This is a genomic window from Nafulsella turpanensis ZLM-10 (assembly GCF_000346615.1).
Taxonomy (GTDB): Bacteria; Bacteroidota; Bacteroidia; order Cytophagales; family Cyclobacteriaceae; genus Nafulsella; species Nafulsella turpanensis.
In genome coordinates this window covers 1-57,671 of the sequence record NZ_ANNU01000032.1, presented here as the reverse complement: position 1 = coordinate 57,671, position 57,671 = coordinate 1, and the positions used below count along the sequence as shown (strand labels likewise).

Here is a 57,671-nt window from a genome sequence, read left to right as displayed (position 1 = left end):
AAGTAGCTTCGTGGTACAGGAGGTCTACATTTTTAATGTAAGGGATAAGGGCCGGCTCGTATTTGGTGTCGGAGCAATAGGCAAAAGAGCGGGAGCGCCTGGGAGGAAGGGTATAATCCAGGCAGCGGTACCGGAGCTGGCCTTCGGTACTGTAAATATCTTCCCCTTTCTTAAGGCGGGTAATTTCTTCGCCGGTCATTTCCGGTAGCAGCTTGGCTTTGTTCATTCTCCTGTCCTTCGGTTTTTCTTTAAAGAGAAAGCCCGTACAGGGAATGCGGTGGACCAGCGGCAGGGTATATACACTCAGCTGATTGCTTTCGTAAATCAGTGTATGGCTATCGGCTTGCAGGGCGGTAAAGTGTAGTTTATAGCTTAATACAGTACGGGAGTGTTTTAGCTGAACCGTAATAATTTCATCCAGCCCCTGCGGACCAAAAATATAGAGGTCGTGCGAACGTTTTTGCAGGTGCATGGTGAGCAAGAGGCCCATGAGGCCCAGGTAATGGTCGCCATGCAGGTGGCTGATGAATATATGAGAAATTTTATGAAAGCGGGTGCGGTAGCGGATGAGTTGCATCTGGGTTCCTTCTCCACAGTCGATCAGGAAATACTCACTGCCTATGTTGAGCAGTTGAGAAGATTGATTTCTGTTATGAGCAGGTGTTGCGGAGTTGGAACCCAGTATTTTTATCTGAAAACTCAAGGAGTACTTTAGTTAAGATTTTCTCCGCTGTTTAAATCATTTTCAATTTCATTCATAAACACATAGTCGACAGCCTCTTCTTTGGTAGGAAGAATGGTTAACACATTGTCGAGCTGAGATATTTTTATCAGCTTGTTAACATGGTCGGTAAGGCTGGCCAGGATAAAAGAACCACCTTCTTCCTGCATAATACGATTTCCTACTAATAGAGAGCTCAGCCCCGAGGAGTCGGTGTATTTAACTTCCGACATGTCTAAAATAATATTTTTCACTCCTTTGGCGTGCAGGGTAATCAGCTCAGACTTTAATTTTGGAGCCAGTGTTGTATCGAGCTTCTCTTCATGAAGCACCACTATACAGTATTTTTCCTGCTTGTCAACCGAATATTTCATAAGATTTGTGTTAAAAAATGTAAGTGTGTCGAAGTGTAAATTAACTAATTCAACTAAATGTTTTCAATTATGTTTGCCTTTATCTCTTCGGTAAGGCTTCCGCTGGTGTTGATTTTGTTAAAGGGTAAACCCGTTACTTTCTCGTATAGTTCGATGTATCTATCAGAAATCATCGTAACAATTTCGTCGGTCATTTCCGGTATCTGCTGGCCCTCCTGGCCCTGGAAACCTTTGGCTATAAGCCACTGGCGCACAAACTCCTTGCTCAGCTGCTTTTGTGGCTCGCCGGACTGCTGCCTTTCTTCATAGCCATTGAGGTAAAAATAGCGGCTGGAGTCGGGGGTATGAACCTCATCAATCAGGTAAATTTTTTCATCATCGCCTTTACCAAATTCATATTTAGTGTCTACCAGGATGAGTCCTTTTTCAAAGGCCATTTCAGTTCCGCGGGCAAAAAGAGCCCGGGTATACTTTTCCAGCACAAGATAGTCGATTTCGCTTACCCGGCCGCTTTTAATGATTTCTTCGCGGCTAATGTCCATATCGTGACCTTCGTGCGCTTTGGTGGTAGGCGTTATAATAGGCTCCGGCAGCGGGTCATTTTCTTTTAGTCCTTCCGGAAGGGAAACCCCGCAAATGCTGCGTTTACCCGCCTTATACTCCCGCCAGGCATGGCCGGCCAGATACCCCCTGATGACCATTTCGACAGGGTAGGGCTCGCAGAGCCTGCCTATACTTACATTTGGGTGGGGCACCTGGGTAAGCCAGTTAGGTACTAGCTCGGCGGTGGCCTGCAAGAAGTAGGCTGCTATCTGGTTCAGAACCTGTCCTTTATATGGAATGGCTTTTGGAAGGACTACATCGAAGGCAGAAATGCGATCGGTAGCGACTACCACCAGCTTGTCCGGAAAGTAATAAATATCGCGGACCTTTCCCCTATAAGACCGGGTTTGTCCGGCAAAAGTAAAGTTAGTTTCTTTTATTGCCTGTGCCATACAGCCTTAAAATTAGAGAAGTTCAGCTAATATAAAAATAGTTCGGTTGAACTTATTCCCCTGCAGGCTGCTCTTTAATGACTTCCCCATTCCGGTAGGTAGTGGTTTTGAGGAGCTTTCCTTCTTCGGAATAGAACTTCCACTCACCTATGCGGGTGGTGCCTTTCCATTCTCCACTTTCCTTTAGTTGCCCGTTAGGGTGCCAGGCTTTATAGGGGCCAAAACGCTTACCGCTCTGGTAAGTGGCTACGGATTGAGGAGTGCCGTCTTCATAAAAAGCTTTTTCTTCTCCCAGAGGTGTACCGTTCTGGTAATTGAGCTCCCACTTTAGCTGCCCGTTGGTATGATATTCCCTGAAAAGGCCATGTTCTTTGCCGTTTAGCCAGTCTTCTTCTCTTATTAGTTTTTCTTCCTCATTATAAAATTTCCAGGAGCCATGCGCGAGCTCGGTAACGAACGCTTTCTCTGCTTTAAGTTTTCCATTGGGCCAGAACTCCTTCAGGCGGTAATCTTTGCCGCTATTACTGTAGTTGGCTTCTGTTTCCAGTCCGCCCTCGAGGTAAAAAGTTTGGTTAAGGCCGGACTTAGCGCCTTTAGTGTATTGGAATATATGTTGAGGATTTCCATTCTCATACCATGCTTTATTTGGGCCATGCAAGGCACCTCCTTTGTAAGCACCTTCGGTTAGGAGCGTACCGTTTTCTGCATAATGTTTAAAGGTGCCGCTTTTTCGGCCCTCTTCATTATAGCTTTCGGTATTGATTTGTCCATTCGGGTAATAGGTGCGGAAATAGCCGTGGAGAATGCCATTCTGGTAGTTCGCTTCCGACTGTAGCCCTCCTTCAGGGTAATAGATTTTAGTAGGACCATTGGGTTTTCCGTTGGCGTAGCTTATTTCCTGCCGCAGTTTGCCGCTTTCAAAATAGTCTTTTACCAGTCCGTCGGGCTGCCCGTTCTTGAATTGGGCACTGCTTTTTACTTTGTCTTTGGAAAAATAGATGAGCATTTCCCCGTGCAGTTCGTCCTGTTCAAAATTAGCCAGCTGCAGGAGAGAACCATCAGGGTTATATACTTTCATGCTTCCCTGGCGGAGGCCATCTACAAAAGGAATTTCGCGCTGCAGGCTTCCATCAGAATAGTACTGCTTAAAGACGCCTACTTTCTGTCCCTCCTCGAAAACTCCTTCGGTAAGGACGCTGCCATTGGGGTGAAACTGCTTGAATGGGCCATCTATTTTGCTGCTGTCGCCATCGAGTATGGTATAGACTGATTTAACCTGGGTGGAGGCGGAATCGTGATAGGTGACGATTTTTGTCTGGCCCAAGGCGAGGGTTAGCGGGGAGGTGGCCAGGAGCAGGAAAGTGAAAAGCCGGGTAATTAAGTTCATAAATGGTGCTTATTTTCATTTGCAGGTTTATAACGCAATCACGACAAAATTCGTGCGGTAATTGATTTGAAGGCTCCCCTGCGGTAAAATAAAAGGCCCGATGGATAACCATCAGGCCTTTAAAAATGAGTGGGTGTATCTTACATTTTTTCCAGTACGATGGCAGAAGCACCGCCGCCGCCATTACAGATGCCTGCAACGCCTATGCTGCCGCTCTTCTGGTGCAGTACACTATTAAGCGTAGTCATAATACGGGCACCGGAAGCTCCCAGCGGGTGGCCAAGGGCTACCGCACCGCCAAATACGTTTACTTTTTCAGGATCCAGCTCCAGCTTTTGAATGTTGGCCAGTGCTACCACAGAAAAAGCTTCGTTGATTTCAAAGAAATCGACTTCTGATTTGCTGATGCCAGCCATTTTAAGGGCATTCGGAATGGCAAGGGCAGGAGAGGTGGTAAACCAGATAGGTTCCTGGGCAGCATCGCCGAAGCCACGGATTTTAGCCAATGGCTTAATACCAAGCGCATCGGCCTTTTCCTTGCTCATTAGCACCATGGCGGCAGCACCATCGTTAATGGTAGAGGCATTGGCTGCCGTTACCGTTCCTTCTTTGCTGAAAACCGGGCGAAGGCCAGGGATTTTATCGAATTTTACGTTCTTATATTCCTCGTCGGTATCCATTACAATAGGATCGCCTTTGCGCTGAGGGATTTCCACAGGAACGATTTCATCTTTAAAGTAACCACTTTCCACCGCATTGGCCACACGCTTGTAGGAGTTGATGGCATACTCATCCTGCTGCTCGCGGGTAATACCGCATTCTCTGGCTGTATTATCGGCACAGTTGCCCATCGGGAACTTGTGGTATACCTCGAACAGACCGTCCTTCAGCAGACCATCCACCAACTCTCCGTTGCCATACTTATAGCCATAGCGGGCTTTAGGAATGTAGAAAGGAATATTGCTCATACTTTCCATACCGCCTACGACTACCACATCGTTTTGGCCAAGCATAATAGACTGTGCACCAAACATGGCGGCCTTCATGCCCGACGAACAAACTTTGTTAATAGTGGTACAGGGAACATTGTAGCCAAGACCGGCACCAACGGCAGCCTGGCGGGCTGGAGCCTGGCCTAGATTAGCCGAAACCACATTGCCCATAAACACTTCATTTACTTCTTTGCCGTCGACGCCGGCTTTCTGCAAGGCTCCTTTGATAGCAATGGAACCTAATTCTGTGGCAGATAAAGCGGAAAGGCTGCCGCCAAAGCTCCCGATAGGAGTGCGGACTGCTGACACAATATAAACTTCTTTCATTAGTATAATTTTTAAAAAGGTGAAAAGATGCCCTGACCGTTAGAGTACTAAAACTCCCTGCAGGAGTTCATCTGTTAAAAAATCAGGAGTACGATACTCAGGGGTAAAATTATTTAATTTTTGCAGGAGATAAAAAGTTTCGGGCTTAAATTAAATGCCTCAACGCTCCGTTCAATCGTTTGCAAGCAGCGGGGCTGTTACCAGTCCGGCTTGCCGTCGTCGGTTCTTTGGGGAGCCCTCCTCTTTTTCTGCTGCAGGTACTGGACTTCCTTGCTCTTCATGGCTTCGAGAATCATGCGGGCTTTTTCGGGGCTAATATCCATTTGTTCCAGCCGCTTTTCGGTTTCGGAAGGAGTAGGGGCTTGCTGCTCCTGCTTTTCCTTTCCTTCTTTTTCTTCTTCTTCGGAAGGTTTCTCTCCCTCTTTTTCCTGCTGCTCTTTTTCTTCTTTACTCTTTTCTTCGCCTTCCTGTGGCTTCTTCTCCTCCTGGCCTTCTTCTTTTTTCTCTTCCTCAGAAGACTGGCCGTCCTGTTGTTGTTCCTTTTTGTCCTGCTGGTCTTTTTTCTGCTGTTCCTGTTGTTGCTGTTTTTTCTTTTCCTCTTCCTGTTTCTTTTCGAGTTTTTCTTTCAGCGCTTTTAACTGCGGGTCGTTGGGGTAGCGACGAAGAGCTGCATTTACATTCCGAAGCGCCTGTTGGTTATCGCCTTCAATAAAAAGGTTCGCAGCCCTGTTAAAGGCAAGTGCAGGCGATTGTGCCTCGCTTTCCAGCTGGAGCCCAAGGGTAAGGGCTGTACTCATGAAGAGGATAAGCAGGTATTTCATTTTATAATTGTTCAATTTCGTGAATAATCCGGATACGCTCTGTAAAGTCATTAAAGGCGGCTACCGTAGGGTCTTGCTGCAGTCCCTCCTGCATCAGCTGATAAGCTTCTCCAAAGCGGTAGCGGGCAACAAGTTCCTCTGCCTTCTTTTTTAACTCTTTTGCCCACTCAGATGGTTCAATCTGCTCTTCTTTGTTCTCTTGCTGCTGTTTTTCCTGTTGCTCAAGCTTTTTGCGGGCAAGCTCATAATTATAGCGGGCTGCATCGTTGGTCGGGTCGCTTTTAAGCGATTGTTTAAAATAGCTTACCGCATCCTTTAAATTCTGGTCTTTGGTGGCCAGTATACCCAACTGCTGAAAGGCGGCCGACTGCAGGGTTTCATTTTCTGCATTAGCTGCTAAATTGCGGTAAACCAGGTCTGCTACCTTCGGCTTGCCGCCCATATACAGGCTGTTTGCATAATTGAGCCGCAGGGCTTCCCCTTCTACCTGAAAGGAATCGACCAGCACTGCGTAGAGCTGGCTGGCTTTTTCAAACTCGCCGTTTTTATAGGCTTCCGCAGCCTCTTCTTTAAGTTCATTAGTTTTGGCTATACCATTAAAGCCGCCCGGCCGGGATAGGCCAGGATTCCCCTGCAGGAACAATAAGAGGCTTATCATCAGGTACCACTTCATAATTTAATCACTTTTAAGCTTAGCAAAAGGTCGAGAGCCAGTAGGGCAAGCGCTGCTGCCACAAAATAATAATACTTATTGGCCGAGGCCTGTACGGTTCTTGCATCCCGAACTTCTCCTTCAATACTCTGAAGAACGTTAATTAAACGGTCAACTTCGTTTTCCTGTTTGTTTATTTCGAAATACTGTCCGTTTGTAAGGTTCGCCAGCTCCTTAAGAGCCGAGGGGTCGAGGCGGGTAATAACTTCATTGCCCTGTTCGTCGCGCAGGTAACGTCGCCTTTCCATTATTCGGCTGCCCTCTTCGGTCCCCACCCCAAGCGTAAAGAGGCGGATACCTGCTTCATTTATTTTTTCGGCTACAATTTCTGTTTCGTCCCCAAAATCTTCCCCATCACTGATAAGGATAATAATTTCAGCGGCCTCCTGTCCTGCCATGTCCGGCTCATTCTGGAGCTTTTCCATCGCCAGCCTCAGGGGAGGGGCAAAATCTGTGCCGCTATTCGGGACCAGTTCCGTGCTGAGGGTTTCAATAAAGAGGTTGAGGGCACTTTGGTCGTAAGTGAGGGGAGATTGTATAAAAGCATCGCCCGAAAAGATGATAAGGCCAATGCGGTCAGAGGAGAGGGCCCGGACAATATTCTTCAGCTCAAACTTTACTTTTTCGAGCCGGGTGGGCTGAACGTCAAAGGCATCCATGGATTTAGAAAGGTCGACGGCAATAAAAATATCCTTTCCGACCGTTTTTACCTCCCGTCCGGTAGTGCCGAAGGAGGGCCCCATAAGGGCAATTAACAGGAGGGCGAGGGCGGCTGAGCGAAGCAGGAATTTAAATAGTACGGTGCCAAATCGTGCGCCTGCCAGGCGGGCAGCTCGTACAACCCTGAAAAAGTAAAAGAGGTAGCCCAGTAGAAAGCAGAGCAGAAAAGTTAATTCGAGATTGGTAAAATCTTTTAGCCAGATCATGTAAAAGCTTAAATGGTTTTAAAAGGCACACTGGCTGCCTTTGGAAGTCGAAATATATTATTTTTAAGAAGGAGAAACAACGCCTGCTGATAAAGGTGCTGATTATCAACGACAGGATGAAAAATTATTTTAAAAAGCGCTGAAAAAAGGACTGAGGGTTTGGTTTAATAAAATTACTTCCTTTATATTTGCATCACTTTCCCGGACGGGGAAAGGTTAACGGAGAGGTGGGTGAGTGGCTTAAACCAGCAGTTTGCTAAACTGTCGTACGGGTCAAACTGTACCGGGGGTTCGAATCCCCCCCTCTCCGCGTGTTGAAAAAAGGTTTAAATTTTTTTGTCGCTTACTTGCGGAAATTAAAACTAATTTAATACCTTTGCAGTCCCCTATCGAGAGAGGGGAAATTAAAAGATTGTGCGGGGTGTAGCGTAGCCCGGTATCGCGCCTCGTTTGGGACGAGGAGGTCGTAGGTTCGAATCCTGCCACCCCGACAACTAAAAACCGCATTTACAGTTTGTAAATGCGGTTTTTTTATGTACAATAGTGAAGTAGAAGTAAAAGTGTATTTGCTCATTCTCAACTTTTCGCTTATTCTCTGGCCTGCTGATTCAGGCATAATAGCTACTCAAGGAAACCTCTAGTGCCTGGCAGAGGCACTAGAGGCAATATACCCCCCTTCTTTGCTCCCGAATAAGCCGGGTGTCGGTCGCTGGTGTCTCATTGGGAGCGGCTGCTGAAGATACCGATCGGGCGCCGATGCGCTGCCTTTTTTAGGATTTCAACCGCAGGGGAGCCCCTCTCCTTTAGACGTTGATTCTTTCTTTGTAACTGCCTGAATTCTTTATCTTTAGCATATCCCTTGCCTGGAAATGCTTTCTCTACCAGCGCGGCAGCGGCTATTGTTCCACCTCATTCTTCCACCTGCATAGGATGCTTAGATGCAGGCCCAGATTACGAGCTGTCTCGCTGACATTGCCGCTCACCTGAGCCAGCCTGATAGCCTCATCCCTTTTTGCCATAGTAGTTGTTGGTTAGATTAAGTTAAAATACTCTTTTCTAACCCTCCACTTTTTCAGGGGAATTCCACTTAAACTCCTTCGAACTTGGAAATAACCTTTAGGGCTAATCTATAATCTAAAGGTGGTTACAATTCCCTTCCCTGTAACCCGACAAGTGTTCCCAGGCAACAAAGAAATGTTTGACAACCCTACCAGTAAGCTTCTCCACGGCAAACACCCACTGAGCTAAAAGTAAGTGCCGCAGTCTTAATTGGGTGTAAAATATTTTGTACCTGACTGTATCAAATCGATACAACTAGTGTATCAAAATCGAGCAGGTTTTAATAAATAGTTGTCTAAGATATTGATAATTAAGTTGTTGTATTTTTGGCGCAAACCTTGCCGATAGAATTGGGAGGGATCCCCTCCCTCAGTGTTTGGCTTTTTTTTTATTAAAAATCAACACTTTAAGCCATGATAAAGAACTATCTAAAAATCGCTATCCGGACACTTTGGAAAAACAAACTTTTTTCATTTGTCAACATATTTGGCTTGTCAATGAGTATGGCAGTTGGTGTTATTCTTTTTACAGGCATAAAAGCCACTTACGATACAGACCATTTTCATCCAGAATTAAATCAAATAGTACGGATACTTACGCAGGAAACAAATGAGACGGGACAAGCAAAATGGGCAACAGCTCCATTGCCGTTGGCGCATCAAATAAACAATTTCTCCTTTATTGAAAAAACGGTAAAAGTACGGCTGGCAGGAAAACATAACTTACAAACCGATAAAGGCGATATCCCTATTGACATAAAATTTTCAGAGCCTTCTTTTTTTGATGTCTTTGGCTTCAAATTGCTATCAGGCAATGCACAAAGCCTTACAAATAATCCCACCAGCCTTTTTCTAACTGAAAAAACAGCAGAAAAAATATTTGGCAGCGCCAATGTTTTAGGACAAACGGTTCAATTTGAAAATTTAGGTTCTTATACCGTTGGGGGAATTATCCAGGACCCACCTTTAGAGACACACCTGCCTATTGAGGCAATGCTTTCTAACAATGCTGCTGAAATGCTTGAAAAGGAAGGAGCAGTCAGTAATATTTCGCAAGATTGGGAGCAATTCAAGAGCTCTGCAATTTATGCCCGTTTAAAATCAGAAGATAATTTAAAGCAACTCAATACAAAGCTCCAAAACTATAATCGGAAATTGGATAACAGCAATCTTCAATTTTTGGCACAACCCATAGAAGATGTTACCCCTGGAAACAATGGCATTAAAAATGACCCTAATGCGGGCGTCAATTGGATGGGCATAAAAACGCAGCTGTTTTTAATTCTATCCTTAACTCTTTTATCTGCTTTCAATTATATCAGTTTATCATTAGCGCGTGCCTTATCTCGAGCGCAAGAAGTGGGTATTCGCAAAACCATAGGCGCAACAAGAGGACAAATTGTTGGTCAATTTTTAATGGAAGCGACCCTTGTTTCCGTATTTGCTTTGTTGTTTACAGTGCCCTGTGTTAATATTTTAATGGACCACATACCTGATATGGAGGTGACGTTTTCCTGGGATATAACCTTAATTTCAGGCTTGTTGATCTACGCAGTTATCACAGGCTTAGTCGCTGGGGCACTTCCCTCATGGCTGCTGTCAGCTTTTAAGCCCGTACAGACATTGCGTAAAATGAAGAATGTAAGGTTGTTTCAGACTGTTTCATTCTACAAGATTTTAGTTGTTGTGCAATTTTCAGTTGCTATCATCCTTATGATACAGGTGGTCATACTGGCCGATTATGAAAGAAAAAACAGTGCAATTATTAATTCGACCGTGCCACCTAACGTCCTGACACTTGATTTGAAAGGTGAAAAATATGAAAACCTGCAAAACGAAATAAGTCAGTTAAGTCAGGTAGAAACGGCTTTGGCCACTAACTGGTATTATGAACCGATTAAAATGGGCAAAGATTCTGTCACATTGAACGATAAGATTCTGGAAATAAATTACGTAAGTATTGACCCGGAAACAATTGAAACAGAAGGTATCAGCTTAAAAGCCGGGCAAAATTTTCCTGAAAATATGCCCCGGAATATTGAGCATTATGTGTTGGTGAATGAAGCTGCCGCAAAAATATTGGAATCTAAATCGGAGACTGTAGTGGGGCAAAATCTATTACTGGATTCTTCCAATGTACAAGTCATTGGCATCATGCCCAATGAAGTTATTGGCCAACAACTCCCTTTAATTTATCGGTATTTGCCAAATGAAATAGCCACCCTGACTATAAAAATAAAGCCAGATACAGAATTGGAAGTGACCAAAGCCATTCAATCCATATGGAAAAACAATTTTCCTGAAAAAACGGCAAATATTCATAACTTAAAAGATCACCGTTATTCAGGAGCAAGTAGTGGCGACAGGATAGGTTTTTTTGGAGGCTTTGCCCTTATAGTCATGATAATCGCTGCTTTGGGCATTTTAGGCATAGCCAGTTACTCCGTAGAAACACGCACTAAAGAACTAGGTATAAGAAAAGTATTGGGAGCAGGCAAAATAAGACTGGTGTGGACAGTCACCAAAAATTTTGGCATTCTTATCCTGATTGCCGGACTTATTGGTGTTCCAGGGGGCATGTTAATCGGTGATTTAGTAAGAGAAGAAATGGGCAGTCATCTTGATTTAGGTCTTATAAATATAAGCATAGGTTTTGTTTTGGTTGCCATAGTCGGGTTGCTCACTGTCCTGTCACAAACCATTCGAGCGGGTAAAATAAAACCTGTAAAAGTTTTAAAAGCAGAGTAAAAAAGGGTAAAGTATTCATTGGCAGGTTATAAAGATGGTGAGACAATTAACTATATTCTGCGACACTGTAAGTTTACCTGAACTTCGGGTATTTAAAAGCGGCAGCGGGGCTGCCCCAGCCGCGCTGTTGAAAAATGAATAATAAGTCCTCAAATCTATTGGCGATGGACTACTGGCGCGATGGTCAAAGGTATCAGGAGATATAAGAACTTAAATGTAGGAAAGAGATAGAAGAGGAGAGCACCCAAACGTCAAATGGTGCAGATTCACCTTTCGGTTATTCAGTAAAAGTTATATTCTTAACTATACATTACTAGTAATGACTCACCAGAAAATACCCTAGCTGTAGCTGAAAGCCGGCTTTCTCCAAAATAAACTGGCAGCTTCCAGTGGAATTTTTAAGGCTGAAAATGCGGTTCTTTTGTTTTGCAATGTTGGGAGAGTGGGGATGCAAGTAAAGGTTGTTTTTCTGGCTGTTTGAATATCCATCTTTTCCAGCTAATGTTGGATAACAAAAAAACCTCAACGCAAAGCTTGTAAACTTTCCGTTGAGGTTAATAAGTGATTAACTATTTAAGGGTTAAAAGAAGGCTATCTCAGGTAAAGCTTCGTGTTACTCATTCCACTTCCTGTTTTCAGTTGAATGATGTACATGCCGGAATGCAGGCCACCCGTCTTAAACTGAATCTGATGAGTGCCAGCCTTTAAGGTTTCATGGGTGAGCTGCTTTACAACTTTGCCCTGTAAATTAATTACCTGCAGGGTTACCACACCCGTTTTTGTGACCTCGTAGGAGATGGTTACCGCCTTTTGCCGGGAAGGGTTAGGGTAAACCTGTAATCCGCTGGCACCAATGCCGTCATTGATTCCTGTAACTTCTTCATCAGGCTTCTCTTCCTCTGCAATAAGTGTGGCTATCGGATCCCAGCCATCATTTCCTTTTGTGAAATTAAAAGGCGTAATTTCGGTTCCGTCTGACAGTACTGGTTCTGCTAGCACGGTGGACCATGAAGCACGTTTATCAGAATTATCCACTCCCGATTCTTCTATCGTTCCATACTCGTACATCATGCTTGACTCTCCGCCAAGGGTATTTTGCCACCCAAGCGGCATAATAAGCGATTCTCCTTCAGAACCAGGATAATCCGAGGTTTCGACGGTGGTATTGTAAAATACCACTTCGCTGGTGGTCGCTTCCCAGGGGCGACCAAAATAGCCCGGCTTGGCAAGGTAGGTAGAAGCTGTTTCCACACCAGGGATAGCCGATCTGACGGTGGTTTCGTACATCAGGTAGCCCCTTCCTTCACGCTGCTGAGCGGCGGTAAGGTAGGAGGCATCATTGCTTGCATCACTCACATTCATTACCAATCCGGTTTGGTAGAATACGGCCGTCATGCCACCGAAAATATAGTCCACGGCTCCCATCATAACGCCTTTGTATACTGCCACTCTCGCATTAGAACCACCGAAGAAGGAGTCCTGGCGACCCACTACACGAACATTATCGAGAATTACTTTATCCGTATTATTGGTAATGGCAAGTGCTGCTGCCCTTTCCACGAAGCTTCTGTCCTGCACTTCGGTAGAGCCTACCGTTGTCGGGCGTTCTCCTTTGCTTCCGGCTTCCCACATCACCACAATATCTTCCGATTCCTTTTTGGAGATATACTGGTTAAAAGAGTTTTCAAAGATAATGTCTTCTGCCACAAAGTTATCGGCGCTAACTACCACGGTAGCATTCCAGTAGGAGCCATTGGTAGTGCCGGAGCCTTTATTTTCATAACTTAAATAGCCATTTTCTTTGTTGACTCTTAACACATCCGCATCCCATTTCTGGTCGCTGCCCATGCTGTAGTAGTTATATCCATGCCCGTAATAGGATGTGATGCGAACAGCATTTTCCGCAATATCAACCCCTTTATTGAGTAAATCTATACTTGGGGAGGCGGCTGCATTTTTTAAGGTAACAGAAGGCTCTGTAATCACCAGCATCTCTTCGTAATTACCCGGATCAATCATTACCGTTACTCTTTGGTCATCTTCCCGATCCATGGTAGCAATGGCATCCAGGGCGGCATTAATGGTCTTGTACTCTTTATCAGCCCCAACATACAAAGTAGGTGTATACGGCAGGGCTTCACTAATCGCAATATCAGTGATGTAGGTAGTGGAAGCTCCTTCTCCGATAGTGATGGTTACATAACCAGCCTCAGTGCCGGGGTATACATAATCTACAGTCTCCACATTGGAAGTACTGTTGCTCTCCGTTGTAACAGCTTCGCCACCCTCAATAGAGAAATCGGCAGAATAGTAGTAGCTTACCGTAATTTTATCGCCCACCTCTACCGGTACTTGAATGGTGGCTCCGGCTTTGGCGGTCAGGTGTCCTTTACTCATCTCGTTGGCAATATTTCCGCTAAAGAGCAGTCCTTTATACGCCTGTGTATCATTGGTAATTTCCTCGTCGTCGAACGACCAGTTTCTTACAGGCTCAAATGAGAGCACTTTGGTTGCAGCTTCTCCATCAATAGTCAGGTTAGAAGTCAGCCCCATCGTTAGCGGGTATTCATCCAGGCCATCATAGGAAATGGTATAAGTGCCATCTCTCAGGGCGATATCATCGACAGAGGTAAAGGTGTAGGTATACTCATCGGCCATATTGGTAAAGGTTAAGGCCAGTTTAGCCAGCTGCTCAGCAGTGAGGTCAGCTGCATCGATGGTAACCTTGTACAGCGGTTTAGGCGCAAAGGTAATATCAGCCGTTTCATCTGCCTGACCAATGGTAATGGTGTTGGCAGGAATATAATAATCATTCACTCCTTCAGCTGAAATAGTATATTCGGTACCCGGCTCTAACTTCACGGTATAGGTAGCGTTGGTAGCATCCACTACAGGAGAAGGCATATAAGATTTATTGGCTGCCGGATCTGGTGTAAATACCAGTTCTAAACTGGAAAGGTCCTGGCCTGCCAAACCTGCAATTGCACCGCTTACATTATAAAGCTCTACTTTTTTAATGGCTATGTCATGTGTAACTGCTTCACCTGTAACTTCCAGAGTCGTTCCATTGCTGATAATGTAGGCCTCTGCATTTGCCAGACTTAATTCGTAGGTATACCCGACAGGCAGACTGGCAGTATATACTCCGTTTGTTACCGGAACCGCCCACGATTTACCTGCCTCATTGGTAAAGACAATCTGGTAGTCTGCCGGAATATCGGCTGCCTGGCTAACATCCACAGCGCCTGACACTGCTGCGTAATCTGCATCTTTTCTGTAAATTCGGTAGTAGCTTGGCTTACCCTGGGTGTCGTAGATGCGGTAAGTGCCGGCTTCTTTCGCCACAAAATTCAGCTCGGTAAGCTCGCTGGTAATTTCCACTACATCGGTTTGCGCGGCCGGATCGGCTACATATTCAAAATGGATGGTACCTCCGGCATCTGTTTTGGTTACAATTGTCACTTCATCGTCTTCACTCAGGGTCAGGCTCAGGTATCTGCCAGTGGCACCTGCAGAGTTCACATAAATACGGCCTGTATAACCCTCGGCATCGCTGATATTTTCGTCGTAGCGGGTAAGGTTGGTATTGGTTGTTCTGAGCCTGTCATTTCCGCCGCCTATCCAGCTCAAAACCCCTGCGCTGAAGCTTGGCAATACATTTCCTGAACTACCCACAGTGATGGAAGGATCGTACCATGAGTTGATGATTTCTTCAGTTAATTGATTATTATAAAGCGTCTCGTCTAACTGAACAGCCCCAAAGTCCCAGACATCTGTTTTTCCGTTTGATGCCTCGATTGTCGCCTCGTTTGCGACACTTAACCCATGGAGGTAAATTTCTGCAGTTGGGAAATTCTCACTCCTTAATGTAGCCGTAATGACTCCCTTAGGTCCTTCATAGCTGAAGTTGCTCGGGAACCCATCGGCCCCGCCTATATTGGTAGCTGGTGCAGTACCCAATACATTTCCCTGGGCATCTGTAAATTCAAAAACCGCATCTGTCGCGTTTCCATAGGTATCTACCAGAAAGGTGATAGTGGCATTTCCTGCTACAGCAATATCAAATGAATTTCCGGGGAAAAAGACGCCGCCGTGGCTTGAGTCATGGTAGCCAAACTGTAAAGATTCCGTATCTGTATTGCTGTTGATGGTTACCAGGCCATCTTTGGTTACAAAGGTTTTATACCGTAAGGAATTATAGCTGGTTTGAGGCATCTCCGAGCCGTCGGCAAAATTGTAGATATAGGTTTTGCCGGGCTCAGCCTCTGCCGTTAGGCTGTTGTCAGCTACTTTAATGACATAGCTTGTTGGGTTCGAGGCCTCATCTACAAAGGTGATCTCCAGCATATCGCCATTGGCATTTACCGCGGCAATATCTCCGGTAAAGGCAGGGGTGAAGGTAGATAAAGCATTGCCTCCTAAATCCATCAGGATGCTGGCTTCCTCATTCGTAGCACTGATAACAGTACCGGAGCTCAGGGTAATGGTGGCATCGCTGTTTGCATCTGCGCCGGAGGTAACTCCTATGTCCGTGCCGTTGAGCGTAATGGTGCCTGCTTTTTGTATCCATGGGGTCAGGCTCACCTCATAAGGAACGGGCGCGACCTCAATGTAGGGTACATAATTAGTGCCTGTGAAGTCCAGCGTAACAGTACCCGCAGTGCCTATATACAGGAAGTCTACTGTAGAACCATCGTTGCCAAAGTTTCCAGAGGTGGTGGAAGACTGTGAGCTTACATCGAAATCGCCGCTTGCGCTTGAAACGGAAATCGTACCGCTTGAATAGATACTGCCTCCTACCTTAATGTAGGAGTTCCCATCTACCTGCAGGCTAATCTGATTTCCCGTTTTAAATACAGAACCGTGCTGCTCACCATTGTAGCCGTAAGCATTGCTGGAACCCGGTGTAATTCCTATCAGGCCAAGGTTTATATCCTCTTGTCCGGTAGTATTAGTGGGTACAATACTGCCATCCCTGAAGTCGTAATAATAAATGATGTTTTTCTCGGCCACAGTAGCCGCCGCACCTGATTGAGCAGGAATCACTTCAATGGTTGGCAGGTACAGGTCGTTACCTGCCCCGGCGGTAAGTTTAAAATTTAATGGCTGTCCATTGCCTGAGTAAACGAAGTCGTAGGTATCGCTCAGGTCATTGGCTACCTTCGTATTCTGGGTGCCCAAATCGCCTTCAGTAGTCGCAGTACCCAGCATGTTTAAACCTGAATGCTGGGAACCCAGGAACCTGATGGTGTTACTTCCGTCTACCGTAAGGTTGATTTCTCCATCTACTTTCATATTCAGTCCGTAGGTGGAGCCATGATGACCGTAAGTGCCACTCAGGCTAAGGGAGCCATCCTCACTTTGTCCATTGTTTACAATGGTTCCGTCTCTAAAATCATAGGTTCGGGAGCCGGTTGTTTGCCCATGCACTACGGAAGTGCACAGTAGCAGAAAAGCAAATGATAAATAGGATAGGTAGAATTTTACTTTCATAGGTTTATATTAAAATATGACTGTTAAAACTTGTGCAATCGATTGCACTGGCGGAGAAAAAAAATCTTGTTCTTTACAGGAAAAAATACAGTAGTCTTTTTTGCATAGGATTTTATTTAAAGGCGATGAATGAAGGTGCTTAGCAGGGGCCTCTGGTGAGGCTTTTACTCCGGCAGCCGCAGCTTTAACTATAGGTTAAAGAATAGGTTAAAGAATAAAAAGAATTTTAATTTAACAAAGATAATCGAATTTGTCACCAAAAAACCGCAATAAAATTTCAAAAAGGCAGGCTTATTCCAAAGAGTTGTCAGGTGTATGAGGAGATTATACTTAAGCATTATAGGTATTAAGATCTTCTTCTTTTAAAATCCTGTATGCTGGTACTTTAAAATAAGTGCTGCTGAAAGGTATAAGACGCTCCAGACCATCTTGAGTACCTGTAAAATCCCAGCTGGTTGATGAAAAAATCTGACTTCGAAGAATCTAATCCTGTCATTTTTACTTTATAAGCCCCTGATTATTTACATTTGGAGTAATCGTTTAACTCTGCACGACATGAATAAGCTTGTGAAATACAGCCTGCTGATAGCTGCCCTTCTTTTGTCATTAAATGTGTACAGCCAGCTAAGGCTACCGCGTCTGGTTAGCGATGGAATGGTTCTGCAAAGAGATACAGACCTGAAGATATGGGGATGGGCAACTCCGGGAGATGAGGTGAGCATTGAGTTCAAAGGAAAAAGCTGGAAAACTACTGCCGGTGAGGAAGGACGCTGGGAAGTAAACTTACCCCCTATGGAAGCCGGAGGTCCGTATGAAATGGATGTTCAGGCGGATAAGCAGCTAACAGTCAAAAATATTTTAATTGGCGATGTATGGCTGGCCTCAGGCCAATCGAACATGGAGCTTACCATGGAGCGGGCATCACCAATTTACCAGGAAGTTATTGCGCAGGCAGAGAATCCTGACATCCGATACTTTGATGTTCCGGACCGCTATGATTTTAACCAGCCACAGGAAGATTTGGAAGGGGGAAGCTGGAAGGCAGCTACGCCAGAAAATGTGCTGAACTTCTCTGCTGTTGCTTACTTCTTTGCCAAAGAGCTGTATGAAAAATACGAGGTCCCTGTTGGAATCATTAATGCCAGTTTAGGAGGCTCTCCGGTTGAAGCATGGATAAGCGAAGAAGCACTGAAAGAATTTCCTGTTCCTTATGCGGAGGCACAAAGGTTTAAAGACAGTACCCTGATTCGTGAAATCCAGGAGAAGGATAAAGCCAGGGGCAATGCATGGTATGGAACGCTGAGGAAGAAGGATCAGGGATACAGGAATCCGGAAGCTCCCTGGTATAAGCCCGGTTTGGATGATTCTCGTTGGGCAGCAATGGAAATACCAGGATACTGGGCAGATACTGAGCTGGGGCCGGTGAATGGCGTGGTTTGGTTTAGGAAAGAAATAGATGTACCCGCCTCCCTCGCAGGTAAGCCGGCCGGGCTGCTGCTGGGAAGAATTGTAGACAGTGATTCGGTTTACCTGAACGGAGAATTTGTAGGCACAACCGGATATCAGTACCCGCCGAGGAGGTATGAAATTCCTGCCGGTTTGTTGAAGGAAGGGAAAAACACACTGGTGATAAGGGTCATTAACGAATCCGGTAGAGGCGGTTTTGTGGAGGACAAGCCCTATCAGATTGCTGCCGGAGGAGATACTATTGATTTGAAAGGAGCATGGAAGTACAGGCTGGGAGCTGCTATGGGGCCGCTTCCGGGGCAGACATTTATTCGCTGGAAACCATTGGGTTTGTACAACGGAATGATTGCACCGCTGCTGAAGTACCCCATCAAGGGTGTGATATGGTACCAGGGAGAGTCAAATACAAATGACGCAGCGGAATATGATGGAATGTTTTCTGCCCTTATTTCAAACTGGAGGCAAAAGTGGGGACAGGGCGATTTTCCCTTCCTGTATGTTCAGCTGGCCAATTTTATGGAAGCAGCAGAGCAGCCATCGGAAAGTAACTGGGCAGAACTGCGGGATGCCCAGTTGAAAACACTCAGTGTGCCAAATACCGCCATGGCAGTGACCATTGATATTGGTGAGTGGAATGATATCCATCCTTTAAACAAAGAGGATGTAGGGAAGCGACTGGCGCTGGCAGCACAAAAAGTGGCCTATGGTGATGAGAGTGTAGTGTTTTCCGGCCCGGTGTTTAAATCGATGGAAGTAAAGGGGAATAAGGCGGTACTTTCCTTTAAAAATGTAGGAGGTGGGTTAACTACCAATGGGGAAGAGGAGTTGAAAGCGTTTGCTATTGCCGGTGCTGACGGGAACTGGTTTTGGGCAAAGGCAAAAATAAAAGGAAACAAAGTAGTGGTCTGGAGCGATAAAGTAGCTAAGCCGGTGGCAGTGCGTTACGCCTGGGCCGATAATCCGGAAGGGGCTAACCTGTACAATAAAGAAGGATTACCGGCTTCCCCCTTTCAGGCAACATATACTGATCATCAGTAGTAAGACCTGCCATTGCTGCCATGGCCTGCACCCCTGTACAACAAAAAGGCTGCTTAGAAATAATCTGAGCAGCCTTTTTGTTACATTCTTGTAGGTGTGAGCTGTTCAGCCCAAAACTTAAAAAGAAGCCATTACCGTTTCAGCTGCATACAGCTTACCGGCTAACAACCGTAAGACTGGTGCTGGCGTTTTTTAGCTTCAATTACCAGGGGAGGAAAGCAGGAACGGCTCTTAATAATAATTTTCTCTTAGCCGGCATCGTGCCAGTGTCCGTGTTCAGGCGACCATACTTTTCCGGCCGGAGCTTCTCCGGGAGGGGCCGCATTGGAGGGCTGGTTATTTAAATACAACACCATGGCTAAGATGGTAAAGAAAAGAGCGACCAGCCCACCTATCAGGATATTCTTGTTCTTCATTCCTTTTTTCGCCTCAACTGCCTCTATCGGTTGATGGCAGTTTTTATATTTTTTCCCGCTCCCGCAGTGGCAGGGTTCATTTCTTCCAACTTTTTCCATTTTGTAAATATATTGAGGGGCCAATTTACTAATCCTTATCCATAATTCCCACCAGTTTCAACACCGGCTCTGTTTTGTCAGTTCAAAACTTCCTTTCAAAGCTATAAAATATTCTGAGTTAGCAAGAGGGTGTAGTGGCGCAGGCATCCTTTTGATAGAATTATAACAGGAGCACCCTTAATTGTCGGGAGAGAAATGCCCTCCTAGTCTGCTACAACAGGCAAGGGTCCCGGGTGAGCTGTTAAGCTGACTTTGCCTTTGATTTAAATGCAGAAATAATGTCTTCCAGAATAAGGTACAGGGAAGGGACCATCAGCAGAATAAGTGAGGTAGTAAAGATTATGCCAAACCCGAGGGAAATGGCCATAGGAATGAGATTATTCGCCTGCGGAGAGGTTTCCATAATAATAGGGGTGAGACCTCCGAAAGTGGTTAAGGTAGTGAGAATAATTGGCCGGAAGCGCCGGATGCCTGCCTCATGGATGGCTTCAAAGACTGATTGCCCTGCCCGTTTTTTATTAGCATAGTCGATCATGATCAGGGAGTCATTTACCACCACTCCCGATAAGGCAATTACTCCCATTAAGCTTACCAGCGAAAGGTCGTAACCCAGCAGTATATGGCCAATTACAGCGCCCACAATGCCAAACGGAATAGCGGTCATTACAATTAAGGGCTGAAGGTAGTTATTAAAAGCTATTGCCAGCAGGGCATAAATGACAAACATGGCCAGGGCAAAACCGCCCCAGAGCGCCTGGGTGGATTCCCGCATTTCGGCCTGGCTCCCTTCAAAAGTCCAGGTAATGCCCGGGAAGTCTGCCCTTAACTGGGGAAGTACCTTCTGTTGCAGCGATTCCAGCACCTGGGTTACGGTATTTGCCGGCTCTACATCCATGCCTACTGTTACCACCCTTCGGCCATTTCGCCTGTTAATGCTCGTAAATGCTTCCCGCTGCTTTATATCCACTACGTCCATCAGCAGGACTTCTGTGCCATCAGGGGTACGGATAATAAAGTTCTCCAGGTTGTACAGGTCCTTTCTTTCTTCGAGGGGCAGCTTTACCCGAACCTCTACCTCGTTCGTTCCTCTTAGCTGCCGCATGGCAAGGGCGCCATAAAAGGCATTCCGAACCTGTTGTCCTACTTCGGAAGAGGTTAAGCCTAAGTTGCGGCCTTCGGGGAGAAGCTCAAAATTAAACTGGAGCTTTCCTTTATTATAATTATCACTTACATCCCGCGTATTCTCAAACGATTTTACCCTTTCCATAAAGGCCTGGCTGGCTTTTTCCAGCACGGCAATATCGGAGTGGCTCAGGTCAACACTAATGTCCTGCGCAGCACCACCGGGACCACGTTCGGCTTCGAAGGTAATCTGGTCCACCCCCTCAATGTCGCCGATCTCCTCACGCCAGAGCTGGATCACGTCACGAGCCGTCATATCGCGCTCATCCGAGGGCTTCATTTCAATTTCCACATCAATAAAGTTCTGGCCCCGTACATTGGTTTCAACCCCTTTAGCTACTTTAAATAATTCGTGCTCTTCGAACATCCGAAGGGTGGAGGCGGTAATCTGGTCGGCAACTTCTTTTGCCTGCTCAGGGGTGGTGCTCACCGGAAGCCGGCCCCCCGCCTCAATTTCATCGGCAGCTACCTCTGGCATCATAATAATGCCCATATGATCGCTGTAGCCATAGCCGCCCACCATCACCAGGAGGGCAATCGCTGCGCTAAAAGTAATGTAGCGGTTATGGAGGCAGGTTTTTAGTAACGGGTTATAAAATCCATCGACGAAGCCTTGAAAGCGGTTAGCGAAACCATGCTGCAGGCGCTCAAGATAAAGGGCGCCTTTAAATGATTTCTTTGAGCTGTGGGCAAGGTGCGCCGGGAGGATGAACAGGGCTTCGAATAAGGAAACAGTCAGAACAATAATGACCACTGCAGGCAACGGCCACCAGAACTTACCAGTAGTGCCGGGAATAAACAACAGCGGAATAAAGGCGATGATATTGGTTAAAATACTGAAAATTACTGGTTTGGAGATGTCTCTGGCGCCTTTAACAGCGGCATCGAGAAAACTCATGCCCTGTTGCCGGTATTCATAAATGTTTTCGCCCACCACAATAGCATCGTCCACCACAATACCCAATACGACTAAAAAACCAAACATCGAAATCATGTTGATGCTCAGGTCGAACAGAGGCAGGAACAGCATGCCGCCAATAAAGGCAATGGCCATCCCCATCATAACCCAGAAGGCTAATTTGTATTCCAGAAAAAGTGCCAGTATGAATAGTACAATCACGATGGCCATGATACCGTTTTCAGTGAGCAGGTACATACGTTCGCGGTAATCTTCAGCGATATTGCCATCTAACTGGTGATGGATACCCTCCGGAAGAGACTTTTGAAACTCGGCCAAAACATCTTTTACGGCCGAGGCAATCTCCAGGGGCGACTGCTCTCCAATTCTGAAAACCTCCAGCTCAATGGAAGGCTGCTGATTAAACTGGGCGTGAAAACCCTCTTCTGAAAAGCCGTCCGTAATTTCAGCTATCTCTCCCAGGCTAACGGAGGCTCCCTGTGCACTGGTAACCACTTCAATTTGTGCGAGCTCTTCTGCCCACTGCTTGCGCTCATTCATGCGCAGAAGAATCTCGCCTGTGGCCGTTTCTACTGCGCCGGCCGGAACATCCCGACTCGACTGGCTTACAATTTCGGCCACCTGGCCAAGGGTAAGATTGTATTCGCGTAAACGATGGTGGGGAATTTCGATATGGGTAACATATTCCGGTACATTTGAAATTTCTACCTGTGTAATTGCCGGATTATTTAATAATTGATCGCGGAGCCTCTCGCCTAATTTTCGGAGTGTCCAAATGTCGGTGTTACCATACAGCTTTACTTCTATAACCGAACGCTGCTGCGATTGCAGGCGCACCTCGGGTTCTTCTGTTTCGTCCGGAAAAGTTCGGATTCTGGCAATGGCCTGGTCAATGTCCTGAAAGGCCTTCATGCGGTCGGTGCCGGACACCAGTTCAATAAGTACAGTTCCGGATCCTTCATCGGCCGTGGAGGTAATTTCCCTGATGCCCTGCACGCCTTCTACGGCCTCTTCTATGGGTAACAGTATGCCCTGTTCCACCTCGGCAGGCGCTGCTCCCGGGTACTCCACACTCACCTCGACTATGTCCAGCTGAAACTCGGGATATACCTCCTTCTGGACATTGTATACCGACCACAGGCCGCCCCCGATAAGAATAATCATCAGTAAGTTAGCTACAATAGGGTTGTATACCATATAGGCAATGAGGCCTTTATGCTTTTCCGGAAGGTGGTTATTTGAAGGAGCCTTTTCCATTTAGTAATTTCCCTGGTTTTGAATTTCGTGTGGAGCCTGTTGTTCTTCGCCAGGACTTGCAGCTGTGGTGCGGGTATCAGCTGCTTTAAGGCGGAGCGGCGCTCCTTCTGTAACGGTAGACAGGTTGGTTTTTACCACCAGCTCGCCCTCCTGCAGGCCTTCTGTTATATAGGCATATTCTTCAGTACTCAGGGCAATATCCACCTCCCGGATGCTGAGTTTGTCTTCTTCCATTACCCACACGGTTTCATCCTGTCGTACATACTCCCGCTCGAGTTGCACCACGTCCTCCAGAGGTTTGCCCTGTATACGCGCTTCTACAAATGCATTAATAATAAGTGGAGGAAGTTCGGAAGAATCGCTCCGGAGCGCCAGCGGATCCGGTACGGAAATCAATACCCGTGCCAGGCGGGTCTGGTCTTCCAGCGCCCCTATCAGTTTAAAAAGGTAGCCGGTTCTGTATACGCCTTCCTGCCAAGCACGTAAATCGGTAATCAGCACTTTTAAGCCCTTTTCTTCTTCGCTTTCAGGAAAAGAAAGCCAGCGAAGTTTGGAGAGCGGTATTGTGGCTTCCACCCAGTATACCTCTCTGCCCACCAGGCGCCCCAGGTTTTCGGCAGGGGCTACCTGTGAGCCTACATTTACCTTGCGGCTAAGGACGTAGGCATCGAATGGGGCTCTTATGGTGGTGCGCTCTACCTCCAGCTCTGCCTGCTCCACAGCGGCACGGGCTGCTTCTACTCTTGCTTTTACTGCATTCAGCTGGGGTTCACGGAGCACAAGGTCTTCATTAATATCAGGTAAGGATTCATCCACCAGCTGATAGTCTTTACGGGCGATATCCTGCCGGCCTTCCTCGATTTGCAAATCGGCCAGGGCCTGGCTTAAGGCACTTTTCTGCAGGGCGAGCCTGTTCCTGTAATCAGCCGGGTCTATCTGTAAAATAACCTCTCCTTTTTGTATAAACCCGCCGGGAATAAAATTAGGGGCGAGGGAGACGACCTCCCCACTCACTCTGGGGCTCAGTATAATGTCTCTTGATGGCTGAACGGTTCCTGTAACGACAATTACCGGCCTGTAGGTGCCTTGTTCAGCAGGGGTAACTTCCACCAGCATGGCTGTTTCTTTAGAGGCTCCTGAACGACTTGCAGTAGGTTCGGTTAATAAAATAAAAGCAGTAACCGCTCCTCCTGAAAGAAGGATAATAGCACAGATGAGAAGCGTCTTTTTCTTATTCATAAGAACGAAATATTTTCAGGGACGGGCTAAGCACCGCTCTTTTCGATATATTATGTTTAGTAGCAATATTGTATTTCAGGTAAATACTAATAGCCTGTGTTAGGCAGTTGTTTGGCGGCTGCCTTATCCTTAATTCATTCGGTGTCAGGCTCGTCTTCGGGCTCCCTTTCTGTTTCAAAACCTCCTGAGAGTGCCTGGTAAAGGGCAATCCGGTATTCAATTAGCGCTAACTTTGCCGAAACAAGATTGCGACGAAGCTCCTGCTCCTGGTCAAGGGCGGTGAGTACATCAAGATAATCCCGCAGGCCGTTAAAATATTCTATCTGCAACTGTTCATAGGTCTGTTCAGCAAGCTCCAGTTGTTCTATTAAAACCTCAATTCTCTCCTGTTGTTTCCTCTCCAGTACCAGAGCATCCTCTACTTCCTGCAGCGCGAACAGAACGGTTTGGCCGTATTCGTAAAGCAGCTGCTCCTTAACCGCCCTGCTTCGCTCTACTTCAGCACTGAGCCTTCCGCCATAAAAGAGGGGGGCAAGAAGATTGCCGGCAAGGGAGTAGGCCCAGTCCTGAAAAAGAGCTTCGGCACTATTTGCTCTTGCCGATACAGCGCCCGATATTGAAAATCTGGGGTACTGGTCACTGATGGCTGCTGCCACTTCACGGTCGGCTGCCTTTAGCAGGAGAAAGGCCACCTGTACATCGGGCCGTCTCTGAATAAGTTCGGCAGGAATGCCCGTAGCAGGCAGGGGAGGGAGAGCAGGGAGGGTATCGGGGAGGTAGTCCATTTCATCTGTGGGAGGGAGCCCCAGTAATACCGTCAGCTGGTGTTCGAGAACCTCAATTCGCGATTCCAGGAGAATTAACTGCTCCCGGCCGGCTTCCAGTAATTGTTCCTGCCGCAGGATGTCAACTCCTCTCACCATTCCGCTGCCAAAGCGTGCCCTGATGAGTTCAAGAATTTTTTCGTTAGTTTCTATCTGTCGCTCTACAATTTCCAGTTGTTGCCATGTTGCCAGGAGCTGGTACCAGGTTTGGGCAACCTCTGCCGAGAGAGAAACAGCGGCTGCGCGATAGTCGAAGAAAGAAGCTTCGGCCCTGAACTCTTCTGCCTCAATGCGGGCGCGAATTCTACCCCAGATATCTGCTTCGTAGGCAGAGGACAGGCCAAAGCGAATGTTTTCGCCTCCTACAAAATCCGGTTGCGGGTAGCTTGTTCCTCCCTGCAAAGAAGCTTCGATATCAGGAAAGAGGTAAGATGATTCCCGATCCACTACTGCTTCTGCGGCCTTAAACCGCTGCCAGGCAATCATCAGGCTAAAGTTAGAATCAAGCGCATGGCTGAGCATGGTATTCAACTCCGGGTCGTTAAAGGTCCTCCACCACCTTTCCGGGGCCTCTGATTCGCCGGACAAAGAAAAAGCTTCCGGTGGTTCGAGCGGAAGAGCAACTTTAGAGGTTTCGGGAGTACAGGCTATAAGAGAGAGCAGGAAAAAGACGGGCAGGAGAAGCCTGGAAGCTGAACAGGCTGGAAAAGAGGGATGGTGTAAAAAAGTAAATGCCTGATTATCAGCTGGTATGTTTTGTTTTTTCTTTGGTGTTGAATGCTCCTCCATGATGCTCTTGCTAATCGGTTAGCGTTAGCCTAACGGCCTCCCGTGATTTGTAACCGGCTGATATGGAATGATGTTTACGGCTGCTGAAGGAGTATAAGCGCGGCGGCTTTCTTTAATTCCTCCTGAGTGGCGCTGAATCCTTTTGAGCATATCCATCCCTTCTCTACAACTTAAACTCTGTTTTGGAATGTCATGACTTTCATTGTTGAAGTATTAAATTGATTTTTTATAAAAAAAGATGAAACAATTCAAAAAATGAACGGTTTCCATACGTGTGAACGCTGTTGCACCCCTTCAATTATCAAAATATTGATACACAGATAAATAAATTGAAATGTCTGCTAAAAAACACATAAATTTATACATAAAGTTAAAAAAGTGATTTAACTTTATGTATGAAAAATAAGTGATAGGTTAAATTCATACACATGTACCTTATGAGATAGATTAGGGTTGCTTTGTTTTGTGAAAGTACGCTGATGAGTAAGATGAACCTTCTTTATTATCAGATTTTAATGGCCTTTGAGGATGTTCAGAAATCAGGTCTTTCTTATCCGGGGAGGCTGGGTATTTGATAAGCTGAATACTTTTTTAATATTTTTTATGGAAAGATATTTTACCTGTTCCAATCATAAAGCAAAGTACCTGCAGTATTTTGTATCCATTCTGGCATTTATTGTTCTACTGCTAACGCTAAGCAGCGGCGTAAATGCAGAAGACCTTGGTTCTCTAAAGCGGAAGCTGAATCCTTCAGGCGAAACGGAAGGCGGCACTGTAGTGGTGGCAGGAAATGAATTTTTAGCAGCTCCGGTAGCCAGTGATGCTGAAGTCCCTTTAAATGAAAATACCCAAAACGGAACAGCAGTACACACAGTTGTGGCACAGGATACGGATGGAGAGGCTCTTACCTATACCATTATAGCAGGGAATGGTGCCGGGGCCTTTCAGATTCTTGATGCTGCAACAGGGCAGATTACAGTAGCAGATGCAAGTAAGCTAAATTATGAAATAACCCCACAGTTTGTATTAGAAGTAAAGGTGTCGGATGGAACTGCTTCAGATACCGCTAACATTACCATCAATATTCAGGATGTAGAGGAAACACCTCCTCCTGCCCCTACAGTAACGGTGGTTGATAATTGCGATGGAACCTCTACGCTAACAGCGAGCAATTATACCGGAGAGTTAAAGTGGAGCACAGGGGCAACCACGTCTGTTATTACCGTATCAGAAGCGGGTACTTATTCAGTTACCCAGACGGTTAATGGTCTTGAAAGTGAGCCTGACACTGGTGTGGCAGATCCAGGGACGAAACCAGCAGCACCAGGCGCAGAAGATGGCAGGCACTGTGGTCCCGGAGTCGTGGAGATAGTGGCCTCGGGAGGGGTAACGAATGGCTACCGCTGGTATAGAGCTGATGGTTCTCAGATAGTGGATGCCAACGGAGCACCTGTAACGACGGCAGTTTATACTACACCGGAATTAAGTGCAACCGAAACATATTATGTATCGGTGGTGAATACAGATGGCTGCGAGAGTGCCAAAACTGAAGTGCAGGCGATTATTAAGAGTGTGCCAGATGCACCTGTAGTTGAAGCACAGCGCTTCTGTAGTAGTGCAAACCCTTCAGTCGCTTCTTTGCCTCAGAACGAAGGTGCTTTCAATTGGTATGCCAGTGCTTCATCGACTTCCGAGCTCTCTCCATCAACCGCTCTTGCTACAGGCACTTACTATGTAACCACTACCGTAGACGGTTGCGAGAGTAATAAAACTGCAGTGAGTGTAACGGTTGATCCTGCATCTGTAGGAGGTACAGTAGCCAGTCCAGCCACTGTTTGCTATAATGCCAACTCCGGAACGCTGCAACTTTCAGGGCAGACGGGCGATATAATCAGGTGGGAATCCAGCCTTGACGGTACTAACTGGACTCCTATTGCTAATACGACTATTAGCCAGTCTTATAGTAATTTAACTAAGACCACGCGATACCGGGCGGTAGTGCAAAGTGGTATTTGCGCGGAGGTCACTTCCACTTCGGCTACCATTACGGTTAAGCCTGAAATTATAGCTTCTTTTAGCGGCATAACGGACGGCGCAACTTATTACTCCGGAGAAAGTAACAAAACCTTAAGCGGCGGCTCACCTGCCGGAGGTACATTTTCCGGACCGGGGGTAAGTACAACTGGTACCGGGAATAATAAAGCCACTGTTTTTTCTCCATGCACGGCACTGGGAGATGCAAATGAAAAGACCGTCAGTATCACTTATTCCGGTGTGTATGATGGCTGTACTTATTCCATTTCCAAGACGGTTACCGTTAAACGCTCGACCTACGCAGTAACCAATGTTGTAAGTGAACCATATTTCCCGATTTGCAAAGGCCAGAATACTTCTTTTACAGCAGTTGTGTACAGAGATGTGCAGGTAATTTACCCCTACATCAATTCTCCAACGGATATTAGCCTGCGTAATAATGCTGTTTATAATGAAGCGTATACTGCTTACTTCTTTGCGAAGTTTGGAAGGGAGCCCTCGCTTATTGAAAAGACTTACCCTGAAAGGTTACTGCAACCTATCGTCATTAACCCCAATCCTGCCTTAAGCATTCAGCAGCAGCTCAATGTTTCTCACTTAGTAGTACCAGCCAGTGATTTCTCTTACCAGTGGGAAAGAAACGGGGGCGCGCAAGGGAATGATAAGGATGTAAGAAGCATCGCGGCTCTATCATCTACTGACTACATCAGGGTGCTGGTAAAACCTAAAAATACCAATAACTGTATTACCTGGTCAGGGCCAACGGTTAGTAACGGAGGTGTCCAGAATGGGATGCCTTCAAACTTTTTGTTCTTCTCTGAGCCGGATTATTCACTGGTGCAGGCAGATGATGCCCCTCCTGTTAATATCTGTGCGGGGGATAATTCTGTAGAGATAGCATTTTCACAGGGTTCATTTAAATGGACCGAAACAAACGCTGAAATAACATGGAAGCTCAGGAGAGATGGTGTTGAATATTCTCTTGCCACTATTGCCATACCGCCCGATGCTACCGAGGCACAACTCAGTGATTATTTCAGCCTGACTGCGGAGGAGATCCGGCAGGGATTGGAATCGCAGAGCCCTCCTGTTTCTCCGGCAGAGCTGGTAGACGGCGACGAGGTTTTTATTGACTATGTCTCGGACATTGACAGAGTGGTTCGGCAGAAATGTGGCACAAGTGGAGAAGCTAATAGGAGTGAGATTGTAGATGTAGTAGTAAATGATATTTCTGCCCAGGCAGAGGATCAGAGCATGGAAGTATGCCAAACGGGCTCCGGAAGCTTTACACTTAATGTAACTGCTACAGGTACCGCTCCTGTAACTTATCAATGGTACCTGAATGGAACACTTATAGAAGGCCAGACATCCGGGACTATTACTATTGAGGATGCCCAGTATTCAGATGAAGGAGTTTATTCTGTTGAGGTAACAAACGGATGCGAGGAAATAGGTCCACTCGATGTCGGTACACTTACCATTGAACCTCTTTCCGTGGTAGAGGCGGAGCTTGAATATACCTGGATAGATCAGCATACATGGGAAATTAGAGCGGTGGAAAAAGCCCCGATTGAGCCGGGGGGCTTTGGGTCGAAACCTACTTTCGTCTGGTACCGAAGAGACAATTCTGTTTCTCCGGAATGGGACATTGTGCAGGAAGGCCCTTCCGATACCTATATAGAACGAAATTCCTCTGCCAATGTAGAAATTATGGCGGAAGTGGTGAATACCACAAGCTGTATTCTATACAACTTAAGTGCTCCGGATAATAGTAACCCTCTTCCTGTGGAATTATTTTCCTTTAAGGCCGAGCAGCAGGGAGGAGATGTTTTGCTGAAGTGGTCAACGGCAATGGAAAAAGATAATACGGGTTTTGAGGTGCAGGTCTCCTCAGATGCAAAGAATTACAGACCCGTTGCTTTTGTGAAAACCCAAAATGGCAACTCCAGCGCCATACAGGAATATGAATTTATCCATAAGGAGCCAGGCCTGCAAGGTTCGCTCTACTACAGGTTAAAGCAGATTGATGTTGACGGAACGGCCTCCTTTCATGGTCCTGTACATGTAGGGATTGAGGCAAGGAATGAGGTGTCTTTTTATCCTAACCCCTTCAATACTGAACTTAAGGCAGAGATAAGAGCGGAAGGGGAGGGAGAATTATTTATTTCTGTCACTAATGCAGTAGGTGCACAATTGCTGCAACAGACAATTCAGATAAAGGAAGGGGTAAGTATAGAAGAACTCATCTTTGATTCCTCTCTGCAGAGCGGGGTTTACATTGTTTCTGTTCGTATGAACGGATTCTCAAAGCGATACAGACTGCTGAAACAGTAAAGCTTGAAATAGTATTAGTGCGCCAGGAATAAATATTCCTTAAATATTTTTTATGAAAAAGTTTTCTATTGCTTCGATAATAATAATTCTCCTGGGATTCTTTTTTTGCACAGCCTTGTATGCACAAAGTCGTAGATCAATTCAATACAGAGAACATCCTTCTTCATTTGGAAGAAATCAGCGCTATTATGCTATAGGAGGTTTTATTGCCGGGCTTAATTATTTTGGTGATTTAGCGCCCACAAATGAGATAGGAAGTACCTACATCCCTCTTACAAGGGCAGGTTTGGGCATTACGGGTTCCTACAGGTTTAAAAGGTACCTCTCCGTAAGGTCTAACTTTATGTGGGGGCGGTTGAGGGGTGACGATATTACGGCAGATATGGAAGATGAAGATGGAAGGTTTCGCTATGCCAGGAACCTTCATTTTCGAAATGATATAAAAGAATTATCGTTTGAATTTGTGGTAGACTTTTTTAATCACCACAGGACTTTTGCCACACGGAGAAAGCTTTCACCTTACCTGTTTTTCGGTGTGGCTGTATTTCATCATAACCCAAGGGCTAAAGTACCTGAAATGGACGCTCTGCATTATGATATTTTTGAGTCACAGCCAATACAGGAAAATGATCCCCGCTATAATGGTGTTTCTCCCGGCGATTGGATTGCCTTAAAACCTTTGGGTACGGAAGGACAGCATTTGCCAGGATCAGATATTAAGCCCTACAGCAACTGGCAGTTTGCTGTTCCGGGAGGTATTGGGGCCAGATTTCGTGTAAACCGCTTATATGATATTAATCTGGAATTAGGGATGCGGCAAACATTTACAGATTATCTTGATGATGTGAGTACGGAATATATTAACCCCGGTGCTTTCGGAGAGGGACCGAAGGCTAACCTGGTTCGATTGATGAGTAACAGAAGTAAAGAACCGGTAACAGCCGTTACAGGAGAAAAGCGCAATTTAGAATATGTCCTGGAAAATGTTTATCCGGCAGTTTCTTTTGGTGAATTGCCGGATGAGTTCGGTCCGGGACCCTATGAATTGATTAATACCTATGGAATGGAAGGCCCGGATTATATCCGTGGAAAGGATGCGTATGATATTTTTATCGTTACAAAAATTACAGTTATCTATTATATAGGGAGTGGCTTTGGTTATAACAGGGTGATTGGGCCCTGATGCTGCTGTTTTGTTATCGCTCAGTATAATTTATCCCGCATTCCCCCCTTTCCTGATTCTTTGTAGTAGTTATTAAGCACTTCCACTTTAAAATTCTTTAGAATCCTGTTCTAACGGTGTACCTGTATATTTTCAAAACTGTAATTAAGCAGGTTATCCAGGACTTTTTCAACAGTAAGATTGTAGCCACTGATAGTAAAGGGGCTGAAGAAATGCGCATGCCTGCTTCAGCCAGGCTAATTTAAAGCATCTGCCGGTAAGGAGTGGAGCAGATTATAGAGGAAAGTCTGGTGGTTTTACATCCTTGAGGAGCAATTCAGCTGCAAAAGAAACACTACTAAAAGTAAAGAAAGGTAAGCTCTTCCCGTAGCCGGAATTTTAACTTGTTTCAGTAAGCGCTTACTTTCTGATTCTTCAAAAAACCTTCCTAAGTATTAAGAAAAGGAGCGGAAGAATGGCCTTTTTCTTTTATGCTCTTTTTGAAGGCAAAAGCTCCTCTACTAACAAAACCGTATGAATACCGTACACTACAGAGATTTAATCAACTCTTTATGCCTAAATTTTTACAACAAAGTCTCCTGGTTTTGTTTACAGGAGCCCTGCTTTTAATTGCCGGATGGAGCTGCTTTCAGGTATATCAATATTCCTCTCAACGGGCTGAAATAAAGAAAGACTACAGCGAAGTCAATAGTATTACTTATGGATTATTATCGGTGAATACCTGGCGCGACCACCTTACTACCATCGCGCTCAACCGGATTGAAGACTTTGAATTTACTCCTGCGCAGGAAGATACGCTGGTACACATGGTAGGGAACCTCATGTATGCAGGTATTGATAAAGTAGACAGCCTGGTAGACCGGAAGCAAACCACCATCAAGGGAAAGTTAAAGAAGTTTGCTTTTAAAACCCTGGTAGACGAGGAGAAGATAAGAGAAACGGTACCCTTGTTTTCTCAAACCCTCGTGAATGAAATCCAGAAACCGGAGAATAAGGAGGCTTTGAAATACATTGTCAGGAGTAAGCTGCTGGAATACAGTAATATTACACATGCGAATGCACCTGATTCGTTGCTGCTGGATTCCCTCCTGAACAAGTATGAGGCTGCCAGTCTCGATGATTTTAACCGGCAAACTGCCGCGGAACTGAAGATCCTGCAGGAATCTACTTATTTCTATACCTATATTGCCCTGGCGGTTGTATTGGTGTTTTTAATTCTGTGGTGGGTGTTAAAGAAGCAGAAGGCGGTTCATATTCCTCTGTTTGTAATGTCGGTACTGGTGTCGCTGGTAATTCTGGCAGCAGGTATTAGCGCTCCCATGATTGAAATAGATGCCCGTTTCCAGGAGGTTAATTTTTTACTGATAGGAGAAAAAATTTCCTTTAACGACCAGGTTATTTTCTTTCAGAGTAAAAGTATTATCGATGTAGTACAGATTCTGCTGGAAACAGGACAGATCGATTCTGTACTAGTTGGAGTGTTGATTCTGGCCTTTAGTATTCTTTTTCCGATTGCCAAATTAATTTCTACACAAATTTACCTGATGGGGAGTAAGCGCATAAGAAGCAATAAAATCCTCAACTTCTTTGCATTTAAGTCCGGAAAATGGAGCATGGCCGATGTATATGTTATCGCTATTTTTATGGCCTACATTGGTTTTCAGGGAATACTCGATAACCAGCTCTCTATTTTAAATGTAGATACTGAATCGCTCATGAGCATTTCGACCAATAAAACCTCCCTGCAGCCAGGCTTTTTGCTCTTTATAGGCTTTGTCCTGTTCAGCTTACTCCTGTCCCTGATTCTGAAGAAGGTGACATCTATGGAGAAAAAAGCTGTTTCTCCTGCAGAAAGAACTCCGCTGCGAAACCGCGATCGCCAGAGAATCATCCGCCCCCGGGAGGTGTAAGCTCAGCTGCTGAAGCGGGTGTCGGTGATGCGCCTCAGGTAGCTCATTTCGGCTACCTCAATGCTGGGGAAGCCAAACTCTTCGACCACCTTTCCTTTAATTAAATAGCAGCCGGGACCGGTAAAGGGGTACTTTGTCAGTACCTGCGGAAAATGGGTGGTGTCGAAGAAGTGTCCTTCCGTATCAATCCAGCTGGCGAAGCTCATGAGCTTTTGCTGCCGGGTGCGGATTACTTTATTGGTGACGAAGTAACCTGCAATTTCTACCTGCCGGCCAATATGGAGGGGCAGTTCGCCGGCCGTTAGTTTGGTAGCAGGCTGCTGCTCCAGCAGTTCAAAGGGCGAGCAGAGCGGAAAACCCAGCAGTTCTGTCTGCTCAAAGGCATCTTCCAGTGCATGAATGTCCAGCCTGGGCAGTTTGCTTTCCTTTTCTTCTGTCTGTGGAAATAGCGAGCTGGAACTACTCCTTTTTGCCTGCCCGTAACTGTTCTTTTCCCAGAGCAGTAAATGGCGTGACTTTCCGGTGAAGCGAAAGGCATTGATGCGAATTAGTAAGTTTAGCTGTTCTTTTTGTACGGGTACCCTTTGCAGGAAATCGGCAAATCCGGTGTAGGGACCATTTTCTTCACGCTCCCTGATGAGCTGACTCGCTACTTTTATTTCGAACTCCTTCAGGTGTACGAAGCCAAGGTAAATGGTGCTGCCTTTAATGGTGCTGAGGTACTGGCTGTGGTTTACGCAGGGAGGTTCTGTGGTGGCTCCGCACATACGTGCCTCGTGCACATAGTGCTCCATGGCATAAAAGCCGCCGAAGTTATTGATAACGGCCACCATAAATTCCAGTGGATAATACGCCTTGAGGTAAAGACTCTGAAAACTTTCCACGGCATAGGAGGCGGAGTGGGCCTTGCAGAAGCTGTAGCCGGCAAAACTCTCCATCTGCCGCCATACTTCGTGGCTAAGCTCATCGGTATGGCCTTTTGCTTTACAGCCCTCGAAGAAGCGCTGCTTAATGCGTAACATCTGCTCGCGGCTGCGGCCCTTGCCGCTCATGCTCCGCCGGAGCACATCGGCCTCGCCTAAATCGAGCCCGGCAAAGTGGTGGGCAATTTTAATTACATCTTCCTGATACACCATTACCCCGTAGGTTTCGGCCAGCAGCTCTTCAAACACGGGGTGCAGGTAGCGGATAGTCTCCGGCTCGTTATGGCGGCGGATGTACTCCTGCATCATGCCCGACTGCGATACGCCCGGGCGGATAATGGAGCTGGCGGCCACTAATATTTCAAAGCTGTTGCAGCGAAGCTTGGAGAGCAGGCCCCGCATACCCGGCGACTCAATGTAGAAGCAGCCAATGGTTTGGGCGTTCAGCAGCATCTCCAGCACCTTTTTATCTTTCTTAAACTTCTCAGTCTGCTGAATATCGATATGGATGCCCCTGTTTTCCCGAACCAGCTGCACGGCTTCCTTTATGTGCCCCAGGCCGCGCTGGCTCAGGATGTCGTATTTGTAAAAGCCGAACTCCTCGGCAGTATACATATCGAAGTGCACAATGGGGAAGCCCTTGGGCATCAGCATTTTGGCCGAATAGCAGTTAATGGGCTCTTCTGTAATCAGTACCCCGCCGGCATGGATGGAGAGGTGGTTGGGAAAGCCGTCCAGCTGCCGGGCATAGTGGAGAATCTGCTGCCCTATTTCGTCGGTGGCACTTCGCTGCCTGAGCAGACTTTCAATTTCCTGTGGAGGAAGGCCAAACACCTTTCCCAGCTCCCGTATCAGTGCCTTCGCCTGAAAAGTGGTAACGGTGGCGAGCAGGGCCACATGGCCGCGGGCATAACGTTTGAAGATATAGTCGACAATCTCATCGCGCTCGTCCCAGCTGAAGTCGATATCGAAATCGGGCGGGGAGGAGCGCTGTGGATTGATAAAGCGTTCGAAATAAAGGTTGAGGGCGATAGGATCTACCTCCGTAATGCCGAGGCAGTAAGCCACAAGGGAATTGGCTCCGCTGCCGCGGCCTACATGGCGGAAGCCGCGCATCTGGGCATAGCGGATAATGTCGTGGGTAATAAGAAAGTAAGGAGCAAAATGGAGCTGGTCAATCATTTCAATTTCCCGCTCAAAGCGCTTCAGTATTTCTTTTGAGGGAGCCGGATAGCGGTTCTTAAAGCCGTCCTGTGCCAGTTTTTCGAGCAGAAGCCGGTCATCTTCCGTACTGCCGGTAAAGCTTTTGCGGTTTTTGGGTGTATTTAGCTCGAAGTGGATGCTGCAGGCATTCAGCAGCTTTCGGGTGTTTTCGATTACTTTCGGATAGGGGGCAAATATCTCTTCCAGCTTTTCCTGCGGCACAAAGTGGTCGCCGGGCAGGGCAAGGTGGGTGGTGTCGAGCCGGCTGCGGAGTACGTTCTGGTCGACTGACTGTAGCAGGCAGTGCAGTTCATAGCCGTTGGTGCCGCTGAAATTCTCGTCGGGGGTGGAAAGAAGCTGGTAGTCTTCTGTTGTGGCAAGAGAAACCGGCTGCAGGATAAGCGCTTTATTAAGAGCATAGCGAATGGGAGAGGAGTATATTTTCGTAACTTCCTGCGGCCGGATGCCAATAAATTCGTGCTCTTCGGGCGGCTGCCGTAAGTCGAAGCTGAGGGGGTAAATAATATAGGTGTGCTCCATATAAGGAGCCCGTTCCGGCAGTGTTTTTCCTTCTTTGGAATGCTCCGATAAAAAGTGGTTGAGCAGGTAAAAGCCCTTATTGTTCTGTGCGAGACCAATGTACAGCAGCTTATTCTCTTTATCGCGAAACTCAATGCCGGCAATTAGCTCTATGCCCTGCTGCCGACAGGCGCTGTAAAATTCAAGCATGCAGGAGGTGTTGTTGATATCCGTGAGGGCGAGCTTACGAATACCCTTCGCGGCAGCCAGCCGCACCAGCTGAAGAGGGCTGAGTGTGCCGAAGCGCAGGCTGTACCAGGTGTGGCAGTTGAGGAACATAATTTTAGTATTGAGTCATGAGTATTGAGTCCTTAGCTTTCGTAGCTGAAGCACCTTGTGGCGAAGTACCCTTGCCCCGAGCTCATCGGTTTTAGCTGTTAAGCTGCCACGCGTTTGCAACGCGTGACCTCTTCTCTTTCTTCTTGAGTAAAAGCCCTTGCCTCTCTCAGGTGTGCCCTTCTCTTTTTAACGCACGTCTATAATGCGTGATTTCCCTGGAAAAGCTACTTCCGGTCTCAAAAAGCCGGCCTGTCATGAACATACCGCTCTGCTCTCAGAGCGAAAAGGCACGGAGTACTTTGTCGATGCCATGCTTGTTTTTGATATAGTCCAGTGCCTGGTAGAGGCGGATTTCCTTTGGGGTATCTTCCAGCAGGCTGATTTGCTGATGACCGTGCACCAGCTGGCTGAGCCGTAGCCCGATGAGGCGCACCAGCACTCTTTTCTGGTACAGCTTTTCAAAAAGCTCAAGGGCATGGGCCTGAATAAGCTTATCGCTGGCGTTGAGGGCAATGCTCTTCTGCCGGGTATAGGTGTTAAAATCGGAATAGCGGACTTTTACGGTAATACAGCCGGTGAGCTTATTATGCTGCCTTAGCCGAAAGCCCAGCTCCTCGCTCATTTTACTTAAGGCGGCTCTCAGGAAGTGCAGGTCGATGGTGTCCTGCTGAAAAGTTCTTTCGGTAGAGATGGATTTTGCTTCGGAATAGGGGACGACAGGAGTGGTGTCGATAGCCTGGGCCTTGTTCCACAGCTCCCTTCCGCGGCTGCCAAACTCCCGCTCCAGCAGTCGTACAGGTACCTTGCTGAGGGTATGAATTTTTTTAACGCCCATGGCGCTGAGCTGCTGAAAAGTAACCTTACCGATGGAGGGAATCTTTTTAATGGAAAGGGGTGCAATAAACTCTTTTTCAATGCCGCTCCTGACCTGTATTTTGCCGCCGGGTTTGCCTTCGTTGGTGGCCATTTTCGAAATAAGCTTGCTGGTCGACAGCCCGAAGCTGACGGGAAGGCCGGCTTCCTTCAGTACTGTCTGCTTCAGCTCCTGTGCGTACTGGTAGATACCGAAGAAGCGGTCCATGCCACTCATATCGGCATAAAATTCGTCGATAGATGCTTTTTCGAGCAGCGGTACCTTTTCGGAAATAATGTCTGTAACCAGTCGGGAGTAGCCGGAATAGCTTTCCATATCGCCGCGGATATAGATGGCGTGGGGGCAGAGCTGGCGGGCCAGCTGCATGGGCATGGCTGAGCTAATACCATGGGCACGGGCTTCGTAACTGCAGGAAGCCACTACGCCACGGCTGCCGGTTCCGCCAATAATAACGGGCTTCCCCTCGAGCAAAGAATTTTTTAAGCGCTCGACCGATACGAAAAAAGCATCGAGGTCGAGGTGCAGTATACTGCGCGATGAGGTGGTTGGATAAGACATGGCTTTGGCTATTAATTTTAGCAATACTAAAATCAATACTGCTGAAAAGCCACTTTATTTGCTAAAAAAGTTATCAACTTATCCACAATAATTCTCTATTACTATAATTTTTAGTAATAGGAGGGGTATTAATCCACTGATTAGCAGCCGGATGTGGGGAAAGGAAGGAACCTCCTGCTAAGCCTCAGGAGGAGTTTCTGATTTTAAATAGATTCTAAAAAGAGAGCCTTTCCCTTCTTTACTCTCAATCTCTATTCTTCCCTCGTTATTGTCGACTATCCTTTTAACGATGGCCATGCCTACCCCTGTGCTTTCGACATGCTGGTGCAGCCTTTTAAACATCATAAACACCTTGTGCCGGTCTTTTTCTTTAATACCCAGCCCGTTATCCTGTACACTCAGTAAAATGAAGTTTTCGTCTACAGTAGTACTTACTGTAATTTGTGGCTGTCGCTCAGGGGAGCGGTATTTAATGGCATTGGAAACAAGGTTATAAAGGATGCTGCCAAGGTTCTTTTTGGAGAAGTATATTGCAGGTGCCCCGGAGAAATCTTCGGTAATGAGGGCTTTTGACTCGTCGATTGTAGTTTTTATATTCGATTTTACTTCTTCAAACACCTCTGTAAACGAAACCTCCGCAAGGTCCTCTTCTGTACTGCTTTGCACTTTGGCCACTTCTGCTAAATCCTTAATAGTGGCCTTAAACCTGTCGATGGAAGTATGAATCAGCTCCATCAGGCTTGCTATTTTTTCGTGGTTCGGAGGGTTAGTGTTAAAGAATTTACTGAGCAGATTTACCAGTCCTTCGATATTCGTGATAGGAGCTTTCAGATCGTGCGAAGCGGTATAAATAAAGTTATCGAGGTCGTTATTAATTTTTGTAAGCTGCTCGTTTTTGTGTCGAAGATGCTCTGCGGCCTGTCTGCGTTCTGTAATATCCGTCATGGTACCGGAGAGCTTTGCGGTAGTTCCCTGCCTGTCGAGTATGGCTTTGCCTTTTAACAGCACATTCCTGATTTTACCGGAAGGATGCACCACACGACATTCCACCTCAAACTTTTCGTTACGCTCGAGGTGTCCGGTGAGGGCTTCATCAATCGAAGGCTGATCTTCGGGGTGTATACAATCTGCAACGGACTTAAAACTGCGCTGAGCCTCGGGTATATCGATACCTATTATTTCAGAAAAGCGCTGATTCCACCATGCTCTGTCATCTTTAAAATCCCATTCCCATATACCATCGTTGGAGCCGTCAATTACGCGGGAGAAAAGCTCCTTACTTTCCTTTAAGGCTTCTTCGGTTTGCTTGCGGTCGCTGATGTCCTGCATAGAACCAATCATACGAATGGGCCGGCCCTCTTTATCGTGAAGTACAAAGCCTCTGTCAAAAACAATTTTGAAGCCACCATCACCGGTAAGGTAGCGGTACTCTTCCGACCAGTGCTCTTCCCCTGAATCAATTACTGCGTGGATGCCATTTACCACCCGGTCGCGGTCTTCGGGGTGTACATGCTCATACCACCAGCTGGCGGTTCTGTCCACTTCTTCGGGCTTATAGTTGAACATGGAATAAATTCCTTCGTTCCAGTTGATTTCCTGTGTTTGTAAATTCCAGTCCCAGATGGCATCCTGTGTGGCCTGATTCACCAGCTGATACCACGAATTGGTACGTTTCAGGCTTTCCTCCGCCAGTTTGCTTTCCGTAATGTCCTGCGCAACTCCTGCAATATATTTTGGCTTTCCTTCGGCATCTTTGATAGAGGCGCCGTAAACGTTTACCCATATATAGGAGCCATCACCGCACAGGTAACGCTTTTCAATCTTAAAAGGAATGCCATCTTCTGCAGCCCTCTTAAACAGGGGAATGTTGGCCTGCAGGTCTTCCGGGTGAGTGAGGTCGGTTATACGCATCTGATAGAGTTCCTCTCTGCTCCTCCCCAGCATTTCGCAGTAGCGCTCATTTACGAGGGTAAATTTTCCTGATAAATCGGTTAGCGCAATGCCTACGGATGTTTGATTGAAAATGCTGCTGAAGCGTTCTTCGCTTTCTTTTAATTCATTTTCGGCCTGCTTGCGCTCCGAAATATCACTGAAGAGAAGCGCAATTCTGTGGTTGTTCTGGTCGCTCATCCGGAAGGCATACACATCGAACCAGCGCCCCATGGCATCGGAGCCTTGCGTAAAGCGGAGGGGGGTACCGGTTAAGGCTACCTTTCCGTACTGTTCAAACCAGTGGGGCTCTAAATCGGGTACAAGTTCGCGAGCGGTTTTTCCTTCTGCCTGCTTCAGTCCTGTCTGCACCTCAAACATGGGGTTGGTTTCAATAAAACGGTAATCTACCGGCTTATTATCGGCATCGAATATGAGATCAATGATACAAAAGCCCTGTTCCATCGATTCGAACAGGTTGCGGTATTTTGCTTCACTTTCTTCTACTTTCTGCCGGCTCACTACCTGTTCGGTAATATCATTCACAAGGGTATAAAAACCCTCTACTTTGCCATCGCGAATATCGGGTATATAGCTGGTGCGGATATGCTTAACAAAATCTTCGCGGTAAGGCATCCTTGATTCAAAATCCAGCCGTTCGCCGGCCAGTGCCCGATCAATATACTCTTTTAGACCAAAATATGCCTTGTCGCCCACTACCTGGCGAACGGGCCGGCCTATCAGTTCCCCGGCCCTGAGCGGGAACCATTCCTCATATGCCTTATTGGCAAAACGGTACCTTTCTTCTTTGTCGAGATAGCCGATTAGTACAGGGAGGGCATCGGTAATCAGGCGGAGCTGTCTTTCCCTGTTCTCAGATTCAAAGCGGGCCTCTACCTGGTCGCTTACTTCCGTAATAAGTTGTATAATGCCAATGACCTGTTGCTCATGATTCCGGAGTGGCTGGTAAATGATATTGTAAAAACCAATGGCAGGCTTTCCTGCCCGTGTCATGCTTACAGGCACTTCCAGTGCCTCGTAAGGGCGGCCGGAGGTAAATACTCCTGCAAGAATATCTTCAAAGCCCTGGCCTTTTACTTCCGGCAGTGCATCAAAAATAGCTTTGCCTACTAAATCCTCCGGTGCACGACCCAGTATTTCGCTCATCTGCGGGTTTACCAATTCAACAACATGCTCTTTGCCTTTAAAAATGGCAACGCCTACCGGGAGCTGCATAAAAACAGCCTCCAGCCTTTTCTGCTCCCAGTTTAGCTGCGAAAGTGCATATTGCTCGCGGGCGGCAAGATGCTCGATGTGGCGCTGGTTTTTAATACTGTCTGTTACATCGCTTACTTTATGGATGATGTACAAAACCTCGCCTTCTTCATCCAGTACAGGTGTATTGGTGGGGTTCCAGTACTTCTCTTCAAAACCTCCTCCCATAGACTGCGGTCGTGGCACATCGTAGCGTTGCAGGGGCATTTGATGAGGCTGCTTAGTTTTTAGTGCCTCCTGCAGAGAGGTAAATAAATTACTGACTGAATTGGCATCTGGTGTATCGGGGTTGTCGGGAAAAGCATCGAATACATATTTACCCACAATCGCCGGGCGTTCGGTAAAAGTTGCAGCAAGGTAAGCGTTGCTGGCGGTGAGCACATGCAGTTCCGGTGAAAGGATAAGGTACAAATCCGGAATGGACTCAAATACTTTAAGCTTATCGAATGTGAGAAAATCTGTCTGGGGCATTAAAGAGAAAAATTAGAGAAAAGTCATTTGAAAAATATTTACTACCTCCGGTTTAATCCTCTTAAACAGGCTGCGATACAGGAAAACAGAAAGTGCAGCACCGGGTTTGTTCATCTGGCTGTTCGTTAAAAGCTCTGGTGCCGCTTCCCTGTGGAGTTTTATATTATTCCACCCACTGAACCACAGGCGCTGCTGTGGTTCAGTGGGTGGAATAATAAGTTATTTTGCTGAAAAAGCTAATTGAGACGCTCCCGGTACTGGTGTTATGGTTAAAAATGAATTTATGGCTGCTTAATTCAGATCTCTAATATACTTACAATTTGTATATTCTCCTTCAATAGCCGGCCAGAAAAATAGTTGATGTTGCCTGATGAGGGCATTAAAGTGTGCATGCCTGGCCGCTATCAGCTAGCTTTGCCGTTGGCAGCACCAGGGGCAGGCGATAAGGTCTTTTTGGCATCATTCAAAAAATAGCATTGACAGAGGTGGTGAGGAAGGTGATACCTGCAACTTTGCCTGTATATCTTATGGCTGCTCAGTAAAAATAACAGTAAAATTAGTGCCTTTGCCAGGTTCACTTTCTACTTTAATATTGGCCGAGTGGTCCTGCAAAATAGCTTTTACATTTGCCAGCCCTACACCCATGCCTTTAGGTTTACTGGTGTAATAGGCGTCGAACATTTTAGAGAGCTGCTCCTTTGTCATGCCGCAGCCATTATCCTGAACACTCAAGAGTATTTTATCATTCTGCTGGCGGACGGAGAGCGCTAAAATCCCTTTCTGCTCTTCCATGGCTTCTATGGCATTCATGATAATATTGAGGAAAGCCACTTTCAATCGCTCCCGGTCGGCATGGACGATACAACCCTTGCTGAAATGTCGCTCTACTCTGATTTCTTTCAGGAAAATGCGGTCCTGGGCCTGGTTGAGTACTTCTTCGGCCAGCACCGCTAAATCGCTCTCGATAAAAGCACCGGGTTCTGCTACGGAAATATTGAGAAGCTCGTTTATATAATTGCTTATGCGATGGCAGCTTTTCAAAACAATATCGAAATAAACCAGCGCATCCTCTTTACCTTTCAGCTCCTGCTCCAGTTCTTTCTGGATGATTTCCATAGACAAGGCAATGTTGGCGGCTGGTCCTCGTACCTCATGTGCAATGGTGCGGGCCATGGTTCCTTTTACCGAGAGCTTTTCGGCTTCCAGCAGGGCCTTGGTGGTGTTTTTCTCTTCCGTAACATCGCGCATAATAGAGAGCAACTGTACTACCTTTCCTTCTTCGTTTCGCTTAAAAACCCGGGTTCTGCAGTGGAACCAGCGCCATTCCCTTTGCCTGTTCTGCAGGCGTAATTCTATTTCTTTAAGTTCTTCGTCAGAGGCATCTTCGAAGCTCTGGGTAAAAGTCTGTGCCGATTCTCTATCGTCGGGGTGGAGCAGAGAGAATAGTACTTCGGGGGGCATGGCCCGGAGGGTTTTAAGGCTCTTGCCCAGCAGCGAATACAGGTCGCGGTTTATATACTTCAGTCGCATTTGCTCCAGGTCATACACAAACAGAATATCGGGTGTAATGTCGGCTATTTTCTGAATAAAATGAACATTCTCCTGCAGTGCATGCGTGCGTTCTGCCACCTGCTGCTCCAGCGAGTTGTTAAACTCTTTAAGCTGCTGTTCGGCCCTTTTCTGCTTGCCAATATCGACGACAAATCCTACACATTCGTTTTCGCTCAGGCGTTTGCCGGCAAAAAGCCCCCACCAGCGTGAGCCATCCGGGCGGAAGTATTGTTTTTCGTAGGGGGTATTTTGTCCTTCGCTTAAGAGTTCCTCCCTGGCTTTAAGGGTGGCTTCCATAAATTCCGGTGGCGTTGCTTTATCCCAGCGTACTTTGCCACTGATGAAGTCTTCATGTGAGTAGCCGCTCATTTGCTGGAAAGCCTTATTGGCATCGTAAATTTTACCTTCGAGATCGAAGAAAGTAATACCAACAGTTTTAATTGAAATGGCCTTTTGCAGGCGCTTCTTCGAACGATGTAAAGATTCTTCGGCAAGCTTGCGGTCATGTATATCGGTCGATGCACCAAACCACCTGCTTATTTTACCGGTCTTTGGGTCGCGATAGGGATTGGCCCGGTTCAGAAACCAGCGGTATTCTCCTGTTGCTGAACGGGTGCGCTGCTCAACTTCCATGCTGTTGCCCGTTTGCATTGCCTCATTAAAGGCGGCCATTACCTTTGGCGCATCCTCAGGGTGGATAAAGTTAGCGGCAATCTCTGCGGCCGTAGTAGGTTCGAAGAGTACTCCTGAGTAGGCGGACCATTGTTTGTTAAGAAACTCTGCCCGGCCTTCTGCATCGGTAATCCAGATAATCTGTGGAATTGTATCGGCCATAAGCCGGAAACGCTCTTCCGATTCGCGAAGGACTTCTTCATGGCGCTTGCGGTCAGTGATATCATTAAAGAGCACTGCCACCTGCCGATCCTCCGGAGCGCCTATCCGGAAAATACTTATGTCGAACCATTTTTCAGTCGCCGCTACATAATCCTCAAATCGCATGGGTTCCCCTGTAAGTGCCACCTGTCCATAGTTGGCGAAACGAGAAAAACTAATATCCGGTAGCAGTTCTGCTAAACTTTTGCCAGGGGCATTTTTTATGCCTGAATATTTTTCGAAAGCAGGATTGGTATCAATGAAGCGGTAATCAGCAACCTGTTTTTCTGAAGACTCCTTCTCCTCGCTAAAAACTACCTCCAGAATACAGAAACCTTCGTCTATGGAGTCAAAGAGCGTGCGGTACCGGTTGCTAAGCTGTTGTGTAAGCTCATCTTTTAGCCGGAGAACTTCCTCCTCTGTTTTCTTTTGCTCAGTAATATCCTGAAGGGTTCCATATACCCGAAGGGGTATTCCCTTCTCATTGCAAGAAAGAGCTGCCCTCCGGTGCACATAGCGCACACTGCCATCGGGGCGAATAATGCGGTTGATTAAGTCAAAAGGTTCACCGGTTTTATGAGAATGGCGAATGGCTTCCATGCATTCATCTACATCATCCGGGTGAATAAAAGACATGAACTTTTCGGTGCTCATAGGTTCTGCCTGCGGCTCCAGACCGTGAATGCGGAAAAATTCATCAGAGCAGTATACCATGTCTCCTGGTAAATTCCGCTCAAAGCTCCCGATGTGGCCAATGGCCTGGGCATCCTTAAAGCGCCGGTGCTCTTCCTGTAGCTTTTTCTCTGCTAGTTTCTGCTCATGAATATTCTGGGCAATGCCGATGGTTTGTACTACCTGCCCTTCTGCATCGCGCTTAAACACTTTGTCTTTGATCCTGAACCAGTTCCAGTCCCTGCCGGCTAATTTTAGTCGTACCTCAACCACTTTTTCGTTGTGGTCGGGCAGTTGCCTGCAGGCCTCGAGGTTCGCCATGCGGAGCTCGTAATCCTGCGGGTGTACCAGCATTTTAAAAATGTCGGAGCCTTTATCGTAAATGTAATTCGCATCATGCCCGAGTAAATACTCTACCCTGCTGTTGACATAGAGAATCTCATGGCTATTGAGGTCGATAACGAACAGGAGCTCTGGTGTGAAATCAGCTAATTGCTGCAGGAAACTTTGCTGGTATTGACTTTGCCGTAACGGCTTATCTTTTGACGATTGCTTCGAAGATGCCATAAAGTTTACTAAAAAAGTTGTACACCAAAGAATAAGACCGGAATCCGGCGCTTTTATTATTCTCTACACATGAGCTTCCGGGAGTATAAGCAACTAAATGCCCGGACAAATTAAAAATATGTTGCTACTGTATAATTAAAACAAAATCACGCTAATTTACAAATAGTTGCCGGAAGTTTATAGTTGGCAGGCTAAAAGGAGTCTGATGCGGGGGTGAGGCTAAATGGTAGCGCTAAAAGATGAACCTGCTTTTTCAAAGAAAGTATATTGTTAAAAGTGGCAGGGAGAGGGGATTTCCCCCGGGCTATTAATGGCTTTGCTGGTCCCTCTTCTGGTAGCCAGGCGGCTGTCTGAAAAGCCTGTAATGCTTCTGTTTCAGCGCCTGGATCAGCCCATTATGCATGTGCAGTAAAAAATAATAGTGTTCAATTTTGGTATTTCATCTGTTCTACTACACCTTTGCAGAACAAGTCAATTACTTACCAGTGGTTGATTTATAAAGAAGAAGGGAGAGAACAGGCTCTATGAACTTCTAGCAACCCTGCCCAGCCTACGCGGCCCGGCAACGGTGCTAATTCCTGCCTATTTAGGAGATATAAATACCAAACCGATGCACAACGCTTTGTTTACCCGTCATTTATTTTTTCACCAGGGCTTTCAGTCTCAGGTTTCAGCGGTAGATACCTCTTGTTGTTGCTGTTGTTGTTGCTAATCTTTTTCCGGCAAAAGAAAGATATTCTGAAGGCATAAGCCAACTCTCTGCAGAGGCAGGGGAGGCTGTGTTCACTCACTTCTCTCTTCGTTTCCTGTATCTGCCGGAATAATACCTCCATCTAATTTTAATGGTACACAAGGCAAAAAACTTTTGCTTTACTCACCAGAGAACTAAATGCATTTTTATTGCATTAGTGTTTAAACATCTATTAAGCTTAATTATACCTAAATTTATTTATATGTCTAATCTTCAGCAAGAAAAAGCCATTGCGGTTTTTTATGAACACCCCGACTGGTTTCGTCCTTTATTCAGCGAGCTTGAGTCCAGAGGGCTTCCCTTTGTAAAGCTCAATGCTGCTCAGCATTATTTTGATGTGGCGGAGCAGGAGCCTCCCTATAACCTGTTCTTTAACCGCATGAGCCCTTCGGCCTATCTGCGGAACAATGAGCAGGGAATTTTTTATACTCTCGGATTACTGGCCCAGCTCGAAAAGCTTGGAGTACCGGTGGTAAATGGTTACAAGGCCTTTCAGTACGAAACTTCAAAAGCCCTGCAGATGAGTCTTTTACAGTCGCTGAAGCTTCCCTACCCAAAGGCAAGGGTTATTAACCACCCTTCCCAGGCGGTGGCCGCGGCGGATGGACTACGCTTTCCGGTGGTAGTAAAAGCCAATATTGGCGGTAGCGGTGCAGGTATTACCCGCTATAACTCCCCTGAAGAGCTGCAGGCGGCGGTTGATGCTGGCGAGATCAGCCTCGGCCTTGACCATACTGCCCTGGTGCAGGAGTATATTACAGCCCGTGGAGGGCATATTAACCGGGTGGAAACCCTGGGGGGCAAGTACCTCTATGCCATTAAAGTCTACACCTCCGGCGAAAGTTTTAACCTTTGCCCGGCCGATATTTGCCAGACCACGAATGGACAGGAACTCACCCGTAATGCCTGCGCCCTCGATGCACCGAAGAACGGCTTAAAAGTCGAAGCCTTTACGCCTCCGAATGAAGTGATTGAGGCTATTGAACGAACTGTTCAGGCAGCTGGTATTGATGTAGGTGGAATTGAATACATGGTCGACGACCGCGACGGGCAGCTTTACTATTACGACATCAACGCACTGTCGAACTTTGTGGCCGATGCCGTAAACGTGATAGGTTTTAACCCGCATGAGCGCCTGGTCGATTTCCTTGAAAGAAAAGCGAACCTAAAACTGGAGGAGGTATAAGATGGAGTTTGGATATTGGTTACCCGTATTTGGCGGCTGGCTGCGGAATGTAGAGGATGAAAAAATGGATATCTCCTGGGACTACATTCGCACACTGGCCCAAAAGAGCGAAGACTGGGGCTATAGTCTTAGCCTGATTGCAGAATTATACCTGAACGATATAAAAGGGGAGGAGGCGCCTTCCATGGATGCCTGGTCTACGGCAGCAGCCCTTGCAGCTGTTACCAAAGAACTGGAAATTATGGTGGCGGTACGGCCTACCTTTCATAATCCGGCCCTGCTGGCAAAGCAGGTGGCAAACCTGGCCCACATCAGTAGCGATAGAATATCGCTGAACGTGGTGGCTTCCTGGTGGAAAACCGAGGCCTTAAAATACGGCATTGATTTTGAAGAGCACGACGACCGATATGCCCGTACCAGCGAATGGATTGAAGTTATTCATCGCCTCTGGGAAAAAGACCATGTAAGCTATGAAGGAAAGTACTACCAGGTAGCTGATAATGTACTGCAGCCAAAACCAGCTAAAAAGCCCTTCCTCTATGCAGGAGGGGAATCGGAAGCGGCTCGGAATATGATTACCAGCCAGTGCGATGGCTATGTAATGCATGGTGCCAGCCCGGAACAGATTGGTGAAAAAATAGCCGATATGAAGCAGCGCCGCGAACAAAAGGGCCTTCCGCCAATGAAGTTTGGTGTGGCTGCTTATTCCATCGTCCGAAATAATGAGCAGGAGGTAAAAAAGGAGCTGGAGCGCATTACAAATGTGGAAGCCAGCTCTGTCAGCTACAAAAATTACCAGGAGTGGCTGGCGAATACACAGCTGCAGCATAAACCCTCGCTCGAAGATTATTCAGTATCGAATCGCGGCCTGCGTAGCGGTTTAACCGGCACCCCCGCCCAGGTGCAGGACCAGATTGCTGCTTTCGAAAAAGTAGGAGTGGACTTCTTCCTGCTGCAGTGCAGTCCGCAGCTGGAAGAAATGGAGCGTTTTTCTGAGTCCGTTATAGGTGTACTGCAGTAAGCAGGTGAGTTTCGGAAACGGCTTTTCAGCTTAAATAAATTAAGAGGCTATCAGTTAAATGGTAGCCTCTTTTTATTGATATAACTGAAGTGGAACGTGTAAAATAGAATAAAGACTGCGCCCATAATATGTGAGGTTTTGCTGCATGATATTTTAGTTTTTTAACCTTTTTATTCTTTTATAGTAATAACTACAAGCTCCCCTTTTGCAGCGGAAGGTGATGGTGAAAGTTTAGACGGGCGAATGTAACAGGACGCATAATTGAGGATGAAGAAGTAAGAATAGTTGTAGCGGATGACCATCCGGAGAATAGAAGGACAGGCTAATGATAAAAGAAAAGAGATGAAAAAATATTTACTGTTACTCCTTTTTTTGGGAGCCACACAATTACAGGCACAAACAACGGGTGAAGAAGAGCTGGGAAACTGGCTTATGTTATTCGGCAATGCAAAACTTTCAGATCAATATAACCTGCACGCAGAAGCACAGCTGAGGTTGTACGAACCATTGAGTAATTTCAACCAGCTGCTCCTGAGGGTGGGACTGGGCAGGAAGTTAAGTCCCCAGGCAAGTGTAATGGCAGGGTATGGCTATATTCCAACCTCTTCTTTCGATAAGGAAGAGTTTAAGAGCAGTACCATTGAACATAGAATATGGGAGCAGCTCGTGCTTACTAACCAATTAGGAAGGCTCTACTTCGAGCACCGCTACAGAATTGAGCAGCGATGGATTTCATCAACTCTCAATGACAAATACCTCAACCGACTGCGCTACCGCCTGCTGGTCAATATTCCCCTGAACCATGCAGAGTTAACAGAGAATACCTTGTTCGCAACTTTTTATGATGAGGTGTTTTTAAATGTAGTTGAAAACCCTTTCGATCAGAACAGGCTTTATGCCGCACTTGGGTATAAGTTTAACGCATTCCTCAGCTTACAGGCGGGCTACCTCCGGCATAAAGTGTCGGCTGGTAATTTAGACCGACTGCAGCTGGCGCTCTTTCTGAACATGGACTTTAGAAGGTCTGACGATTAAAGGTGATTGCGGGCAGGGATTAAACATTGAAGGTAAGATACAGCAAAGCCATCCTCTGTCAACAAGCATAGCGGATTAGGTAAAAAAATAAGACAGCCCTATATGCTGGGTAGTAGCTGGAGGAAAAAGACGGAGAAAGTTCGGAAAGAAGCGTTGCAGCGCCCGGAGTTCCATATGTCCGGTTATCCACTCGTTTAATTTAATAAGATCTTATGAAAAATGTATTTTTTGTAGCCTTTCTTTTTTTCTCTGCTAATGTACTGGCTCAGGAAGATAAAGTGCAGGCATTAGGCCTTTACCTTGAAAATTATGAGTATCCTTTTGAGGTAAATTATATAAATATCTCCAATCAGGCGGGAGCCATGCCTGCGGGCAGTCCTTACCAAATGGCTTATATGGATGTGCAGCCCGAGCAGCCTAATGGCGAAACGGTCATGCTCCTGCACGGGAAGAACTTTAACGGTGCCTATTGGGAGGAGACGGCCCGCGCTTTGGCAAAAGAAGGATTTAGGGTAATTATACCTGACCAGATTGGCTTTGGTAAATCCTCGAAGCCGGTAAACTTTCAGTATTCTTTTCAGCAGTTAGCCCTTAATACCAAAGCACTACTGGACTCTTTAGGAGTGGAAAAAACTGCCGTACTTGGCCATTCCATGGGAGGGATGCTTGCTACTCGCTTTGCCCTTATGTTTCCGGAACGAACAACAGAGCTGGTACTGGAGAACCCTATTGGCCTGGAAGACTGGAAGCTGAAGGTGCCTTACCGGCCAGTGGAATGGTGGTATGAGAATGAATTGAAGAAGGATTATGCGAGCATCAAAAACTATCAGCTCCAGAGCTATTACGACGGGCAGTGGAAGCCGGCTTACGACCCATGGGTAAATGTGCTGGCGGGCTGGACAAAGAACATCAATTATCCTCTTATTGCATGGAATGCCGCCCTTACCTACGATATGATTTTTACACAGCCGGTGGTGTATGAATTCGACCAGCTGGAGGTGCCAACACTGCTGATTATTGGCCAGCGCGACCGGACGGCGCTCGGAAAGAACCTGGTTTCGCCGGAGGTCCGGGAAACACTGGGTAACTACCCTGATCTGGGAAAAGCCACGGCACGTAAAATTAAAAATTCTAAACTCGTGGAGTTAAATAATGTCGGTCACCTACCGCATATCGAAGCTTTTGATCGTTTTATCGAACCTTTGGTTACTTTCCTGGAAGAAGAGAAATGAAGTTTCATTTCAATAGTTTATAACAACTGGCAGGAAGGTGCTTCAATATAAGAAGATGGTACGCCTTGTAAACGCGCGACAGATAGCGGTTGGAAGGAAACCTACTACTGAAGATGAAGGTGTTTTGGGTGGTTTGATATTGAAAAGGAACCTGTACCTAATGCCGGTAGACTCTTTGTAAGGCTGGTAAAAGTAAGTCTACTCCTAAAAGGCATTGGCGATTTTGCTACTGTAGCTCCTTTGTTCCAACACATGAGACATCATTCTTCCTCTAAAACTCATCAATTGTTCAGCATCTCGAAACACTGCCGGGCAATTTCAAGCTCTTCATTGGTAGGAATTACAAGCACTTTTACCCGGGAATCTTCCGTATTTATTTCGCGCAGTCGCCCATTGCGTTCTTTATTCTTTTCCACATCGACATTTATACCCAGGTAGTCCATATTCCGGCAAACTGCCTCCCGCACACTGGCATCATTTTCACCTACACCGGCGGTGAAAACAATCGCATCCAGCCCGTTGAGTACAGCGGCAAAGGCGCCGATATACTTCTTAATCCGATAGGCATAGAGCTCATGCGCGAGCTTTGCTTCTTCCTTGCCCTCTACTATTGCCCTGCCTACATCGCGCATATCGCTGTAGCCGGTTAATCCCAGCATGCCGCTCTTTTTGTTCAGCAGGGTATGAAGCTCATCCGCAGTATACCTGCCCTGCCGGATGAGGTGGAAGAGGATGGAAGGGTCAATATCGCCGGAACGGGTGCCCATTATCAAGCCTCCCAACGGACCAAAACCCATACTGGTGTCAACCGACTTTCCGTTTTTGACGGCCGTCATGCTACAGCCATTACCGAGGTGGATGGTAATCAGCTTGCTGTCTGCTTTATTCAGGTAACGAGCGGCTTCCTGCGCAACATACTTGTGGCTGGTACCATGGAAACCATAGGCACGGATGCCTTCCCTGGAATATAACTCATTAGGGACAGCATAGCGGTAGGCCCTTTCAGGCATACTCTGGTGAAAGGCAGTGTCAAAAACGGCTACCTGGCTGGCTTTGGAAAAGATTTTTTCGGCCACCTCAATGCCGAGGTAGTTAGAGGGGTTGTGAAGGGGAGCCAGGGCAAAGAGCTTCTTCACCTCTGCCTTTACCTCCGGAGTAATGAGGGTTGTGGCGGCAAAGCTTTCGCCCCCATGTACCACCCGGTGGCCTACCACCTCAATATCGTCCAGATTTTGAATTACCCCAACCTTCGCATCTGTTAGCAGGTTTACCACCTCTTTTAATCCGGCTTCGTGGTCGGGTAACTTTATGCTTTTGCGAACTACCTCTTCTTCTCCCTCCCGGTACACCTTATGCATAATGAGAGAATTTTCCAGCCCTATCCGCTCAACTAATCCACTGCAAACCGGCAGCTCCGATGGCAAACGAAATAACTGGTACTTAATAGAACTGCTGCCGGAATTGATAACGAATATGTTCATGTATTAGAAGTTAGAAGTTAGAAGTTAGACATAAGACATAAGACATAAGACATAAGACATAAGACTTAGGATTTAGGATTTGAGATTGGAGGCAAGGTGCTGCTTTTTTCTCAGGACTCACTACTCATGACCCACCACTAATCACTATTCCTGTGCCTGTATGGCCGTAATAACAACGGTATTGAAAATATCATCTACGGTACAGCCGCGGCTCAGGTCATTTACAGGTTTGTTAAGGCCCTGCAGCATAGGACCAATGGCCAGGGCTCCTGTTTCGCGCTGAACGGCTTTGTAGGTGTTATTGCCTGTGTTCAGGTCGGGAAAGATAAGCACGCTCGCCTGCCCGGCCACCTCTGAGTTCGGCATTTTCTGTCTGCCTACCGAAGGGTCAACGGCGGCGTCGTATTGAATGGGTCCTTCTACTTTTAGTTCGGGCCGCTCTTTTCGTACTATCTCTGTAGCCATACGAACTTTTTCCACATCGGCCCCGGCGCCGGAAGTGCCGCTGGAATAAGAGAGCATGGCTACCCGTGGCTCGATGCCGAAGCGCTGGCTGCTTTCGGCCGAGGAAATGGCAATTTCCGCAAGCTCATCGGCCGTGGGGTTCGGGTTTACGGCACAGTCGCCAAAAACCGACACCCGGTCGGGCAGACACATAAAAAATACAGACGATACCACCGATACTCCGGGTTTGGTTTTTACAAACTGCAGGGCCGGGCGAATGGTATGCATAGTGGTATGCACTGCCCCCGAAACCATTCCATCGGCATGTCCTTTATACACCATCATGGTGCCGAAGTAAGAAACATCCGTCATCAGGTCGCGGGCCATCTCCAGCTGCACGTTCTTTTCTTTCCGAAGCTCATAAAGGGTTTCCACATAATCCTCATATTTTTCAGAGGCAGTAGGCTGGATGATGTTAATCTGCTCCAGCTCGAGCTTAATTCCAAGCCTCCGAATGATGCCGGCAATTTCATTGGCATCGCCCAGGAGGGTAATGTCTACGATATCCTGAGCAATCAGTCTTGCAGTGGCCCGCAGGATTCGCTCATCATTCCCTTCCGGTAATACAATATGTTTTTTCTTCCGGCGGGCCCATTTTACCAGCTGGTACTGGAACATATGGGGCGTCATGCCTTCGGGTTTAAAGGTAATCAGCCTTTCGTCCAGTGCCTGTACATCTACATATTTCTTAAAGGTATTAATGGCCAGCTGAATTTTTTTCTCATTATCAGGACTGATGCGCGACTGGATAGCGCCGATTCTGGTGGCAGTAAGGAAAGAGGCTGACTGCACCGCAATAACAGGAACAACCGTTTCAAGGCCCTGGATCAGGCGCATAATAGGTTCTTCCGGCTCAAAGCCACCCGTAAGCACTATGCCGGCTACTTTAGGGTAATTCGCCGAGATGTGAGCCTGCAGCGCACTCATAATAATATCGCCCCTGTCGCCCGGGGTAACAATTAGTACATTATCTTTAATATGGTTCAGGAAATTAGGCACCTGCATGGCGCCCATTATAAAATGGTCGGCCTGGTTGCTGAGATGCTGCTCTCCAAACAGCAGTTTGCCTCCAATAATATCAACTATTTCCTTAATGGTAGGGCTTTTAAGGCTTGGGTCGGAAGGAATTACCACACAGTTAATGCGGTCGGAGAGTTGTTTTTCCAGCAGTTCCCGCACATCCTCTACCTGGTCGTGCCTTACCTTATTGGCAATCAGGCTGAGTACCTGTAAATCCCTTACCTGAAAGTTGCGGCTGGCTGCCAGGGCAGAATTAATGGTTTGTGCGGTGGTTTTTCCTTCGCCCGAAATAACAATAATAACAGGGGCCCCCAGGTTTTTGGCAATGGAAACATTGGCATCAAACTCAAATGCCGTACCCTCGCCTAAAAAATCGCTGCCTTCTACAATGATGAAGTCATACTCTTCTTCCAGCTTTTTATATTTGCTGATGATGGTATCGAAAATTTCGCCCTGCTTACCGGCATCAATCAGCTGCATTACCTCCTGGCGGCTGTAGGCGTAGGTTTCCTCATAAGGAATGTCGAGCTTAAAATAGCTGACAATCGTTTCGATATGAGCATCCTTCTTTTCGCCGGATGAAGTATTGATAACAGGTTTGAAATAACCTACTTTGCGGGCTTTTCCTAAGAGCATATCCACGAGGCCCAGTGCAATAATGGATTTTCCGCTATAGGGTTCTGTGGTGGCAATAAAGACAGATTTTGTCATGGGTGAAAATTTTATGCAAAGCTAAAAGGTGCCCTGCATGGCAAAAATGATTTATGTCAGGCCGTTCGCTGACTTCCATTTCTTTAACAGCCTCATAGGAAAGCTGTTTTTGATAATACCTTCTTTATCAAACTTATAGTGCGAATGCCTACAGTAGGGATCTTTTAAGGGTAAGGAGACAGGTGCATTTTTTAGAATTCATTCTCCTCATTAATATGGCGCATGCTATCACCAGGTTTGCCGCACAACCGGAAAGTTAAAGGGGAAAAGAACAAGTTGATGTAAGATACCGTTTTTGAAGTGGAGTAGGGGCAGGGGAAGCTTTTCCGTTATGCCCGGAGAAGAGTTACCGTTGAAGAATTCTTTTTATGTACAGAAATAAATTTTACCCACCGGAGCTGGAGGCGGCGGTACTGGAAAGCCTTTCCTTTTATCCTGAACTGGCCGGGGTGGAGATTCATTTTGTTTATGCCGGCCGCATCCGTAAATCCGTTATGTTGGCCCAGCCTAAGCTGGATGGGCTTCTCAGAGGGCGCTGGAGCAGAGCCTATGTCATCCGGATTTCACAGGATTTTAAAATAGGAGAGGAGGTATTCCATATCCGGAACATGCCCTATAACGTGCTGGTGGGCTGGCTGGGGCATGAACTGGGACATATTGTCGATTACCTTCCGCGCTCTCTTCCTGCCATGGCCATTTTCGGATTAAAATACCTCTTTTCCGAAAGCTTTTTAAGGGAAGCAGAGCGTAGAGCCGATACTATTGCCGTGCAGCACGGGCTGGGACAGCACATCCTTTCAGTAAAGGAATACATTTTGCAGCAGGCCGGTTTTGCCGAAGTTTATAAAGAGCGGATAAGGCGGTTGTATCTCTCCCCTGATGAAATAAGGGAGCTGGTTGAGGAGTTTGGCTCTCCTCAACTTCCTGCAGCTTCAGGAGGATAAACGTTTTTTCACGAAAGCCTCCCACCTTTCAAACTGCTCATCCTTCATCATGCGGGGTGTTTTTACCTGGCCTCCCTTTTTCTTTTCTTCTTCAGACCAGTCGTAAAACAGTTCCTTGGGTACTATCTCTGCCATAATGCCTTTAAGAGCTTTTGTGCGGGCGCCCCGGTAGCTTTTATTGCTTTTTTTTAATATCTCATCGAGCGATTCGGTAATTTCTTCTGCCTGTACGGCTCCTTCTTCCTCTACCCCCAGGTACCATTTATGGTAATACTCGCCATTCAGCTGTACGGCTGCCATGGTAAATTCAGGGATGGAAATTTTAAACTGTTCCTCAAGTTCCTTTACTGCCTCGTTCATGATATTGACCGATAGCTTTGAGCCTACCACGTTCATAAAATGTTTAGTACGGCCGGTAATAATAATCTCACTCCTTTCCTTATCAGTGATTTTTACCGTATCACCTATGCTGTAACGCCAGGCGCCTGCTACAGTCGAAATAATAATAGCATATTCCTTTCCTTCTTTTACTCCGGCCAACGGTACAACAGGCGCATCGGGGAGGGGAGAGCCTGCTTCATCAAAGTACTCCTCTTCGAAGGGGATAAACTCAAAATATATGCCCGTATCGTACGAAAGGGTCATCGCCATCTCCTCATTCGGCCGTTGCTGGTAAGCCAGAAAACCTTCGGAGGCCAGGTAGGTGTCGAGGTATATGAGTGGGCGCTCGAACAGCTTTTCCATGCTCTTACGGTAAGGACCAAAGGCTGTACCACCGGTAGTATAAACAGAAAGGTTGGGCCATATTTCGTGAATGTTTTTCAATCCATTGTAGGAAACCACCTCTTTCAGCATCAGCTCTATCCAGGAAGGGATGCCGGACAAGGCCCCAATATTCCACTCAGGTGCTCTTTTGGCGATTTCCCGCACCCTTTCATCCCACTCATCAATGGAGGTAACCTCCTCCTCCGGTTTATAAAAGCCCCTGAACCAGAAGGGAACATTACTGGCACTGATGCCGCTGATTTCTCCCTCGTAGTGCTCATTTCTTTCTTTTAACTGAGTGCTGCTGCCCAGCATCAGCACATTACTCTGGAAAAACTCGTCCGGCAGGTCAAACTCCGAGAGCACAAGGGCCTGCTTCATACCCGTATCGCGGATAGCCTGTATCATATCATCAGTTACCGGAATTTTTTTACTGCTTTTGCCGGTCGTGCCCGCACTCAGGGCATAATAAAGCGTTTTGCCAGGCCAGGTAACGTCTTCTTTATCCTTCAGCTGTTCTTTCCACCAGTCTTCATACATTTTACTGTAGTCATGGAGCGGAACGCTTTCTGCAAAAGCCTTCTTCCTGTCTTCAGCCTCCAGTATCCGGCTAAAGTTATAATGCCGGCCAAATTCGGTTTGTTCGGCTTTTTGTAGTAGCATTTTCAGCACATTTTCCTGGGCCTTCAGGGCATCTTCCTGCTTCGAAAGACTGCTGGAGAGGTCTATAACAGTTTTAACTATTTTTCCTATCAGGGGCATATCAAATTCTTTTATCCCTCAACTTTCTGATATGGTAAAAGGTTTTTGCTGTCGGTAGCAGCCTGACTTTGGTGGAGATTCAGGGTTTCCTGAAAGGGAGGGCAAGTTGACAGAAAACCAGTAAAGTGATCTGTTCTTATTGGTGCGCTAAACGGTTGTCCTTTGCCCCGGGCGGGATAAGGTTTCGGAGCATCAGGGAGTTTTTGAATTAGTATTAAATTATTATATTGTATTATTCATTTAAACAAAAGGATGAGTAAAAATTTATTACTGGATTTTCACCGCGACAAGTGGTACAACGGAGCCGGCATCGCTTTTAAGGATGTTGAGCCTCATATCCAGTATTTAAAGCATATGGATAAAATTGTTCCGCCAGGCCCACGTTTTTACCTGGTAGTGAATTTCAGCACCTTCCACTACGATTATATCGGGAGGGGGCAGTCCTTTTTATCAGGCTACGATAACGAGGTGGTGGAAAAAGAAGGCGTTCAGTTTCAGATAAGAAATATGCACCCAGAGGATGGAGAATTTATTGTTAAGCACAGTTATCCTACCTTTAGCCAGCTGCTGGCGTCTCATTCTTTTGAAGACCAGAAAAAAATGCTGCTGCAGCATAATTATCGTTTCCGGCATAGAGAGGGATATTATGTTCACCTGATGGAACAGGTATCGGTTATGAAAGCCGACGAGCAGGGAAAGCACCAGGCCATGCTGGTGCATGTGTATGAAATGCCAATGGTGCAGCCTTTTAAAGTAAAGATGCTGATAAATAAGCTAAGCAGTGGCCAGACATACGAAACTTTGTATACAGCAGAATTCCCTCACGAAAACGATAAGATGCAGCTAAGTGAAAGAGAGAAGGAAGTCATTCGCCTGCTGGCACAGGGCTTAAACAGCAAAGAAATTGCCTGTAAACTGTTTATTAGTTACCACACCGTTCGTACTCATCGCAAAAACATGCTGCAAAAGCTGGAAATGAAGTCAACCAGTGAGTTGGTTGCTTACGGAATTACCCATGGCCTGGTTTAAGGCCTTTTTTTGAGCTAATAGAACATTTTTATTTTGTTAGAAAGGGTTCCTTCTGTAATAAAATACTCCATGCCAGCCTTATTGATAAACTTCAGGGCCAGTGGCAGGCATATTCAGCCCCTGTTGCGGGTAAGCTTACATTCACAGCCGCTCTTATCAAACAGCGACAGTACTTCACTAGAAGAAGTGACTGCAAAGACGGTCCCTTTAGAATGAGCTGTAATGGCAAAA

Annotated in this window: 32 protein-coding genes, 2 tRNA genes, 1 pseudogene and 1 riboswitch (1 of these 36 running past the window's edge); of the genes and pseudogenes, 13 read left to right on the top strand and 22 right to left on the bottom strand. The window is 46.5% G+C overall.

Going from position 1 to position 57,671, the window contains the following annotated elements:
• From F752_RS0113100 to F752_RS0113065, 8 genes are all read right to left on the bottom strand, one after another.
• A protein-coding gene (locus F752_RS0113100) for a ribonuclease Z (protein ID WP_017732199.1) crosses the window boundary here: on the bottom strand, positions 1-703 show its 5' portion. 215 nt of this gene lie to the left of the window's left edge; only the first 703 of its 918 coding nucleotides appear in the window; the start codon lies at positions 701-703; its stop codon lies off the left edge, out of view.
• An 8-nt stretch (positions 704-711) separates the two neighbouring features.
• Positions 712-1,095, bottom strand: a complete 384-nt coding sequence (locus tag F752_RS0113095; RefSeq protein ID WP_017732198.1) for an STAS domain-containing protein — start codon at positions 1,093-1,095, stop codon at positions 712-714.
• Between the two features lie 53 nt (positions 1,096-1,148).
• Positions 1,149-2,090 carry a phosphoribosylaminoimidazolesuccinocarboxamide synthase gene (locus F752_RS0113090; protein WP_017732197.1) on the bottom strand — a complete coding sequence of 314 codons (942 nt, stop codon included), beginning with the start codon at positions 2,088-2,090 and terminating at the stop codon, positions 1,149-1,151.
• A 52-nt stretch (positions 2,091-2,142) separates the two neighbouring features.
• Positions 2,143-3,477, bottom strand: a complete 1,335-nt coding sequence (locus tag F752_RS0113085) for a toxin-antitoxin system YwqK family antitoxin (protein ID WP_017732196.1) — start codon at positions 3,475-3,477, stop codon at positions 2,143-2,145.
• Between the two features lie 140 nt (positions 3,478-3,617).
• Positions 3,618-4,796, bottom strand: coding sequence for an acetyl-CoA C-acyltransferase (locus F752_RS0113080; RefSeq protein ID WP_017732195.1), 1,179 nt, complete (start codon positions 4,794-4,796; stop codon positions 3,618-3,620).
• A 197-nt stretch (positions 4,797-4,993) separates the two neighbouring features.
• A complete protein-coding gene (locus F752_RS24115) occupies positions 4,994-5,617 on the bottom strand; it encodes a hypothetical protein (protein WP_017732194.1) in 624 nt (207 codons plus the stop codon).
• 1 nt (position 5,618) lies between these two features.
• On the bottom strand, positions 5,619-6,290 hold the full coding sequence (locus tag F752_RS24110) for a hypothetical protein (RefSeq protein WP_017732193.1): 672 nt from the start codon (positions 6,288-6,290) through the stop codon (positions 5,619-5,621).
• Entirely contained in the window at positions 6,287-7,255 is a 969-nt protein-coding gene (locus F752_RS0113065; protein ID WP_017732192.1) for a vWA domain-containing protein, read from the bottom strand. Before F752_RS0113065 ends, F752_RS24110 begins: the two co-directional genes overlap by 4 nt.
• A gap of 221 nt (positions 7,256-7,476) precedes the next feature.
• On the opposite strand from F752_RS0113065, the gene F752_RS0113060 reads away from it, so the two are divergent.
• Both F752_RS0113060 and F752_RS0113055 read left to right on the top strand, forming a co-directional pair.
• Positions 7,477-7,565, top strand: a tRNA-Ser gene (locus tag F752_RS0113060).
• Between the two features lie 107 nt (positions 7,566-7,672).
• Positions 7,673-7,746: transfer RNA gene (locus tag F752_RS0113055), tRNA-Pro, on the top strand.
• A 405-nt stretch (positions 7,747-8,151) separates the two neighbouring features.
• On the opposite strand, the gene F752_RS26840 is transcribed toward F752_RS0113055, so the two are convergent.
• Entirely contained in the window at positions 8,152-8,274 is a 123-nt protein-coding gene (locus F752_RS26840; protein WP_017732190.1) for a hypothetical protein, read from the bottom strand.
• Positions 8,275-8,727: 453 nt separating this feature from the next.
• Here F752_RS26840 and F752_RS0113040 point away from each other — a divergent pair, with 453 nt between their 5' ends.
• Entirely contained in the window at positions 8,728-11,061 is a 2,334-nt protein-coding gene (locus tag F752_RS0113040) for an ABC transporter permease (protein WP_017732189.1), read from the top strand.
• Between the two features lie 591 nt (positions 11,062-11,652).
• On the opposite strand, the gene F752_RS0113030 is transcribed toward F752_RS0113040, so the two are convergent.
• Entirely contained in the window at positions 11,653-16,554 is a 4,902-nt protein-coding gene (locus tag F752_RS0113030) for a pectinesterase family protein (RefSeq protein WP_017732187.1), read from the bottom strand.
• A 555-nt stretch (positions 16,555-17,109) separates the two neighbouring features.
• On the opposite strand from F752_RS0113030, the gene F752_RS0113025 reads away from it, so the two are divergent.
• A complete protein-coding gene (locus F752_RS0113025) occupies positions 17,110-19,059 on the top strand; it encodes a sialate O-acetylesterase (RefSeq protein WP_017732186.1) in 1,950 nt (649 codons plus the stop codon).
• 248 nt (positions 19,060-19,307) lie between these two features.
• Here F752_RS0113025 and F752_RS26655 read toward each other — a convergent pair whose 3' ends face one another.
• The 5 genes and pseudogenes from F752_RS26655 to F752_RS0113005 all read right to left on the bottom strand — a co-directional run bounded on the left by F752_RS26655 (position 19,308) and on the right by F752_RS0113005 (position 25,784).
• On the bottom strand, positions 19,308-19,475 hold the full coding sequence (locus F752_RS26655) for a hypothetical protein (protein WP_236614008.1): 168 nt from the start codon (positions 19,473-19,475) through the stop codon (positions 19,308-19,310).
• Between the two features lie 27 nt (positions 19,476-19,502).
• Positions 19,503-19,574, bottom strand: a pseudogene (locus tag F752_RS26650) (SEC-C metal-binding domain-containing protein); the annotation flags it as partial.
• A 241-nt stretch (positions 19,575-19,815) separates the two neighbouring features.
• Complete coding sequence (locus F752_RS0113015; protein WP_017732184.1) at positions 19,816-22,932, bottom strand: efflux RND transporter permease subunit; 3,117 nt, start codon at positions 22,930-22,932, stop codon at positions 19,816-19,818.
• Positions 22,933-24,171, bottom strand: a complete 1,239-nt coding sequence (locus F752_RS0113010) for an efflux RND transporter periplasmic adaptor subunit (protein WP_017732183.1) — start codon at positions 24,169-24,171, stop codon at positions 22,933-22,935.
• 134 nt (positions 24,172-24,305) lie between these two features.
• Positions 24,306-25,784, bottom strand: coding sequence for a TolC family protein (locus tag F752_RS0113005; protein WP_017732182.1), 1,479 nt, complete (start codon positions 25,782-25,784; stop codon positions 24,306-24,308).
• Between the two features lie 603 nt (positions 25,785-26,387).
• Between F752_RS0113005 and F752_RS0112995 the strand changes: the two genes are divergently transcribed.
• The 3 genes from F752_RS0112995 to F752_RS24100 all read left to right on the top strand — a co-directional run bounded on the left by F752_RS0112995 (position 26,388) and on the right by F752_RS24100 (position 33,245).
• Positions 26,388-30,152, top strand: coding sequence for an Ig-like domain-containing protein (locus F752_RS0112995; protein WP_160164112.1), 3,765 nt, complete (start codon positions 26,388-26,390; stop codon positions 30,150-30,152).
• A gap of 52 nt (positions 30,153-30,204) precedes the next feature.
• Positions 30,205-31,335, top strand: coding sequence for a DUF6089 family protein (locus F752_RS25395; RefSeq protein ID WP_017732180.1), 1,131 nt, complete (start codon positions 30,205-30,207; stop codon positions 31,333-31,335).
• Positions 31,336-31,886: 551 nt separating this feature from the next.
• Positions 31,887-33,245 carry a paraquat-inducible protein A gene (locus F752_RS24100; protein ID WP_017732178.1) on the top strand — a complete coding sequence of 453 codons (1,359 nt, stop codon included), beginning with the start codon at positions 31,887-31,889 and terminating at the stop codon, positions 33,243-33,245.
• A gap of 2 nt (positions 33,246-33,247) precedes the next feature.
• Here F752_RS24100 and F752_RS0112975 read toward each other — a convergent pair whose 3' ends face one another.
• The 4 genes from F752_RS0112975 to F752_RS0112955 form a co-directional block, all read right to left on the bottom strand.
• A complete protein-coding gene (locus tag F752_RS0112975; protein ID WP_017732177.1) occupies positions 33,248-36,229 on the bottom strand; it encodes a DNA polymerase III subunit alpha in 2,982 nt (993 codons plus the stop codon).
• Between the two features lie 274 nt (positions 36,230-36,503).
• Entirely contained in the window at positions 36,504-37,661 is a 1,158-nt protein-coding gene (gene dinB, locus F752_RS0112970) for a DNA polymerase IV (RefSeq protein WP_017732176.1), read from the bottom strand.
• Positions 37,662-37,838: 177 nt separating this feature from the next.
• Positions 37,839-41,336, bottom strand: a complete 3,498-nt coding sequence (locus tag F752_RS25390; protein WP_020380541.1) for a PAS domain S-box protein — start codon at positions 41,334-41,336, stop codon at positions 37,839-37,841.
• A gap of 525 nt (positions 41,337-41,861) precedes the next feature.
• Positions 41,862-44,999: a PAS domain-containing protein gene (locus F752_RS0112955; protein WP_017732174.1), complete on the bottom strand. Its 3,138-nt coding sequence runs from the start codon at positions 44,997-44,999 to the stop codon at positions 41,862-41,864.
• Between the two features lie 491 nt (positions 45,000-45,490).
• Positions 45,491-45,601: riboswitch (SAM riboswitch) on the top strand.
• Between the two features lie 351 nt (positions 45,602-45,952).
• On the opposite strand from F752_RS0112955, the gene F752_RS0112940 reads away from it, so the two are divergent.
• The 4 genes from F752_RS0112940 (at position 45,953) to F752_RS0112925 (ending at position 50,224) form a co-directional block, all read left to right on the top strand.
• Positions 45,953-46,936, top strand: coding sequence for an ATP-grasp domain-containing protein (locus F752_RS0112940; protein ID WP_017732171.1), 984 nt, complete (start codon positions 45,953-45,955; stop codon positions 46,934-46,936).
• Between the two features lies 1 nt (position 46,937).
• The gene (locus F752_RS0112935) at positions 46,938-47,957 is read left to right on the top strand and encodes an LLM class flavin-dependent oxidoreductase (protein WP_017732170.1); all 1,020 of its coding nucleotides are present in this window, start codon (positions 46,938-46,940) and stop codon (positions 47,955-47,957) included.
• 342 nt (positions 47,958-48,299) lie between these two features.
• Entirely contained in the window at positions 48,300-48,992 is a 693-nt protein-coding gene (locus F752_RS0112930; protein WP_026135727.1) for a DUF2490 domain-containing protein, read from the top strand.
• A 212-nt stretch (positions 48,993-49,204) separates the two neighbouring features.
• Positions 49,205-50,224, top strand: coding sequence for an alpha/beta fold hydrolase (locus F752_RS0112925; protein WP_017732168.1), 1,020 nt, complete (start codon positions 49,205-49,207; stop codon positions 50,222-50,224).
• Between the two features lie 281 nt (positions 50,225-50,505).
• Here the strand turns inward: F752_RS0112925 and F752_RS0112920 are convergent, their stop codons facing one another.
• Both F752_RS0112920 and pta read right to left on the bottom strand, forming a co-directional pair.
• Positions 50,506-51,705 (bottom strand): acetate/propionate family kinase, encoded by a 1,200-nt coding sequence (locus F752_RS0112920; RefSeq protein ID WP_017732167.1) that lies wholly within the window; start codon positions 51,703-51,705, stop codon positions 50,506-50,508.
• A 144-nt stretch (positions 51,706-51,849) separates the two neighbouring features.
• On the bottom strand, positions 51,850-53,940 hold the full coding sequence (gene pta, locus F752_RS0112915) for a phosphate acetyltransferase (protein WP_017732166.1): 2,091 nt from the start codon (positions 53,938-53,940) through the stop codon (positions 51,850-51,852).
• Positions 53,941-54,308: 368 nt separating this feature from the next.
• Between pta and F752_RS0112910 the strand changes: the two genes are divergently transcribed.
• Complete coding sequence (locus F752_RS0112910) at positions 54,309-54,884, top strand: hypothetical protein (protein ID WP_017732165.1); 576 nt, start codon at positions 54,309-54,311, stop codon at positions 54,882-54,884.
• On the opposite strand, the gene F752_RS0112905 is transcribed toward F752_RS0112910, so the two are convergent.
• Complete coding sequence (locus F752_RS0112905; protein ID WP_017732164.1) at positions 54,873-56,411, bottom strand: GH3 family domain-containing protein; 1,539 nt, start codon at positions 56,409-56,411, stop codon at positions 54,873-54,875. The genes F752_RS0112910 and F752_RS0112905 overlap by 12 nt on opposite strands.
• 252 nt (positions 56,412-56,663) lie before the next feature.
• On the opposite strand from F752_RS0112905, the gene F752_RS0112900 reads away from it, so the two are divergent.
• Positions 56,664-57,440, top strand: a complete 777-nt coding sequence (locus tag F752_RS0112900; RefSeq protein ID WP_017732163.1) for a response regulator transcription factor — start codon at positions 56,664-56,666, stop codon at positions 57,438-57,440.
• Positions 57,441-57,671: the final 231 nt, after the last annotated feature.

What these genes read in the sequence shown, in the direction of transcription:
- F752_RS0113010 (WP_017732183.1), bottom strand. Translation starts at nt 24,171, where the DNA reads ATGAATAAGAAAAAGACGCTTCTCATCTGTGCTATTATCCTTCTTTCA.
- F752_RS0113095 (WP_017732198.1), bottom strand. Translation starts at nt 1,095, where the DNA reads ATGAAATATTCGGTTGACAAGCAGGAAAAATACTGTATAGTGGTGCTT.
- F752_RS26840 (WP_017732190.1), bottom strand. Translation starts at nt 8,274, where the DNA reads ATGGCAAAAAGGGATGAGGCTATCAGGCTGGCTCAGGTGAGCGGCAAT.
- F752_RS0112975 (WP_017732177.1), bottom strand. Translation starts at nt 36,229, where the DNA reads ATGTTCCTCAACTGCCACACCTGGTACAGCCTGCGCTTCGGCACACTC.
- F752_RS0113030 (WP_017732187.1), bottom strand. Translation starts at nt 16,554, where the DNA reads ATGAAAGTAAAATTCTACCTATCCTATTTATCATTTGCTTTTCTGCTA.
- dinB (WP_017732176.1), bottom strand. Translation starts at nt 37,661, where the DNA reads ATGTCTTATCCAACCACCTCATCGCGCAGTATACTGCACCTCGACCTC.
- F752_RS0113080 (WP_017732195.1), bottom strand. Translation starts at nt 4,796, where the DNA reads ATGAAAGAAGTTTATATTGTGTCAGCAGTCCGCACTCCTATCGGGAGC.
- F752_RS0112935 (WP_017732170.1), top strand. Translation starts at nt 46,938, where the DNA reads ATGGAGTTTGGATATTGGTTACCCGTATTTGGCGGCTGGCTGCGGAAT.
- F752_RS0112910 (WP_017732165.1), top strand. Translation starts at nt 54,309, where the DNA reads ATGTACAGAAATAAATTTTACCCACCGGAGCTGGAGGCGGCGGTACTG.
- F752_RS0112925 (WP_017732168.1), top strand. Translation starts at nt 49,205, where the DNA reads ATGAAAAATGTATTTTTTGTAGCCTTTCTTTTTTTCTCTGCTAATGTA.
- F752_RS0112905 (WP_017732164.1), bottom strand. Translation starts at nt 56,411, where the DNA reads ATGCCCCTGATAGGAAAAATAGTTAAAACTGTTATAGACCTCTCCAGC.
- F752_RS0112920 (WP_017732167.1), bottom strand. Translation starts at nt 51,705, where the DNA reads ATGAACATATTCGTTATCAATTCCGGCAGCAGTTCTATTAAGTACCAG.
- F752_RS24110 (WP_017732193.1), bottom strand. Translation starts at nt 6,290, where the DNA reads ATGAAGTGGTACCTGATGATAAGCCTCTTATTGTTCCTGCAGGGGAAT.
- F752_RS0112930 (WP_026135727.1), top strand. Translation starts at nt 48,300, where the DNA reads ATGAAAAAATATTTACTGTTACTCCTTTTTTTGGGAGCCACACAATTA.
- F752_RS26655 (WP_236614008.1), bottom strand. Translation starts at nt 19,475, where the DNA reads ATGAAGAACAAGAATATCCTGATAGGTGGGCTGGTCGCTCTTTTCTTT.
- F752_RS0113005 (WP_017732182.1), bottom strand. Translation starts at nt 25,784, where the DNA reads ATGGAGGAGCATTCAACACCAAAGAAAAAACAAAACATACCAGCTGAT.
- F752_RS0112955 (WP_017732174.1), bottom strand. Translation starts at nt 44,999, where the DNA reads ATGGCATCTTCGAAGCAATCGTCAAAAGATAAGCCGTTACGGCAAAGT.
- F752_RS25395 (WP_017732180.1), top strand. Translation starts at nt 30,205, where the DNA reads ATGAAAAAGTTTTCTATTGCTTCGATAATAATAATTCTCCTGGGATTC.
- pta (WP_017732166.1), bottom strand. Translation starts at nt 53,940, where the DNA reads ATGACAAAATCTGTCTTTATTGCCACCACAGAACCCTATAGCGGAAAA.
- F752_RS24100 (WP_017732178.1), top strand. Translation starts at nt 31,887, where the DNA reads ATGCCTAAATTTTTACAACAAAGTCTCCTGGTTTTGTTTACAGGAGCC.
- F752_RS0113040 (WP_017732189.1), top strand. Translation starts at nt 8,728, where the DNA reads ATGATAAAGAACTATCTAAAAATCGCTATCCGGACACTTTGGAAAAAC.
- F752_RS0112995 (WP_160164112.1), top strand. Translation starts at nt 26,388, where the DNA reads ATGGAAAGATATTTTACCTGTTCCAATCATAAAGCAAAGTACCTGCAG.
- F752_RS24115 (WP_017732194.1), bottom strand. Translation starts at nt 5,617, where the DNA reads ATGAAATACCTGCTTATCCTCTTCATGAGTACAGCCCTTACCCTTGGG.
- F752_RS0113025 (WP_017732186.1), top strand. Translation starts at nt 17,110, where the DNA reads ATGAATAAGCTTGTGAAATACAGCCTGCTGATAGCTGCCCTTCTTTTG.
- F752_RS0112940 (WP_017732171.1), top strand. Translation starts at nt 45,953, where the DNA reads ATGTCTAATCTTCAGCAAGAAAAAGCCATTGCGGTTTTTTATGAACAC.
- F752_RS0113065 (WP_017732192.1), bottom strand. Translation starts at nt 7,255, where the DNA reads ATGATCTGGCTAAAAGATTTTACCAATCTCGAATTAACTTTTCTGCTC.
- F752_RS0113015 (WP_017732184.1), bottom strand. Translation starts at nt 22,932, where the DNA reads ATGGAAAAGGCTCCTTCAAATAACCACCTTCCGGAAAAGCATAAAGGC.
- F752_RS0113085 (WP_017732196.1), bottom strand. Translation starts at nt 3,477, where the DNA reads ATGAACTTAATTACCCGGCTTTTCACTTTCCTGCTCCTGGCCACCTCC.
- F752_RS0112900 (WP_017732163.1), top strand. Translation starts at nt 56,664, where the DNA reads ATGAGTAAAAATTTATTACTGGATTTTCACCGCGACAAGTGGTACAAC.
- F752_RS25390 (WP_020380541.1), bottom strand. Translation starts at nt 41,336, where the DNA reads ATGCCCCAGACAGATTTTCTCACATTCGATAAGCTTAAAGTATTTGAG.
- F752_RS0113090 (WP_017732197.1), bottom strand. Translation starts at nt 2,090, where the DNA reads ATGGCACAGGCAATAAAAGAAACTAACTTTACTTTTGCCGGACAAACC.